We start from the raw sequence: 57671 nt of genomic DNA, 5'->3' as shown, positions 1-57671 counted from the left end.
CAATCAACTTATTTCTATTTTTGTGAAAAGTGTACAAACAGCCCATAAAAGAAATAAGTAACTTCATAAATCAAAAACCGGTCAATCGATCATTCGCACATCAATCTACTTCTTTAATAAGGTGCACATCTCTTTGAGGAAATGGAATCTCAATACCTTCTTTATCCAGTTCCACTTTAATTTTTTCCAGATTTTCAAAGAAAAATGGCCAGTAATTGTCTGTGGTTGTCCATGCTCGAGCAGATAGGTCAAGAGAGCTGTCACCCAGATTTGTTAATACGACAACGGGGGCCGGATCTTCTAAAACTCTTTCATCTTCATTCAAAACCCGGAGCATAACCTGTCGGGCTTTTTCCATATCAGAACCATAGCCTACACCTACCGGGAAAACTGCTCTTCGGGTTTCTTTTGCGGAATAATTGGTTACCGGAGAGTTTGCCAATTGACCGTTCGGAATAACAACTAACTGGTTATTTGGCGTTTTGAGATGTGTATGCAGAATGTCAATTCGCTCAACGGTTCCCGACTCGCTTCCGCGCTCAATAAAATCGCCTACTTTAAAGGGTTTGAAAAACAGAATTAGAACTCCTCCTGCAAAATTGGAGAGGCTTCCCTGAAGTGCCAAACCTACAGCAAGACCCGCGGCACCTAATACAGCTATAAAGGAGGTCATTTCAATACCTAACATTCCCAAAGCAGAAATGTAGACCATCACTTTCAGTAACATTGAAACCAGGCTTCGCATAAAGGAAACCAAGGCCTCATCAACATTACTTCTATTCAGTACTTTAGATACTCCTTTTACAATAAACTTAACGATCCAAAGACCGATTACCAGAGTAGCAATTGCTGCCAGAAGCTTTGGGCCAAAAGTGGTTACAAATCCCATAATCTCTTCTGAACTAATCGTGAAGTCTCCCATGTTTATTTCCTATCTATTTTAAAATTATTAACTGCGAAAATTATCGAGCCTTAAAGTAGTACCATATTCGCTCAATTCATAAAAAAGGGAAGGCGTTAACCTTCCCTTTCAATTCTATAAATATCTGCTTCTACAGCTCTGCCAGCTCTTTCTTAATCTCGTCTTTAGTTTTACCGAGCTTATTTTGAAGACGGCCTAACAGCTCATCTTCTTTACCTTCTGTAAAAGCTAAATCATCGTCTGTTAACTCTGAGTATTTTTGTTTTAGTTTTCCCTTTACTTCGTTCCAGGTACCCTTTATTGTTAAATCATTCATAATGTTCTCTCTTTTAATTCAGATTAAGCGATTGCTATTTAATCTTCTAAATGACTTCTAAGCATCCATGCTGTTTTAGAATGGACGGTTAATCTTTCGGTCAGTAAATCTATGGTAGATTCATCGTCTGCGACATTGGCAGGTCCCAGAGCTTCTCGTGCTGTGCGGATTACCTGTTCGTTTGCTTCTGTGAGTCGCTTCACCATTTCTTTGGCTTTGGGACGATCTGTATCCTCTTCAATAGAAGTTATTTCGTTGAATTCTTTGAACGATCCCGGTGCTCTGAATCCTAATGCACGGATGCGTTCTGCAATTTCATCAATAGCTTCTGCCAATTCAGTGTACTGCTCTTCAAATTGCTCATGCAGCTGATGAAATAATTCACCAGTCACATTCCAGTGATAATTATGGGTCTTTAAATACAAGAGATAAGAGTCGGCCAAAACCTTCGATAATCCTTCTGCGATCTTTTCTCTGTGCTCTTCTGAAATTCCAATATTCACTTTCATATCTGATACTCCGTTTAGTGTTGCTATATCCATAATTTGATGGTTTAGCTTTGTTTATCTTCACCTATCATAACAAATCTGGAGCGGTTATGTTCCAACCTTAAAGCTCATACTTGAATGGATTTACAATCAGGCTGATTGAGGATACCTATCACAAAAAAATCCCGCACACTGGTTAGCATGCGGGATTGATCAGTAAACTGGAGAATGAGGCTCTTTTACTCCTCTATACCATACACCTCTTTAAGAATGCCTTTAGCATTGGCATCACCGTCTTGCATTACGCGATGCTGGAGGTTGGTAATAATTTCTTGTTCGGCCTTTTCGTAAGCCAATTCTTTTGCACTGTTTTCAGTGTTGGTACGGATAAGCTCGTAAATATCGTCAGCTCGTACTACACTGTAAATTTTGTCGTCATTAAAAGCATGCGAGCGCTTTTCTTCAAATTCCTGAAAAACACGGGGGAAGTCTTCGCTGTCTTCGGCTCGGGTTACAATTTCAACATGCTCGGGTCCTTCAGCACTTAAAGGAGTTTTGCAGAGATAGAAAAAATTTTGTTGGTATTGCATCTGCTGTTTATGTGGGTTGAATTTTAAGCTGGGTCAATATAATAAAATTTGAATGTAAGGTGTAAGGTTTTAGGCTCAAGGTGTTAGAGAATTTCTTGTCCTAACACCTAAAGCCTATCACCTTACCACTATAATTTCTTCAAGACTTTTGGGATCATCATCCATTTGATTTGGCACGTTCCCGGAGCGATCGTTTCCCAGGTATCCGCAAAACTTTCGAGACAGACTAAAGCAGCCGTTGGCATTCTTAACGCTATTTTTTGGTGTGCACCGGCTAAAACCCCGGCCGTATTTTCCATCAATGGGTTATGGCCGACTAACATAATTCGTTCGAAATCGTCCGAGGCGGTTTGTATAGCTGATAAGTAATCCTGGACGGAACCAAAATAAAGATCTTCGTTCCAGCTTATACTTTGGTCATCTATCTTTGCACCTTCTGCGACCAACTCCGTTGTTTCTTTAGCTCGCTGAGCAGGAGACGATATAATGATTCCCGGCTTATATTTAGCCTTTCGGATAAACTTTCCCATTCGCGGAGCATCTTCGAGCCCCCGCTTGGCAAGTGGCCGGTCAAAGTCTTTTAAGTCGGGATTGTCCCAATTGGATTTGGCGTGTCTCAACAGTAATATCTGTTTCATGATTCTTTCGACTTCTTTTTGTTTGCGGACATTTCAACCATCTTAATTTTTCTGGCAAACCGATTTGCCTTAATCTCACCTTGAGCTGCTTCAGCGAGAGCCTTCACCAATTCAATACCAAAAAATACGATAATACTGGAATAGTACACCCACAACATTAAAATGATAACAGAGGATGATGCCCCGGTAAGCTTATTCAGAGAACTGTTCCCGATAATCATCCCGACACCAAACTTCCCTATCACTAATAAAAAGGTGGTTATGAGACTCCCATATATCAGTGGCTTCCATCTCATTTTAACATCCGGAAGGATATAGAACATCATTAAAACAGCGAAAAAGATCATAAACAAGGTCAACAAATTGCTGCCAAGGCCCACAAAGAAAAGCTGTGCAGATTCAAAGTTTGCGAGCAGCAAATCAAAAAGGGCGGCTAAAAGAGAGTCTAATATCAGAGAGACAATCATTGCAACACCGAGTAGCAAAATCATACCAAAAGCCATTACACGGTCTATCAGTATCTTTGAAAACGCCACCTCGGGCTTGGCTACGACCTTAAATATTCTGTTGAATGAATCTTTAAACTGTATGAAAACGGTAGTCGCTGAGATTATCAGAAATAGAATACTGATAATGAAATAGAATTTGTTCTGGCTGTCTGTCTGAACTGTTTCTACCAACAGCAAAACAGCTTCCCTGCTTTCCTCTCCTACGGCCTCATCAAGGAAACTGGTTAGTTCTCTTAATACGCCCGCATCCCCAATAAAAAAACCGGCGAGGTAGGCAGCAATCATTATGATTGGAGCTAATGAGAATAACGTATAAAAAGAAACAGCTGCGCTATATTGAAAACCGTTGTCTTCAATAAAAGAATTAATGGCTTTAAGCAGTGTTTGCCCTGCCTTTTTAAGGATGTCCATTTGCAACTGTCTTAGCTGTTAAAAATTCGTGAAGGCGCATACATGGATAAAATTACTCCTCGCGCTATCATAAAAGCCGTCATCGCCATCCATAACGCATGAATTCCCACAAACGGTTCACTGATGTAATAAACCGGAATAAATACCAATATAGTTGCCACTATCATCGAGTTTCGCATTGCACCCGTTGCGGTTGCACCTATATAGACCCCATCCCAGATAAAACAAACACTGTTTACTACCGGAGCCACAATCAACCAGATCACAACCGTCATAGCAACGGCTACCACATTTTCTTTATCTGTGAATAGTGAAATAATTTCGGCATCAAAAATAGCATAGCTTACCGTTCCCAAAACACCGAGCCCCAATCCCCAAAACATGTTGGCGACCACAGCGCTTTTTAGCTTTTCTTTGTCGCCGGCACCCTTGAATCGACCCACTAAACTTTCGGCAGCATATGCAAACCCATCCGTCCCGTAAGAACTGATGTACCACATTTGCAGTAATATGGTATTTGCAGCCAGTACCACATCCCCCATTTCTGCCGACTTTGCCGTAAAAAATGCATAGGAGAAAATGAGGCACAAGGTCCGTATTACAATGTCGCGATTGACGGAGAAGAATTTTTTCAGCTCTTCGGCTTCAATCAGTTCATCCCATTTTATATTCAACTTCACCCCGCCATATTTTTTGTTGTAAAGGAACAGAGCCAGCCCAAGTGCCAGAAAACTGGCCACCAAACTTCCCGTTGCAACGCCATCAACGGTCATGTCAAACCGGAACACAAAAATCAGATTCAGGATTATATTTACAATGTTTAAGAAAATGGTGATGATCATAGGGTAGGTAGAATTCTGCATTCCAAGGAACCATCCATTTAACCCAAACAAAGCCAGCGTTGCCGGTGCAGCAAAAATTCGGATGTGATAATAGAGCCGTGTGTATTCCTCAACTTCTGGTGAAGCATTGACCAGGTAAAGCGAAGCCTCTATCAGCGGGTACTGAATTAATAGAATAACCAAACTGCTCACCCCTGCTACCAGTAGCACGCGAAATAAAATAATCCGTGTTTTTCGCTCTTGTTGTGCGCCATAAGCCTGCGCAACCATACCGGTGGTCCCCATTCTCAGAAACCCAAATCCCCAAAAAATAAAGTCAAATATGATACTCCCTACTGCAATGGCTCCCAGATAGTAAACGTGTTCAAGGCGCCCGACAACCGCTGTATCTACAGCTCCAAGTAGTGGCACCGACAGGTTACTTATGATGTTTGGAATGGCGAGGCGAAGTATTTGCCGGTTCAAAAAAGGAGGTTTTAGGGATTAAAATTAGCGACCTGAAAATAAGGCCTGAAAAAGAATTATGAATTCATATTTTCCATGGTGGGGAAAGTTGCATATCTATGGGTGTGCATGTATTTTCTTTCTCCTATTTTTTATTGGGATATAAACTTAATTAATTAACTCATTTGCTTTTCACATGGACATTGAATCGCGTAATAAAATTCTTACCGTTGTACTTGGAATCATAATCCTTGGTCTTACTTATTATTTGTATGATTCATTGGTAACGCCTTATCAGGAAGTGCTGGAGCGGGAAGCTTTAACTGAGAAAGTTCGCCAGCGAATGCTAGACACCAAAGATGCTCTTATCCAGTACGAAGCTCAAAACGAAACTTTCCCCCCTACAGAAGGAGGACTTGATAGCTTGATTAAATTCTTGAAAACAGATTCTCTCATGATTGCAATGGGTGATTCTTTGTATGGAACTACCTTTGATACTTTTAATCCAGACTCGTTGGTTTATTCCCCTCGAGCTCCATACCCAAGATTTGAGTACGCCCTTAATGATACTTTGCGTCCTCAAATTTACTTGTTGGAAGATCCCGGTTCTAATGATGCAGTTGGTAGTCTTGAGCGTACAACGATGAGAAATGCTCCAAACTGGAATTAATGGATGACGCTTCTGCAAATTTAGGTGTTTGTTTTTTTTCGGATCGCCTTTTCTACTCGATCAATGATCCGGAAAACGACAAGCACCTTTTTCGTATTGGCTCATTTGATTTTAATTTCAATGTTATTGAAGCTATTACCCGCCAGCAAGAAGATCATTTCCCGCACATCCTTTCCACTTTTGACCGATTTCGAACCGATCATAACATTAAGTCGGTACGGGCACTGACTCACCCTGCCCATGAATGCTGGACGGTTTTCCCTAAAGTAGTTTATGATAATGCTGATGAACGTGAAGATCACCTCGCCATTTTAATGAAGGGTGTTGAACGTGAACATATCGAACCTACCTGGCACGGACTTCATAATAATGAGTACAGATTTTTATCCGTTCGCCGAAGAAATTTAATGACTGGTTTTGACGAGCTTACCACTCAGGTTGCTACCACAGACTTTAGCAGTGACTTCGAGATGGCACAAAAATGGTCAGCTTTTGCCAAACCAGGCGGTTCTTTTTTAATGATTGGCTGTCATGAAAATGTCATTTCAATCACGAGCTTTCTTCTCGGAAAATTCAGAGCCGCTACCTATATCTCGTTCGATCAAGCCGAAGACTTGCCTTATCACTGGCTACAACACTCTGCAAACTCCAGCTGGATGCGTGGCATTCATGAAACGATCTACCTCTTTGGGCACCAGTGCCATGAAGTGGAACAGGCGCTTCAGGGTTTTTGGGATGATTCAGCTGAAATCACCAAGCTAAATTCGTTAGAGACCATTGGTGTACAGGCTGAAGAAGAAACATATGGGTTTGATCTAGCCGCTGCTTTTCCTGCTATTCTACTGAGCCTCGATTTTTAGCCCTTCGGGAATTCTAAATGCTCAGTTTTAAATGTTATTTTTGAGCTAATTCGACGTAAATTTATTTTTGTCACTCTGAGCGCCCGGAGTTATTATTTGATTAGTAAGTTGGCCGCGAAGAGTCTCAAGTTCTAACTTACAGCATTGGTATTTTTTGGCATTGAGATCCTTCGCGGTTGAAATCCATACTTACGTTATATTACTAAGCGCTCAGGATGACAATTGAACATCAATTCATTATCACCTAAAATTTTAAAAATCACTCCGCCATGCGGATAATAACAGGCAAACTTAAAGGTCGACACTTCAACATTCCCAAAGGACTGGACGTCCGCCCTACTACCGATCGGACCAAAGAAAGCATCTTCAACCTGATTGAAGCCCGGGTTTTTATGGAAGGGACTATTATTCTGGATCTTTTTGCTGGATCAGGAAACCTTGGTTTTGAAGCTATATCCCGAGGAGCAAAGCATGTTACTGCTGTAGAGTTAGACCCGGATAATGTGAAGCAGATTGAGAAAACGGCCAAACAGTTCGAGATAGATAACCAAATGCGAATTGTCTGTTCAGATGCACTGCGCTATTTAAACGGAATGGCCACACCCAACCATTTTATTTTTTGTGACCCTCCGTATGACTTTCCACTTATGGACGAACTTATCGATCAAATTTTGGGCAACAACTGGCTAACGGATGAAGGCTGGCTGTTCCTTGAGCATGATAAGTACAAGGATTTCACGGATCATCCCAACTGCACATTCTCTAAAGCATACGGGCGAACCATTGTTAGCATCTTTCAAAAGCATCCGGTAGATTCAGATTAAATCAAGCCTATGAAAACAATTGCTTTATATCCCGGGTCTTTCGATCCCATCACAAACGGTCACCTCGATATTCTTGAGCGTGCTACCAATCTCTTTGACCATGTGATTATCACTGTAGCCGTCAATAAAAAGAAAGATGCCGTTTTCTCCGGGGAAGAACGGGTTAAACTGATAAAGGCCTGTATCGCAGATAAAATATGGGGCAAAAATGTGGCTGTAAAGCAGTTTACCGGGCTATTGGTCGATCACGCTCAGAAAATGAATGCGGATACTTTAGTCCGTGGGGTTCGGCAGATTTCAGATTTTGAATATGAGTTCCGAATGGCCTTGACCAACAAACGACTCGCTCCAAATGTGGATACCGTTTTCCTGATGCCGGATGAGGAATTTACCTTTATATCTGCCTCCATTGTGAAGGAAGTTGCCTACTGGGGTGGTGATTTAAGCTCTTTTGTACCTACTCTTGTGGCCGATGCCCTCACAGAAAAATTCAAGAACAAGACTGATTAAATAGAATAGACCTACTTTTCTTTAGTCAAGCCTTTTATATTCAACAAGGCATCATACTCACTCTCACTTCTATTTTTTAATACTTATGATCTCAACACGAGCACAAAATTTACAGCCTTCAGCAACTTTAAAAGTCACCGGACGAGCCAAAGAACTTAAGCGACAAGGAAAATCGATTATTTCCCTGAGCGCCGGCGAACCTGATTTTAAAACACCTAAGCATATTTGTGATGCTGCTATAAAAGCCATTGAAGATGGCTTTCACGGATATACCATGAATCCCGGAACACCGGAATTGCGGGAAGCTATTTGTGCGAAACTCAAAAGAGATAACAATCTGGATTACGATCCTTCCCAGATCATCTGCTCAAATGGAGCAAAACAATCTGTAGGTTTCAGCCTTTTAGCGTTGGTTAACCCCGGTGATGAAGTAATTATCCCTGCTCCCTATTGGGTTTCCTACCCTGAGATGACTCGCCTTGCGGAGGGAGAGTCTGTGACCATCAGGACCTCTTTCGAAAATAATTTCAAACTTACCCCCGAGCAGTTAGAAGAAGCTATTACTGATAAAACCAAAGCGCTGATTTTATGCTCTCCATCTAATCCAACCGGAGCGCAATACACGGCCAAAGAATTGGAAGGGCTTGCTGAGGTGCTGAGAAAACATCCTCAGGTATATGTTGTTTCAGATGAAATTTATGAATACATCGTTTTTGACGGCGACCATGTCAGCATTTTGAACGTAGCACCTGACCTAAAAGATCGCGTTTTGTTAATCAACGGTTTTTCTAAAGGATTTGCTATGACCGGCTGGCGGCTTGGATATTTAGCTGCTTCGAATGAAATCGTAAGTGCTGTTTCTAAAATCCAGAGTCAGGAGACATCGGCTCCATCTTCTATTTCCCAGAAAGCCGGTGAGGCTGCTTACAATGGAAGTCTGGATGAAGTAGAAACCATGCGTGCCGAATTCAAAAAACGACGTGATTACCTCGTGGATACACTCAACTCTTTTGAAGGAGTAAGTTGCTTCTCACCCGGTGGAGCCTTTTACGTTTTTCCGGATATCTCTCATTACATCGGATCCAAAAAACCGGATGGTTCGACCATTGGATCTTCTACGGATTTATGTCTTTACCTGCTGGATGAGTTTGGACTGGCACTCGTTCCCGGCGATGCATTTGGAGAACCCAACGGCGTTCGTTTAAGTTACGCTGCTTCCATGGAAGATCTGGAAGAGGCGATGAGTCGCTTCGAAAAAGGACTTGATAGCCTTTCATAAACCCTCTTCTTTCTTATGTATTTAAGCCCTGCATTTACCGTGCAGGGCTTTTTTTGTTGAATCTATTTCGCATACGCTTTTCGGGCGTGCTTAATCTCATCGAAGTTTTCGTTTGCCCAGTCGGTTAGCCGCTGAATATGGGGAACCAGTGTTTCTGCTAAAGGAGTCAATTTATATTCTACCCTTGGTGGCACTTCAGGATATACTTTTCGATGGACCAACCCATCCGCTTCCAGTGTCCGCAGTGTGGTAGTCAGCATTTTTTGGGAAACATCTTCAATTGTTTTACTCAGCTCATTGAATCGAAGTACCCCCTTTTCAGCTAAAACCAGGATGACAAGTGTGGACCATTTATCCCCAAACCGATTAAGCACCTGCCGAACCGGACAATCTTCCACATTTGAATAATCTATCAAGGTTTTTTCTTCCATAACATACTGTTTTTAATGTAAGGGTTACACCAGGGTAACTTAGTCACAATATCGTATCCTCTTGATGTATGAACTACACATCGATACCTTTAGTTACTAAAAGTAAGTTAGAAACTATTTTAAACTAATGGAAAAGAAAATATTATGAGTACAATATTAGTCACCGGTTCAACCGGCTCTTTAGGAACGGCAACAATTGAATTTCTTCTGGAAAAGGGAAGTGAACATACCATCATTGGGTTGGCAAGAGACGAAGACAAAGCGGCTTCACTAAAACAAAAAGGCGCAGAAATAAGAATGGGTAATTACGACGATCCCGAAAGCCTCGAAAAAGCTTTTCAGGGTGTGGATAAACTGTTCTTTATTTCGGCTAGTGAAATAGGAAGTCGCGTAGAGCAACACAAAAATGTTGTTGAAGCTGCTAAAAAAGCGGATGTGGATCATGTGGTTTACACCAGTTTCCAACGGAAGACAAACGATGAGAGCTCTCCAATTTGGATGGTTGCTGAATCCCACCTTCACACCGAGAAATGGCTGGAAGAAAGCGAACTCGACTACACCTTCCTGAAAAATAACCTCTACATGGATTTTGTGCCGATGTTTATCGGGGAAAATGTGGTTGAGCAGGGTACTGTATATATTCCTGCAGGTGAGGGTAAAATGGCTTGCGTATTAAGAGATGAAATGGCCGAAGCATCCGCAAATGTCTTGTTAGGTGAAGGACATAAAAACACATCGTACACCTTCTCTAATTCCGAAAATTACGGCTTTGATGAAGTCGCTTCTATTCTGTCCGAAATTAGCGGAAAAGACATTGGCTATGTTTCTCCTGAAGTTGATGAGTACACCAAAACCATGAAAGATGCCGGAGTACCTGAAGAAGCTATCGGAATGACCGTAGGATTTGCCCAAGCCATTGAGCAAGGTGAAATCAATGAAACCAGCTCCGACCTTGAAGAACTTCTGGGCAGGAAACCGGTTTCTTTAGAAGATTTTCTGAAGCAGGCTTATAGCTAAAGCTAACTTTTAAACCTGATCGATCGCCAGCTTGTAGGTGGGATCTTCCATCACATTTACATCAATGATGGCGTCTGCATCTGCAAGCAACTGGCGACAATCTTTACTAAGGTGCTTTAAGTGTACCGTTTTTCCCACCTTATTGTAACGCTCCGTTATTTTATTCAGCGCTTCAATCGCTGACATATCAACGACCCGGCTTTCCTCAAAATCGATGATAACCTCATCGGGGTCGTTAAGTACATCAAACTTGGAGTTGAATACGGTTACCGATCCAAAGAATAGCGGGCCGTAGATTTCGTAGTGTTTGATTCCGTCTTCATCAATGTGCTTGCGGGCACGAATTCTTTTCGCGTTATCCCATGCAAATACCAGCGCGGCTATAATCACCCCAACAATAACAGCCAGTGCCAAATTATGAAGAACAGCCGTTACCAGTGTTACTGTTACCATCACGAAAATATCAGAAGCCGGCATGCGGTTAAACGTTCTTAAACTTGCCCACTCAAAAGTACCGACTGCAACCATGATCATCAGCCCGGTTAAAGCGGCCATTGGCATCAATTCAATAATGGGGGCACCAAACATGATAAATACCAATAGCATCACCGAAGCTACGATACCGGAAATGCGTGTCCGGGCACCGGAAGAAACGTTAATCAAACTCTGGCCAATCATAGCGCAACCACCCATTCCGGAAAAGAGTCCTGAAAGAATGTTCGCTGATCCCTGAGCAATAGCTTCCTGATTTCCATTTCCACGGGTTTCTGTAATCTCGTCAATGATATTTAGCGTCAACAAGCTTTCAATCAACCCAACACCGGCAATGATCGCCGAATAAGGCAGAATCACCATAAAGGCTTCCATTGAGAACGGTATTTGCGGAATGTGAAATGGAGGGAATCCACCGGAAATGGAAGCTATATCTCCAACAGTACGGGTTTCAATGCCAAATGCCACTACCACACCGAATACTGTCAAAATTGCCACCAGTGAAGCCGGAACTGCTTTTGTTAATTTTGGAAGTCCCCATATAATCAGCATGGTTAAGGCAACCAGCCCTAATAAAACATACATTGCCTGACCGGTCATCCATTCCCCGCCGGGTGTTTTAAACTGTGCCAGCTGAGACATAAAAATGATTACGGCGAGTCCATTTACAAAACCGAAAATCACAGGATGTGGAACCAAGCGCATCAGCTTTCCTAACTTCAAAGCGCCGGCTGCTACCTGAATGATACCTGCAAGTATTACTGCACCAAATATATACTCAACGCCATGTGATTGAGCCAAGGCTACCAATACCACCGCAATAGCACCTGTAGCTCCGGAAATCATCCCCGGTCGGCCACCAATAATAGAGGTAACCAAGCCCATCATAAATGCGGCATAAAGTCCGGTTAGCGGAGAAAGTCCGGCAATCATCGCAAAGGCAACGGCTTCCGGAATAAGAGCCATGGATACTGTAATACCGGCTAAAATTTCAGTTTTGTAGTCAATCTTGTCGTTGAGACCAAAAAGGTCCAAATACTTTTTCATCTATTTATTGGATACTAAGTGTGTTATAAAATCAATTTCTCTAAAAAGAATGCCTGCTTATAAGGTGAGTTTTCTTGACGGGCTAGCGCAGTGCGAATCCTCTATTTGAAGCACATAAAGTTACGGACTTTTGTTATAGATGAGTACCTGATGATCTATCTTTTCATGTTATGAAATCATAAACATGGTTGCATTTTTCAGCATTGAACTTGTAAGCGGTTTTCTGAAGAAATAGTCGGGCATTTGGCTTCTTAACTCTCTCTTTCTTTTCCCATTTCTGCAATATTGACTTTCAATCCATCGCTTTTTTAAAATTTTTTTCCTCCATTTTCCCTTACGATTGTGCGAGAACTGAATTAACTTCTATCAATGTTACAGACCTATAGTTTCTTGGCACACTATTTGATATTCAGCCATTGAAAATTCATCATTTCTTAATCTAACATTTCTAACATGCCTACTTACGAATACAAAAGAGAAGACGGAAGTACTTTTGAAGTCAAACAAAAAATGAGCGAAGAGCCATTGAAAACTTGCCCTGATACCGGACAAGCTGTGAAACGTGTGATTTCAGGAGGCGGTGGTGTCGTTTATAAAGGTGATGGCTGGTATGTGACGGACTATAAAGATGGCGGACGAAAATCTGCTTCTACACCTCCGGCTGAAACTGAAGGTTCTGCTAAAACTGAGCCAAAAGCGGAAGCCTCAAAACCTGAAAAATCAGGTAAAGAAACTTCTAAAGAATAAAAATTTCTTTACAAGCCATTTAGTGCCTTGAGTTTAGGTCTGTGAAAATTCTTATCTCTGATTCTTCTGTTTGTATGACGTATTTTTTTCATGCAAACCACCATTTTAGGAGTCACTGATGAGATTCACTCAAGTTGCTTTCCCGCTATTAATTTTATTCACGCTCATATCCTGTAAGCCGAATACGGGGGCAAAAGATGATGGAGGCGTTGATGACTCAGATCTCAATGGCTATAACGACAAGACGTTCTTCAAAACAGACGGTCAGGAAATACTAAACCGTCAGGGTGAACCGGTAGTAATCAAAGGTTTTGGATTGGGTGGCTGGCTTTTGCCCGAGGGATACATGTTTAACATTTCTGCTCCCGATGGTGGATCGCCAACATCTATTCGCCGACAAATTGAAGACCTTATTGGCCCCGCTGATACCGAAGAGTGGTTCCAGCTTTTTCGTGATAATTATGTTCAGGAAGCTGACATCATTGCCATGAAAGAATGGGGCGCAGATCACATCCGTTTTCCTTTTCATTACAATCTTTTTTACGATATCGACACCGATGAATTTATTGATGAGGGATTTGACCGGCTAGACCAACTGCTTGTTTGGTGTAAGCGCCATCGTGTTGACGTAATTTTAGATATGCATGCGGCCCCGGGCGCTCAAAATGATGGCCCTATTTCTGACAGTGATGGAACCGCACGGCTCTGGACCGAAAGTGAGACTTACTGGCCCATCACCGTAAAAGTGTGGGAAGAAATTGCCCGACAATACAAGGATGAAACCATCATTATCGGTTATGATTTAATTAACGAGCCAGTAACTCCTGATGGTTACGGCGGACGTGACTTGGCCCGCCTGTATGGACAACTAACTACGGCCATCCGCAAAATAGACGAAAATCATATCCTGTTTATCGAAGGTAATTATTATGCAACAACCTTCGATTTCCTCACCCCTCCCTTTGACGACAACATGGTTTACGCCTTCCATAAATACTGGAATGAAACAGATCAGGGAACTATCCAATATCTACTTAATATCCGTTCACAGCATAATGTGCCATTGTGGTTAGGTGAGTCTGGGGAGAATTCAAACCCGTGGTTTTACGAAACTATCAAGCTGATGGAGCGGAATAATGTGGGCTGGAACTGGTGGACTCATAAAAAATTAGAGACGATCACTTCTCCCCTATCAGCACCAACTAATGAAAATTACGAGAAAGTATTGGAGTACTGGAGAGGTGGAAACCGCCCTTCAGTTTCAGAGGCCAAAGACGGTCTTTTTAAAATGGCTGAAGACCTTCAGATAGAAAATACAACAAGAAGGCCCGATGTAATCGCCGCCCTCTTTTCTCCTTCTTTTGGAACTATAAATGAACCATACAAAGAGCTGACGATTCCCGGAAATATAAAAGCCGTTGATTATGATATCGGCACAAACAACGTTTCTTATTGGGATGTTGAATATAAGCGAGTAAGCAGTGACGATGCTCAAAATAACGGCAATAATGGCTGGGAATATCGCAACGATGGAGTTGATATACAGTCCAGCGAAGACCCAGCCAATGAGTATAATGTGGGCTGGATAGAAACCGGAGAATGGATGGAGTATACCGTTGAGGTTACAGAAGGCACGTATGACATGACCGCACGAATTGCCTCTGCAATAAATTCTTCAGAGCTGCTGCTCCAGCTTGACGGAGTTTCCCTTACAGGCACAGTTGATGTGCCTAACACAGGAGGGTATCAAACCTGGCAACGACTGAGACTGGGAACAGCCGATTTCCCATCCGGCACATACACTTTAAGATTGACTGCAGTAACCGGCGGGTTTAACATTACCGAACTTAATTTTGAATAAACTTCGGTAAATCTGAATTTTCTAGTTCCATCATAATTACTTCAAAGTCATTATATTTGGGTAACTAAATTCAGGTATTTAAAATGGCAGCCAAAAGGCCGGAAGCTTACGAACAAGCGTTAGAACAATTTGTAATGTTATGGGGTGATATGGCCTCAGCATGGGGAATTAATAAAACCATGTCTCAGATCCACGCATTACTATATGCAGAGTCGCAACCACTGGATACCGACTCCATCATGGACACGCTGGATATCAGCCGCGGCAATGCAAATATGAACCTTCGCCGGTTAGTTGACTGGGAACTCATTCACAAAAAATCTTTTCCCGGCGACCGCAAGGATTATTACTCGGCTGAAACTGATGTCTGGAAAATAGTATCCACCATAATAAGGGAAAGGCAGCAACAGGAAATTGCTCCAATTCGCGAAAACCTTGAAAAGTGCATTCAGACTTTGGAATCTGGTGGACTTAATGATGAAGAGAGCAAAGAGTTCAAAGTCCGCATCGAAAACTACGTTGAGTTTTTGGAGATGTTTGAGCGCTTCACCGGGGCCCTTCTTCCGTACATCAGCAAGAAAAACCTGAAGTTTTTAAAACAGCTTATAAAGCTGGTAGAAGTCAAAGAATCACTTGTAAGCAAAAAAAGTACAGATGACTAAGAAGTCAAAGCGAGAAATTGGAAATGAAGGCGAAGACCTCGCTTGTGCTTACCTTGAGTCTAAGGGATGGCGAATTCTTGAACGAAATTACTTTTTTGAACATGCCGAAGTTGACATCGTTGCTTATGATGATACAGCTATCGTTTTTGTAGAAGTCAAGCTCCGCTCAAATACCAAGTTTGGTCAACCTTTTGAGCACGTAACGGAAGACAAAGTAAAGAACATATTCAAAGCCTCCGAAGCCTGGATGTATGAGCGAAAGATGGAGGGCTCTCCCATGCGTTTTGATATCGTTGGCATACTTCAAGAAAAAAATGAAGCACCGGAGTTCAATCACATTGAGGATGCATTCAGGTAAGTTTTATTAACACCTCAACCCTGAACCTTTTTGAATGCAAAGCCATTAGTTACTATCATCCAATACATTAATTTTTTAGCTAATTCATTTCATGCCTTACACCAATCAGGATATTGCGGCAAAACTTCGTGAAGTATCACAACTCATGCAGCTTGCTGGAGAGAACCGTTTCAAAGTCATAGCCTTCGATAAAGCTGCACAAACAATTGAAGGGCTTCAGGATAACATTCAAAACTATATTTCAGATAAAAACCTGACCGATATCAAAGGTATAGGAAAATCTATAGCTGAAGATATTTACGCTCTCGATGAAACCGGTGAAATGCCTGTTTTAGAAGCCTTCAAAGAAAAAGTGCCAGAAGGATTAGTGAAGTGGTTAAGTATTTCCGGGTTGGGACCCAAAAACGCCTATAAAATTCATAAAGAATTAGGCATTAGCACCATTGAAGAATTAAAAGAGAAAATCGAAGATGGGTCCGTTGCTTCGTTATCGGGATTGGGACAGAAGTCAGCTGATAAGATCATGAAATCCATCGAGTGGATGGAGAAGTTTGATGAGCGATGCCGGCTGGATCAGGCTCAGGAAATTGCTACAACTATTTTTAATAGCCTTAAGGGTGAAGAAGGTGTAGAACAGATTGAAGTTGCTGGCTCATATCGCCGTGGACTCGAAACCATTGGTGATATCGACATCCTTATTGCTGCAGAAGAAAAACACATAAACTCACTTTTTGAGGTTTTCACGAATCACGATCGAGTGACGGAAGTACTAGGTAAGGGTGACACTAAAAGTTCTGTTCGCACCAAAGAAGGTCGACAGGTAGATTTGCGCATCGTCGCTCCTAAAGAATTCTCAGCGGCTTTAATGTATTTCACCGGAAGCAAAGAGCACAACGTGGTAATGCGCCAACGCGCCAGAGACCGGGGAATGAGCCTGAATGAATACGGCCTTTTCAAGCTTAACGAAGATGGTGATACTGACTTTGATAGGCCCGTTGAAACTTCCAGCGAATCTGACATCTATCAAAAATTAGACCTCCACTTTGTTCCACCTGAACTTCGTGAAGATCGTGGTGAATTTGATATTTATGAGGAACAGGAAGATTTCGACTTAGTCACGGATGATGATATTCGCGGAGTCATTCACGCCCACAGCACCTACAGTGATGGTAAGTATTCTATAAAAGAAATGGCTGAAGCCTGCATGGAGCGGGGTTATGAATACTTAGGCCTCACCGATCATTCTAAAACAGCGGCTTATGCGGGTGGACTTTCCGTTGACGAAATCAAGCAGCAATGGGAAGAAGTTGATGAGCTGAATGCAGAGTTCGAAGAAGCCGGCAAGAATTTTGTGATTTTTAAAGGTATCGAGTCAGACATTCTAGCCGATGGCTCGCTGGATTATGACGACGAAATATTGGAAGGTTTTGACTTTGTGATTGCCAGCGTGCACCAATCTCTTGAGATGCCCCGTGATAAAATGATGGAGCGAATGCGGAATGCTATCAAAAATCCCTATACCAGAATTTTGGGCCACCCAACCGGACGCTTATTACTGAGAAGAAATGGCAGCGATTTAGACTTGAATGAGCTCGTCGCTTTAGCTGCTGAACATAACACCGCAATCGAAATTAACGCTAACCCAAGGCGACTTGATCTGGACTGGAGGTTTGGAAACAAAGCCCTAGAAACCGGCCTTATGACTTCTATCAATCCGGATGCTCATACTACCGACGGAATTGATGATATTCCCTTTGGCGTACGCATTGCCCGAAAAGGAAAGTATGGAAAAGACCGAGTATTGAATACCAAAAGTGCGGATGAAGTAAAAGCATATTTTGAGTCACGTTAGACTTCATCATTCACACAGTTAAGATTATAAACGCCCTTAGAACCCACATACATGATTATAGAAAAATCCCAATTTTCTGAACATCAAATTGCGAAGCTTGTAAAGGGGTCGGTAGTTCCAAGACCTATTGCCTGGATTTCTTCTGTTGGCAAGAGCGGAATATTTAATTTAGCTCCTTATAGTTACTTCCAGGTTATTTCGCATAATCCGATTATGTTCATCATATCTATCGGGAAAGGTGCCAATGTTGGTAAAAAAGGAGATAAAGACACACTGGCAAATATTAAGGAGACCGGAGACTTTGTCATAAATTTAGTGTCTTCCCGGCTGGCTGATCAAATGCATAAGAGCAGCCATATTTTTCCAAAAGATGTTAGTGAATTTGAGGAAACCGGCCTCACTCCTGCAAAAAGTAAATTGATTACTGCACCGCGTGTAGAAGAAGCGGCAATCAGTATGGAATGCAAACTAGATCACGTTATGGAACTTGGCGATTTTAATCAGGTAATCGGGGAGTTGGTTTGTTATCACATTAATGATGATGTGTATTTGGAAAATGATAAAGTAAACTATGACACCTTTGACCCTATAGGCCGGATGGCAGCAAATTATACCCACGTCCGGGATTTATTTTTTCCAAACGATATTTGATCTAATCCGGGTATTCTATCCGGTCAATTTCATTTCCAAGGCTGTCGTATTCAATCCACGTTCCAACCTGCTCTCCCTTTTCGTACATCCCTATAACTTGTAACTGTCCATTTGGATGCCACCGTCTTAGAATGCCACTTCGGTCATATCCGCTTCTTCTTGGCATTTCAAATCTCGGAGTTCCATCAGAATAGTAATTTATATAGGCGGTATCACGGCGAACGGTATAATATTCCAGTTCACCTTCTGCATCAAAGTAACTGGTAAGTGTGTCTGAAATAATTTGCTCAATCGATTGTGAAACCGGATTTAGATAGTACATCTCTTCTGAGTTCCAGTTAACAACCAGTTTTCCATTGTCTTTCCAGATAGAACCCGACTCATTTTTATAATTAGCATCCATTCCTAATGTTCGGTTACGATGCCAGTACCTAAGGCGCTGCATCACCCCATCTTGAAATTCACCCTGCAAATTATAGCTCCGGCTATGAAACGTTCTGATATACCCTGAGTATGGCGCCCCTTCTCTTGTGTTATAGAGTGTAAGCGTGCTGTCTTCGACAAAATATCCTCTTTCACCATTAACTTGGGTTGAGTAGATATATTCTGAAGGAGCCACTTTATTTCCAGCCTTGTCCCTGAATTCAAGATGGTCGTAACCATCCAAAAAGTAATGCTCTTTTTTCTTTTTCTCTTCCGGTGCACATGCCACAGTAAGCAAAATAAGTACTATAAAGAGTAAGGTATGTTGAATCCTTTCAGGCACCATTAAAAAGCGTTTCATTTCTCATAGGTAATACTGTTGCCTAATAAATATCCATAAGGCTTCATTTCCGGAATCTGATCAAATACGACCTTTAAAATTCCGATGAGTGGTACAAATAAAATCATCCCGGAAATACCCCATAGCTCTCCTCCCACTATCAATGCGACCATAGCTACAAAAGGGTTTATGGAAACTTTAGATCCTACAATTCTTGGGGTGATAAAATTTCCTTCCAAAAACTGTACCGTCGCAAATACCGCTACCACAAAGACGGGTGTTAGTAAAGAGTCGGTTAACAACAGGGCAAAAAGTAACGGTGGCAGGGCCCCAATAATAATTCCAATATATGGGATGATGGCTAACAAGGAAGCAAAAACACCGAAGAATAAGGCGTGTTCGAGGCCAATAATTAAAAGCCCGGTGGTGTTTAAAACTGCTAATATCCCGATTACAGATAACATTCCTACCAAATAATTTTGAGTTACATCCTGAATGTTATCTAAGAGTTTATCAACACCGGAGCCCTCTTCTTTTCTTGAAGTAAATAGCTTTTGGAAGAACGTCCTGTACATTTCCTGATAATACAACATGAAAAAGACGAAGATGGGCATCAGCGTCATAACCGTAAAAATATTGGTGGTAGCGCTTAAAAAAGAACTCACATAATTTCCGCTTTGGTCAATGAGGTTATTGATACCCTGTTGCAGGTATTCACTTTGCTCCTCTTGTGAGATTCCTGCTGTTTCCTCCAAATATTGAATAGCACTGTTTGATACTGTCTTAAGTTTTTCTGTCACCTCAGGGATTCGTTCAGCAAATTGTACAAACTGTGCTGATATCAGTGATATAACTCCGGTAAAAACAATAAATACAACCAAAAGGGTCAGAATTATGCTAAAGGCACGACCTACTTTCCACCGTTCAAAAAGCCGAACCAATGGATTTAAAAGCATCGCAAAAAAGGCAGAAAAAGCCAGGGGCATCAAAATGAACTTCGCGTAGCTGACGATCACAAAAAGCAGGCTTAACCCGATAAGGGTAATGGTCGACTTAAGCCAAAAGGGATATTTGCCGGAAGATTTAACTCTATGGTGTGCCATAAATATTTATATTGTGTTCGTTTTACTTCTTACAGCTTTACAGGCAATGATAAATAAAGCATTTCTAAGATGTATTATATAATGTCGCACTTCAAAACATGCTTATTTTCTAAATAAGAAAGTGAAGGAGTACTGTTTATTTACTATTATAAAGTTGCTTAAGGGTTACTATTAATCGGGTACAGAAATGAAAAAAAGCAAAAAACTATCAAAAGGTACGCTCATCGGTTTAGTGTTTGTTGGGGTGATGAGCTCTCTTTTTGCCCTTCAATATTCCGGTTTTTTTAACCCTATTGAGTACTCTCTTTTGGACCAAAAGTTTAGAACTTTTGATCGGGACGTTCCCAAAGAGCGTGTTTCGCTTGCTATGATTGACCAAAAAAGTCTGGATGACTTTGTGGAAAATCACGGTATTTACTGGCCTTGGCCTCGTGAAGTGTATGGAACCGTACATAATTACCTAATGGCAAAAGGTGTACGGCTTGTTGTTTATGATGTGCTTTTTGATCAACCAGATTTTGACCGAAGGGGCATGTCAGGATGGATGAGTGATCTTTTCCTTGAACAGATGTTTGGCACCTACCAAAACTCAGTACTTTCTATTCAAACTTTAGAATCTGATTCAGCCTATGAATCTGGCAAATTAGACCGTTTTACCTATCCCATAAATATTGAAGATCAACACCAGCTTTATAGTGTTTCTAACGTTCCCATTCCTCGATTTCTAAAGACGGCTCATAAGCTTGGGTCTGTTCAGATTCCCACACAAAATGAATCTATTATTCGATCGGTTCCGCTTTTCTTCAATTTAACCGAAGAAAAAGCAATCCCGTCACTTGGTGTTGCTGCTTACTTAGGATACACCAATCCTCAAAACCTGACTCTAGAAGAGAAAGGCAATGCCCTTCACGTTGACTCCCTGGAAATCCCTTTACAAGATGATGGAAATTATCTGATTAATTGGTACAAGCAAGGTGGGGTGAATGATGGCTCCTTCCGCACCTATCCAATTTATGGGTTGTTTAAAGCCGGTTTGCAGTTTCGGCAAACAGGAACCACCAATGCAGATTCATTAATTGAATTACAGGATAAAATTGTTTTCATAGGGGCAAGTGCAGCCGGTTTATCCGACATCAAATCAACCCCGATGAGTCCCATAGAGCCCTTCCCCGGTGTAGAAATACATGCTGCGGTTGCCAATAATTTATTAGAAAACGACTTCATCACATCGGTTCCTAACCTTGTTAAGAATATCCTGATTCTAATTATTTGTGCCCTGCTGCTTGCTGCTATTTTCTGGACTCCTTCCCGAGTCAATATTTCTGTTTCTGCGGTAGTAATGGGATCAATTGTAGTTATAGGGTTACTGCTATTCAGTGTATATCGGGTCTGGTTCCCTACTGCCGAAATTTTCCTTTCCTCATTGTTAGTCATCATTGTTGGTTATACCACAAAATATGTCAGTGAAGATGCCCAAAAACGTGCTATCCGAAGCGCGTTTGACTTATACCTTCAAAAAGAGCTGGTCGAACAAATTATTGAATCGCCCGAGTTGCTAAAGTTAGGAGGCGAAAAGAAAGAACTAACTGTACTGTTTAGTGACTTGGCTGGTTTTACTTCTATTTCGGAAGATATGCCTCCTGAAGAACTCGTTACTTTTCTGAATGAGTACCTGAGTGAAATGACTGATATTGTTTTCAGAAATAAAGGCACCCTGGATAAGTATATCGGTGATGCTATTATGGCTTTTTGGGGAGCTCCCGTGCCAACCGAAGAACATGCCTACCTTGCCTGTAAATGTGTGCTCGAAATGGAGGATAAGCTCCAGGAGCTACAAGCTAAATGGAGTGGAGATGACTTACCCGCACCGCATGTTCGTTATGGGTTAAATTCAGGGCCGATGGTTGTTGGTAACATGGGCTCTAAAGATCGCTTTAGCTATACCGTATTAGGCGATAATGTGAATTTAGGTGCACGACTTGAACCCGCCAACAAAGATTTTGGTACCCGGATTTTGATCTCTGAAAGTACACAGCTACAAGTTAAAGACCGTATGCTGACCCGTGAAGTTGCTTTGATGAAGGCAAAAGGTAAAACAAAACCCATCCGTATTTTTGAGCTGGTTTGTGAGAATGATGATACTGAGCATGCAAAATGGGCCCCTTTTGTTGAACTTTTCCATAAAGGTTTAAATCAGTATTATAATCGGGAATGGGAAGAGGCAGAAGTTAATTTCCAAAAAGCACTGGAAATGAAAGACGGGGACATGCTTTGCCGTATTTATTTAAAGAACATCGAGGTATTTAAAAAGAATCCGCCCGGGGAAAACTGGGAAGGAAGCTATCAACAAACAAATAAATGATGAAAACAATACTTTCTATTTTTGGGGTGCTGCTATTAAGCACAGTTATCTTTAGCCAGTCAGGAATTGCACAAACAAGGTACACGAATCAAACAGCTGACCTTAGAGAAGGTCCGGCAGCCTATCATGAATTCCTTCTAAGACTTTACATCAATAATAAAGTTGAACTGGATTCAACCGAGGGGTATTGGAATCGTGTTTGGTTTAAAGACACAAGAGGCTGGTTGCCAAGCTATACGCTTTCCGAAGCTCAAATCAGCTCTGATGAACTTGAGTCGGACTCCATGCAACAACGTATGGGGCTGATGTTTTCACAGCTTAACAACGATGACCCAGTAACTGAAGAAGACCTGACAGCTTCTCCTGCCCAGGTTTCGGCTGCTGTAAAAGGATTTTCTGAAAAATGGGCTCGTACACGTGGCCTGGAATATTCCGTCAATTTTGAGCGATACCTAATTGAACCGGCTTCACCTACTGAATTTCAGAACTTTATTGGAGTTCGTGACCGCCCCATGAATGACTATCAGCAAAGAAGAATGCTGTATCCACGTGCTATCTATATTCCATACCCCAACCCTTCTATCGATCAGGTTGGATATGCTGTGGCAAGTGCAGTTGCTCAAAAAGGCTTGGTCAGCAACTATCCACTTCAGCGATACCTTGATCTTATTTCAGGATTGGTAGTAGAAAATAGCCACCGCCCTGAGTTGGATTTCAGTATTCTCATTCTTGATGTGGAAGATATTCAAGGGTATTCCCTTCCCGGAAACTATATCTTTATCTCAAAGGGAGCTCTCAAGCAGATGCAGACAGAGGCAGAGCTGGTTCATTTTATAGCCCATGAAGTTGCTCACCTGGTTTTTGGACATGGAATAGTTGAGTATCTGGAGCAAGAGCCACGCATCAAACAGGAAAGCATGCTGGAAGAAATGCGTCGTAAATTGGCAGCCAATAATGCCGAAGACCAAGCTACTGAAGAGGAAAGAACGAGTGAGCAACGACTCACTGATATGGGGGATGGCTTTTATGATGCTATAAATAGTGAGCGTTTGGAAGAATATGAATTTGAGGCTGACTACTGGGGCATCATCTATACATACCTTTCCGGATATAATCCGAATGAAGCCGTTAAATATCTTGAAAGACTTCAGCGCTTCGAAAATCCTTCAGAATCAATTACAGAATGGAATGGCCTAAAGCTTGAAAAGCGAATTACAGCTGTTAATAAGCAAATCAGCGAATTGAATTTAGGAAACGGCAATACGAGCAGTGATTTATTTCAGCGACTCATTAATTCACTTGAATAAGCTGAACAGCTTCTTTTAAAATTCTATATTTTAGAGCAGGTAAAAAACATTACTCATTGAGTTTTGTTTCTTACCTGCTCTTTTTTATTGCTACTGATTTTTCACCTTTCAATTCAATAAACCAGCCATGCATATCGATCATATCGGCATTGCCGTAAAAGACATTAAAGCAGCAACGGAGACCTACTCCAAAATCCTTAATGCCTCTCCCACTAAAAGTGAGACAGTTGAAAGTGAAAAAGTTGAAACCGTGTTCTTTCAAACCGGGGAATCTAAAGTGGAACTTTTAGGTGCTACGACTGATGACTCTGTTATAGCAAAATATGTCAAGAAAAATGGAGAAGGATTACATCATGTAGCTTTTGAGGTGGAGGATATACATCAAGAACTGGCCCGGCTTAAAAAAGAAGGATTTACCATACTCAATAAACAGCCCAAAAAAGGAGCCGATAAAAAGTTGGTTGCATTTGTCCAGCCAAAAGATAATCACGGTGTATTAGTAGAGTTGTGTCAGAGTAGATAGGGTCAATAATTCCTGAAATCTTGCCCCCCTTTCTTGTGGTTGAAAATCTCGAAAAAACAATCTAAGGGAGGAGAACTTTTTCTCATAGATTTAAAAGGATTAACGCAGAGAGAGGTTCATACGTGACTCTAATAGAGGCCACATGTCCCAGAATAAATAATTATTACGTATTCCAATAAAATTATAAGCTCTAGCTGATGTTCAATATCCTGAGAGCTAGGCTCTCCAGACACATTAAATATAATAGTAGAAATAATGATCTTCGTATCCCAACCTTGGATACTCGAAGTAAGGCTTAAATGGGGTTAAAATTAAATGAGACTTAACTTTAGCCTGGTAAAAATTGTTACCTTTACATAATTAATGGGCCCTATATTATCATGCTGACAAACAAATCAGATTAATACTCAGACATAAATTGGCCTGAATAAAACTTAATCTCGAAACTCTACCATTATAAGAATGTATAAAGCACTTCAATTTTTTTACCAATCTTCGCGGAAGCAAATACTTGCTGCTTCAGTAGCAAGCTTAGTAGTTGCCGGACTGAATCTCTCGAGCTTAAATTTTTTTAAGGAACTAGTAGTTGCAGATCAAGATAATAAACTCTTCTACTTTGGGTTAATTGCTAGTCAAATTATTACAGCCTTACTGATTAGTACTATTGTAGGGAAAAAGATTACATGGCATTTTGAACAAATATTGATTGAGTGTAGAGAAAGCATTTCACGTAATATTCTACGAAGACCTTATGATGCTATAAAAGATCGCTTGAATCGTATCGCTCCTGTACTACAGTTTGAAGTAGCTGAAGTTCGTAAGTTCGGGAAAAACCTTCCAGGTCTTGTTGTAGCTATTACTCAAACACTGGTAGTATTTGCATATATGTTTTATCTGTCTTGGCAACTAGCTACCATGGTTTTGACACTTTTTTTACTTATTACCTGTGTTATGATTGTAGCATTGCCTATGCAAAAACGTTTTGAAAGAGAGAGATCAATTAACCGCACAAAACTTCATACCAAGTTTGAGTTATTCAACTTAGGGTATAAAAATTTATCTATTAACAGGGAGCATGGTGATCACTTCATAAATCATTCTATCCACACTCCGAATTATAGATTAGCTCAAGAGAATACAAAGATTGAACTTGTTAAAATTGTCTTGGAACAACTAATAACAGCAATCGTGCTAATTGGCTTAGGTATTTTTTTTCTTGGGGGACAGGATTGGGTGGAACTAAGCCAGCCAGTTATCACACAATTTGTTGTGGTAATGATTTTCATTTTGCCTTCATTCATTAAAATTATTGTCTTTTTTAATGAACTGAAAAAAGTTGAAAATGCTATAGAGCAAATAAATGAACTCAGTAAAGATCTGGAGGATGCAATTCCTACATTAAAGAATCAACCTATTAACAATGAAAATAATAGTGCACCAATAATTTCTTTAAAAAATGTAGAATATTTTTATGGAGAGAATGAATCTGAATTCAAAATTGGACCTATAAATACAGTAATATACGAAAATGAGATTGTGATTATTAAAGGTGGTAATGGTAGCGGTAAAACAACCCTTTTCAACATTATTGTGGGTTTATTTCAACCAGACAAAGGAAAGGTAAAATATAAAGGACAAACCCTGTCTCTTGATAATATTCAATTTTATCGGAATGAGCTTTGTTGTCATTTCACAGATTCACCTGTTTTTGATGACATATCATACATACCAGAGAACAAGTTCGAAAACTCAGATGCTTACATTGATGAATTAGAGCTTACAGGAAAAACTAATCTGTCTTTTTTCAGAATCAGTGATTTCAATCTTTCTTTTGGCCAAAAAAGCAGGCTTAATTTGATGCGATTATTATTAGAAGACAAATCAATTTATGTATTAGATGAATGGGCTGCCAACCAAGACGTTCATTTTAAGGAGAAATTTTATCTTGAAATAATTCCGAGACTTAAAAAGGAAGGAAAAACGGTAATTCTAATATCACATGACGATAAATATTATTCCATAGCAGACCAGCTTATTACGCTGAGAAACGGGCAAATTGAAAGTGTCAAGATGTCTTAAAAAAATTTAGTTGCTATATGTCATATATATAATAACCTTAGAGCCCTCTTTAAGTAAGAATTAAAAAAAACTATGGTACGTAATAAAGATGCTTCTGTTTGCGCGATTATTGTAACATGCAGTGGACAAAAAATTACATTGAAGAATTTATTAAAAGCCTGTTGAGAAGGTATTACCATTGTTTATAATAGGTCTACGGACAATACGTTAACAATTTTGATGTCTTTTGAAGAGATTTATTTGATAGAAAATTTAGGCTTTGGAAAAGCAAATAATCTGGCTTTAAAAAAGGCCTATTTGGAGGGTTTTGAATATTTTTTGTGAACCAAGATACCCGAATAAAAGAAAACACTGTGGGAGAATTAATTCGAATGTCTCAGAAGTTTAGTGACAGGGTAATTATTTCACCTGTTCACTTTGATGACTCTAAAAAAGTTCTTGATTTACAAATTTCTAAATTCTTTTAACAAAACCGCAAAGACCATAAATTATTCCGGGAGGATTTTAAGGCAGGTAACTTAAAAGAATCCTATGAAGTTGAATTTGTGAATGTAGCACTTTGGATATTGAGTAGACAAGTAGTGGAAACTGTGGGAGTTTTTCATCCATACTTTTTCCGCTATGGCGAAGATGCTAATTACAACGACCGAGCGGTGAGCCTGGGTATTAAACCTAATTCTTGCAGGAAAATTACATGCAGTTCATAACAAAACCTACAGAAAGAACAAGCCGCTGAATGCTCTGCAATTTATTGAGAAAGAAATGTTATTAATAACACTGAACCCTATAACGAAAAATGGCGTAGTCCGTATTCTTCTAAAAAGTATTTCAGGCTCTTTATAACATCTAGGAAGCAAAAAATTCCAGAGTATTTTTCTGGCTGTATAAGTTACTGTAAACAGTTTAACAAGTAGCTTAAAACTGAGACGTTTGCCCTGAGTAATATAGCTTAAATCTGGCAATTCTTACTTTACTTTCATAAACTTAAAAGTATAATAATCTTAATTTTTAAGGTCTCTTATGACCGATGCTCTTCTCTGTTTCTCTTTGTTTTGCAGTTTCACAGATGGAAGGCTAATGAAAAGGGAGAAAATAATGGATACTACCTGACTTATAAAGCTGATAAAAACAGCAAGTTTCTGTTTCCATGGCTTCCGCCGATTTTGTGTGTTTTTTGATAAAAGATTATCTAAAATTTCATCAAAAGAAGCCCACGTGCCGGGTAAGTGCACAACACTTGGTTTGGTTTGAGTTTCTTTTTGAATGAAAGCTCCATCTTCTACAACATAATCTTTAGGCTCATTTTGAAATCTATGTAAGTTCAGAAATTTTAGTATCTGACGTTCAATTCTGAAGCGATAATAAGACTGAACTTTAGAGTATTCAGAAAAAGTTTTGGCAGTCATTCTTCCTCCTGTACAGCCTAAAATGAGTTGATTTCTATCAATTTTTGCGACCAAATAATTCTCAGATTTATAAAAATTATCTACGTAAAACCTATGAAAAAAATGTTGATCGCTTTTAATTTTTGTTAGTTCAGCTTCTCTTTCTATTGGAATCTTGTAATCCTTTATCATTTTATTAAGCATTAATCTTAAATCAGATACTTTACCGATACAAGACCCTGCATTTACATAATCAAATACGGTTTCTCCTCTTGGGTATATTCTCCAATATTCTTTATATAATGTTGAGTCATAAAAAGAGAAATTTGCTTCACCAGAAAAAAGTATATCTGTATTTAGAGAATTAAATTTTTTGAGTATCGTTTGTTCATTCTCTTGTATCAGGACATCAAAAGCATCAACAAAAAGAATTATTTGATCAGTTTTTTTTGTTTGTAAAAAATCATATAGAACTTTGATTTTTAATGAGTTCGCATTCCATGTAGAATGAATAAGCACTTCCAGTTTCAGCCCAAGCTTATTGCAAGACTCTACAAGTACATTGGATGGTTCTAATTTTTGATCAGCGTAAGTAACTACCGTAAGTTTATGTTTTTTCTCCATTCGAGGATGATGCGAGTTCAGTAAAGAGTTCTTCGTATTGTGGAATAATTACAATTACATCAAAATCTGATGCTCTTTGATTTTTATCTGTATGTATATTCAGCCCTCTATCTTCAAGAAACTGTTTAATTGCTTTCCCAAATAACACGGGATCAGAACCCTCAAGAATTGTTCCATACCTGCCGTCTGAAAGAATTTCAGCGGGCCCAAAGTCACAGTTGGTGGTAATTACTTCTGTATCACAGGCCAGTGCTTCAGCTAATACATGGGCAAATCCTTCCCAATCAGATGATAACAAGAAGCATTCAGCATGTCTTAAATAGACATAAGGATTATCTTGAAAACCCATGAACTTCACACTAGCATTCAAAGATAAATCATCAACCAGCTTTTGAAGATTCTTTTGCTGTGGCCCTTGACCAAGAATAACCAGTAAATAACCTTTTTTATAGGCATTACTTTCGTAGAAGGCTCGAATCATTTTATCAAATCTTTTCTGTTTAGCAAGCCTCCCTATGCCAAGTAAAAACGGTTTTTTCAATTCTAAATGATTAACTGAAGAAGCCAAGGATTCTATTTTTTTCAGATCAATTGGATTATAGATTGTAGTAATTTTTTTTCCAGAGATCTTAAATCTGTTAAGGATAGATTTTTTACCGCCATTGCTAATTGCGATTACATGATCTGCACGGTGATAAGTTATTTTTAACAGAAATTGCAAAATATTGCCAAAAACAAAACCTTTTGATCTTGCTTCAGCAAAAATATTATTACCACTTCGTATAATCCATATGCCGTTAATGACACCAATAGCTTTTAAAAAATAGCCATAATAATTCATACTCTCTGTTACCGTCATTACCACATCTGGTTTCTCAGATTTCAGGCTATTTAGATGGAAAGGCATAATCTTAAAAACAAAGAAACAGAGTTGCCAAAAAAAATTATTTCTAAAGAAATCAGATGTACTGTAGATTAAATCAGCCTTATTGAACGATGAAGAATATGAGCCTTCGCTACTTATTAGTAAAACTTTGATGGTAAATTTATTTCTATCATAAGTTTTCAACAGGTTTAATACAGTTCTCTCAGCCCCACCTCCAGCAAGAGATGGAAGTAATATAATCACTTTTGTAGTTGAGGCGTTTTTCAATTTCTAACTAATATTCCCCTAAATAAATATACAAGTTCTAAGAATTAGTAGTTGATATATGTCCTTCTGGTTAACTTTCTTCAAAGAGCTGTTTACAAATTTTCATTATATCAGTTCTGTTAGCATGTTGATTTCCATACCTGTCAGATATTGCTTCTTTAGAAGAAAGGTTTTTATAACTAACACCTACTGCTAACGGCTTTTTTCCAGTGAAATTGGTAATTGCGTAGCTATAAACAATATCTTCTCCACCACCCGTTCTTGGATTTAAGGATAGCCCGGTTTTATATAGTGTTGAAAAAAAATGCGGGATAAACTCACGTTTGGTACAAACAAGCCTGTTTAAATGAATTTCGCATTCAATTTTTTCCCCAATGCCTGGCTTAATGCCCTTTCCATAAGTGTTATCCTTATGTGGTATTTTCCCTTCTGAAGTTATTGTTCTTTCCGGATTTTTTATACTTTCATTCACAATTATTCTTAAACTTTCTTCTTCAAAAAAGATATCATCGTCTTGAAGGAGAACTATGTCATTTGAGGCTAATAGCCCTGCAGCATATCTTGAAGCAAGCCCCAGGTCATTACTTTCAATAATTTTAACATCCTCATCAAAAGCTCCAATATCCAATTTCTCAGGCCCATTATGCCAAATAATTATTTCATCCAGAAGTGCATAATCCATATAGGCAGCTAAAATTTTTTTAACATTCTTTGGCCTTTTAAAAGATGACAAAATCAGGGTGCAGCCATCACTGTTACTGTATAGGTTACCTTCTTCAGCGGAAATTGCTTGATAGTATTTCTTTTTAATCCAATTCATCATTTTCTAGCTAGTTGTTTCTTATTAAAAAATAGCACTTTGGATAAAAGAACTAAAAATTTTAACGAAGTGAAATATTGCCATGACCATTAACTTTATCTTCAGAATTATCGAAATAATAATTTCCCCTAACCCCATATGGTGCCCTATATCATATGGGTATGGATTATATCTACCCATAAAATTGGTAAATAAATAATTATAGTTATCGCGGGTTCGCTGGTATTCAAAGCTAAGTATATTTTGCTTCCAAAAATAGCTGATATCTAATAAAACCGTCGCTGCTGCCGAGGCCTATTGCTCCTGATTCTGTTATCGCAAAATATGTTAACCGAAAAGGCGAGGGTATTCATCATGTTGCCTTTGAAGTAGATGATATCTATTCCGAATTAGATCGTTTGCGAAAAGAAGGGTTCACCATCCTTAATGAACAACCCAAAGACGGCGCAGATAATAAATTAGTGGCCTTTGTTCACCCTAAAGACAATCATGGGGTTTTGGTAGAGCTGTGCCAAGCCAAGGGGTAAGCAAGCTATATCTCTCTTTGACAATATCACTCTTCTTTATTAACATGCCCTAAGCTAAACAAAAGGGTACACTTAGGTTTTATCATATTAAAATAATTTCGGGGTAATAGCTTACCTGTACAATATGTTCCGCATAGCTATGCTGTGAGCTTGGGTAGAAATTTAGCTACAATTAACGGGGACAATAAAATAAATACGTAGGGTTATGCATTTAATATTTCGTTTATATAAAAGTAGGGTATATAATTTTTCACGTAAAGTATTCGGTTTCACTTTCTTTCTTCTGTTGATATCAAACCAGCAATTGATAGGTCAAAATGTTGAAACTGAACCGGTCATTAATATTACATCCGGACAGCCACCGGAATTTAATGAGCAGTTGGAGCAAACTATTCAAACACTACTGGTCTCGATAAACAAATTCACCAACGACCAAGTTGATGAGTTTCAAAACAGTGAAGGACAAGCTGCTTTAAAAGCTTTGGTTGAAGAAAATCAATTCATCTCTAACCTTCAGGAGATTAATACCTATGTAATTACTACCCAGAATAATACCTATGAAGTTCCCAGAATCTACCTTAAGCCAATTGATGGGAATGAGTTTTCTTATGAGGAATTAAAGTTCACTTTTTCTGAAGAAGGTGAGCTAATTGATGCTATAATTATTGATAAGCATCAAAATATAGATCGTATTGTCAGGCGATCCTCTTTGGCTGATGAGGAAGAATCAGCCATAGTTAAATCTGCAGTTGAGTCCTATATAAAAGCTTTCGAAGACAAAGATGTTGAAGCCGTAAGAAATTTATTTACAGTAGAATCAGCCATAATTGCCGGATCCATTAGAGAAAGTGATGGCTTGGTAGATTATGATCGGTATACCTATGAGGAGTATATGACACGCTTAGAAGAGCGTGTTTTAACTTCCTACAATACCGTGGGGATCAAGTATGAAGATGAAAAAATTCTACGCCACCCGGATTACCCGAACTCTTTTGGCTATAACGCCAAGCAGTATTACCAAACTCCTTCTTATGCTGATACAGGCTACATCTTTATGATATGGGATTTTGAATCGGGATCACCAAAACTTGTGAACCGAACCTGGCAAAATCCGAAAACAGATGCCAATCCTTTTGGTGAAATTGCTGCTCCAAAAACAACCCGGCTTGAGGCTCGGCTCACCGAAGTTCGCACAAGGGTTGATAACAGCAATTTGAGCTTAACCAAATCTATGCCTGAGAACCAAGGCTTGCTTCAAATTGAGTTAGAAACCAACAAACTTGATCTTGCCAATACCGACAAAATAAGGCAGTGGATTCATGAGGAGAAGTTATCACTTTCAAATCTCGAACTCCTTACTGATTTCATTGAAATCATTGACGACAAAAACATCCGCATTCCCTTTAAAGTTGAACCATACGATGGATTGCCTGAGGTTTCAACCGAACTTAAATTTTTGGGGACTCCTGTAATTGACAGTTTTCGAAGTGACCAAGCTCTTGTCTTAAAGCGCTTAAATGTTATGACAGTGGAAATCAATTTTACTGAAGTTAGTGCCGAAGTTGCCCCCAAACCACGCAGGCTTGAAGCTCAGCTTACTGATGTTAGAACTCGGGTTGATAACAGTAATCTCAGCCTCACTAAGTCTATGCCAAAGGATCAGGGGCTGCTACAGATTGAATTGGAAACAAATGACATCAGCCTGATCAATTCTGAAATCGCCAATGAATGGATCGCTAATCAAACCTTTACCTTCACAAATCTTGAATTGCTTGCCAATTTCATCGAGATAATTGACAGTACCAATATTCGCATCCCCTTTAAAACAGATTGGGAGCAAGGAATGCAGAGAATTACAACAGACCTGAGCATTCGGGGTACTTCTGTTATTGATGATTTTTCAAGTACCCAGCCTCTTTACTTACAAAGACTGAATGTTATGACTGTTCGGATTATGTCTCGTCAGGAGCAGGAAGAAGTTGAAGAAGTTGAACGGGCTATAGAAGCTGGTGAAATAGAACCCCCAGCACCAGATACTACGGAACTCGCTTTTGCTGAAGAATTTGCCTTCGAAGGAAAAGTACGGTTTAAAACCAACGTCAATAATTTCAACATAAAGATTACTGATGAAGGCGGCAATGTGTTGGTTGATGAATTTCAACGAAGACGCCGTTTTGACTATCAACTTCTCGAAGGTCCGTACGAAATAGAATTTACCGGTGACAAAATTGAAACCAGAGTTATTGAGATCTCAATTTTGAGAACGGCTATCCTACTTCATCAAATCAACCTGTTTTAGTTTTGATTAGCATGAAAGTCGTTTGAGATAATGAACTTTAATCTCAAATCAGTTAACTATCACAATAGGGAAGTCTTGCCCTCTTGAATAACTATTTGGGTATTGAGCCTGACCCTTGTGCTTTTGCGTAAGAACCGGAACCTGGTCGTTAATAAAAGCGTCCAATTCCTTAACGGTGATCTTACCGTCTTTAAGACCTCCATCGGCACCTCCCTGCATTCCTTGCAAGAGTGCATAGGTAAAAACTCCATGCCCCAAGGCTTGAAATTCCGTTGCATATTGTTCGGTTCCCGTTGAGGCCATTACCACTAAACCTGCGCTTCTGGCTAATTGCAGAATCGCTTTTTGTTCGGTTGCCCCACGCATACTGAAGGTCTCCACGGCTCCACCACTTTGGCACGCGTCCAGTACAATCATTTGTTTTCGTGCCTTTATTTGTTTGGAAAGTCCGGTGATCTGATCAGCTGAGATCCCATTTTTTTCAAGCCCTTCATTATCACCATATAGTCTTACTACATCATGCAAAGCCATATAGAAATCTTCTTCTTTGCCTTCCATCGGTTCGCTCATAACCCCATGACCGGCATAAAAGAATAGAAAAGCATCTTCAGGTTTAGCCTTTTTAATAATTTCCTGAAAAGCTTTCTCCACGTTCTTTTTGTTAGCTTTTCCATCATAAAGCGTAGTTACGTTTATAGATTTAAAAATGGATGATCCTTTCTGCTGAACGGTTTCTACAAAAGACTCCGCATCCGGTTTTCCATAATTTAAATTCATGGACGCATTCTTATACTCATTAACACCTATGGCTAGGACATATAAATCTGAAGTAGCTACCGCCCCCGAATAGTCCAGCTCCAATTCTACCGGGTTAGATTCGATTCTTTCGGAGTTAAAGGCTGTGAGTCTGAAACTGTTTGTCCCCGGAAGCAAAGCAACATTGAATTCTTTTTCAGTGATGTTATCTCCGCCGGCTATTTTAAACCCACGGGTATCAGAATTCACTAATTTCCCATTATGGTAGAGCCGTACCTCATCTATCCCTCCACCCTGGTCAGTGACTTTGGCTTTTATCGTTACCTGTTCTCGTGAAAGCTTTGTTCCGGCTTCCGGTGAAACAAATTCCACCAATGGCGGTTGTTCAAACTCTCTATACGTTTCAAAACCGGCTGCCTCAGTAATCAAGTCATCCGTCTCATTTCTTAGTATCACTTCTTTTATTAAATCCGGACGATAATACGTTTCAAAAAACCGATCTATTGGGTAAAAGCTGGCCGCATCGTTCAGCCCGTTATTCATATACCAACCGATCAACTCTTCAGCTCCCGGTGATGCATCATAGTAGCCTCCGGGGGTCCATGTAATCCATCTTTTATTGTCAGGATGTACAAATAGCGACAGCAATGGCTCACCGTCTTCCATTCTATACCACCGAATGGTTCCATCTCCATGTGCCGCAACTACCATCTTTCCATTTCCTGCAATCTTGATCGCAAAAGCAGGGCTTTGAATGGAAGTATTCCATTTTTTATTACCTGAGTTGTCAACACTGTATATATTCCAATCTGCGCCCAGAACTACTGCATTTTCATTGAGTACATCCACACTATAAGTTCGCTCATACTGCTCAAAAATTTGCAAGAGTTGACCGTTTACAGATACCATCTCAGAGGTTTCCCAATTTTCAATTTTTACCCCTGTAGCTGAAGCACTATAACTTGGGCTGCCAGACTCATCTGGAATAAGACTTTTATTTAACACAGAAAATGTCAGAGGTTCCCCGCGAAATGGAGTAAAACCAACTTCATCTCCCGTTTCATTTAATTTGAAGTGGGAATTATCTGGAGCTCTATAACTATTAATTTCTCCTTTATGATAAATACCCAGCTCATCATCCGCATTGACTGTACCAAATTCAGGTGCACTTCCCGCAAAAACAACTCCGCCTTTCGGGTGTGCTTTTACATCCATAATCGTATTGGAGCCAACGGGAATATCTACGTAACTGCCCTGTCCTCCGTTACTCCACTTACGCATCACCTGCTTCCACTTTCCATCATAAACACTCTGATAAACTCCTCCTGCATACAGTGATTGCCCATCCTTTGAGAAAGCCAGATTAAATAAGCGATCAGTCTGTGTATTTGCCTTTGTGATGTCGGGTTCATAGAGAGGCGCTAACGTTTTTCCGTTCAGTACCTGAATCACAGGTGATTGATTATAGCCAACAGCCAGTTTCTGTCCATCCGGTGAAAATGAAAGTGAAAAAGGAAGTTGCCCTCCCGTAGGCATTTCCTCTGCTTCCAATTCAAATGAAGAATTATAAATCCGTACATATCCATCATAAGAAACCGTTGCCAATCGGTTTTCTTGATCGAATTCAACATTGTAAGAACTGTCATTGTGGTCTAATAAAGAAGATACTAACTGATAATTATTGGCATCATATACAAATACCCCATTGGGTCCGGCAAGAGATGCTGCAAGGTATTTCCCGTCCTGTGAGAATTCTACGTCCAGTACCAAATTAGTGAGACCACCAATACGCTCAACCATTTCAGCACTCTCAACATCATAAATATATATGGATGTTTCCCCATACCAGCTCCAGCCTGTGTTCCCGGCGATGGCTACTTTACTGCCATCCGGAGAAATTGCACTCGCATAAATCATCCCTTCTTGGCCATCACCAATTGGGATTCGAAAGGTTTTTAAAAAATGACCTGAGGCTGCATCCCAAAGTTTAGCAGTTTTGTCACTCGCGCCGGTTAGCATATAGCGCCCTTCAGCATCGGTATCTATGCTAACGATACTGGACATATGCATCTCGGTGTTTAGCCTTAATATTGGCTTTTGTTGAGACTGTGCCATTAATGACTGAGCTACTAACATACCCCCAATTAGCAGTACTGACTTTCTTAGTGTGTTCAAAAAATTCATAAGTTTATACTTAATTTACCAGCTTAGGCATGGTTGTAATTGTCAACACTTCTTCAGCCTGCTGAGCTTCTTGTTTCTTTATTTTAAATCCCCGTGTGTTGCTTAAAAACTCTTCTAAATCTTCCGCCAGATAAGGAATCCCATCTACCATTTTTGTTTGCAACCTCTCAAAAGGTTCTGTTTGTGCTATAACCTGCATCATTTCTACCCCAAAAGGGGCAACGCATTCAAACTGATAGGGCAAGGTGTAGCTTTTGTTAACTGCTCTTTCATTAATAAAGTGGCTATCAGTAAGCAAAACTCTGGTCCCATCATTTAAATGATATAGGATTCTGATATAGCTTGGAATGTTTACCTGTAGCGATACTTCCATCAGCTCTCCCTCTTCATAAACTAATTGATCACTGCCTTTTGTAGTCCACACTTCGAGCTTAAGTCCCCTGGAATCTCCCTTATTTTCTTTGAGTGCTTCTAAATCTTTAACCGCGTTTTCATAATTATCCGGAATTAACTGAAGGCCACTTTCTTCAACTATTGATTGACTGATAGAGGCGTTCGAAGAAGCAATTACAGTTCCCGTTTTGATTTCACGGACATCAAGCAACACATCTACATTATTGCCTGCATTCCAAAAAGTCCCTGTTAGAATGTGTGTAGGATCTTGTTTAAGCTGAGCGTTCGCTTCAACAATATTCCAGCTTGTTTTAGCCCCTAATTCCTGTAATAAATTCTGCCTCAGAAAATTGGCGAATACGCTGCTGATCCCAGAATCTTCAAATGTAATAGACCCCATATTCAAGCTGTGGTTTTTTTCCGATTCGCTACCGAAATTATTTACCATCACCCAAACAGCATCATCCAAAGAGTTTACTTTCCGATTTGTAAGTTCATTAATCTGTCGATCCACATATTCCATATCGGCGCGGATGTTATCCGGAGACCAAGACCTTTCTTTTCCTTCCGTGACTGAACTTTCTAATGACCGCGTTATCATCCATGCTTTAATCAGTTCAGCATACAATGGCTTCGCTTCTATAAATTGCGATAACGCAAGTTCTTTATTCCCGTTTTCAAGGCTGGCCTTCCCATTTTCTACACTACTTGTAAACTGGCTTAGCAGTTCTTTTCTGTTCGATACGTACTGCCCAAACAGATTCTCTCTGCTTACACTTGTTAGTACATACACCCTATTTCCATCAACATAGTTCTCTCTGCTTAAACCATATATACTGAGATTAGATGAGCTCTCAGTCGCAAACATAGTCTGGCTGCTATAATTGCCGTTCGTTTCTTCTTCAAAGATTTGAGATAGTGAGCTAACATCAACGGTAATCTTTTGAATTAAATCAGATCTTGAATTAGCTTCAGCTATTGCCAGCACCTCTTCTGCTGTTGCCTCCTCAGAAACGGTTGACATTCCAAAACCGGTAATATGTGATTCCCCTGAATAAGGTGTATTGGTCCCATATGTTGAAACCCACTCTGGTGTTTGTGAAAACACATTTATTAGTGGAAAAGTAATTAGAATCCCTAAAATAGGGAGTACTCTGAGTTTACCCCGATATTTTTTCATAAAGCTTAATTTGTACCCAAAAATTTCCCTGCAAATACCCTAACAAATATAAAATAGCCAGACAGTTTGAAAACTGCCAAAGCATTTTATAATTAAATATCAGTTTTTGATAAACTAAGCAACATTAAATGAAGGAAATGTTTTATCGATGACCGCACTAATAATACAATATGCCATTTTAGAAATGTATTCATAAAAAAAAGGCAGCCTGTTAAAAGGCTGCCTTTTCTAATAACTAATAAGTGTTAAGACGATTACTTCAGATCAAAACGATCTAAGTTCATCACCTTATTCCAAGCTTTAATGAAATCCTTAACGAACTTCTCTTCAGAATCTTCACTTCCATAGACTTCAGCAAGTGCTCGTAATTCTGAATTTGAACCAAAGATCAGGTCTGCACGAGTTCCTGTCCATTTTAGTTCGTTGGAATTACGGTCGCGCCCTTCAAAGAGGTCTTGTTCATCTGAAGTTGCTTTCCAGGTAGTGCCGAGATCTAACACATTCTTAAAGAAATCGTTAGTCAAGCTTCCGGGATTGTCTGTAAATACTCCATGATTTGAATCATCATAGTTGGTATCCAGCACGCGCATACCGCCTAATAGCACCGTCATTTCGGGTGCAGAAAGCGTTAGCAACTGCGATCGATCTACCAGCATTTCTTCGGCAGTAGTGCTGTGTTTTGGCTTGAAGTAGTTGCGGAATCCATCTGCAGGTGGTTCTAACCATGCAAATGACTCAACATCTGTTTCTTCTTCTTTAGCATCTGCTCTTCCGGGCGTGAATGGAACATCCACATCGTGACCAGCATTTTTGGCAGCTTGCTCAATTCCCACAACTCCGCCAAGTACAATTAGGTCAGCTACAGAAACTTGCTTGTCGCCTGATTGTGCTTCATCAAATTCAGACTTAATACCCTCAAAAACATCAAGCACTTTAGAGAGTTGATCCGGCTTGTTTACTTCCCATTCATTTTGAGGAGCAAAACGAATCCGTGCACCATTAGCCCCGCCTCTTTTGTCTGATCCTCTGAATGTGGACGCTGAAGCCCATGCTGTAGATGTTAATTCAGAAACCGAAAGTCCGGAGTCTTTAATTTTTCCTTTCAGCTCTGCAATGTCATCATCATTGATGATTTCATGAGTTACTTCAGGAATTGGATCCTGCCATAGCAGCTCTTCTTCAGGAACTTCAGGCCCTAACAAGAGTGACTTCGGCCCCATATCACGGTGCGTCAGCTTATACCAGGCACGCGCAAAGGCATCTGCAAATTCATCTGGATTTTCCAGGAATCGGCGTGAAATTTTTTCGTAATCAGGATCTTCTCTAAGAGCGAGATCGGTTGTCAGCATAAATGGCTGATGTTTTTTCTCCGGATCATGAGCATCAGGTACCGTTCCTGCGCCGGCGCCATCTTTTGGCTTCCATTGCCATGCACCAGCTGGACTTTTCTCAAGTTCCCACTCATAATTGAATAGATTCTCTAAATAGAGCATACTCCATTCTGTTGGCTTCTGTGTCCAGGTTCCTTCAAGGCCACTGGTAATTGTATCAGCTCCTTTTCCGGTACCATGGTTACTCTTCCAACCCAGACCCATTTGTTCCATAGGCGCTGCTTCTGGTTCTGATTCTAGGTTAGATTCAGGTGCAGCACCATGAACTTTACCAAAGGTGTGACCACCGGCAATGAGAGCTACAGTTTCTTCATCATTCATTGCCATTCGGGCAAAAGTCTGACGAATAAAATAAGCTGATTTTTTAGGATCAGGCTCGCCATTAGGTCCTTCCGGATTTACATAAATAAGACCCATATGATCGGCACCGAGAGGCTCTTCAAGTTCACCGTCATCATTGTGACGCTGATTTCCTAACCATTCACCTTCAGAACCCCAATAAATATCTTCTTCCGGCTCCCAGACGTCAGCACGTCCACCTGCAAAACCAAAGGTCTCGAAACCCATAGATTCAAGAGCAACGTTTCCGGCCAAAATCATAAGATCAGCCCAAGAAAGTTTGTTGCCGTATTTCTGCTTAATTGGCCAAAGTAATAGGCGAGCTTTATCCAAGTTCACATTATCAGGCCAGCTGTTTAAGGGAGCAAAACGCTGCGTTCCGGCTCCACCGCCACCGCGGCCGTCAACCACACGATAGGTACCGGCACTGTGCCATGCCATACGAATCATGAATGGACCGTAATGACCAAAGTCGGCAGGCCACCAGTCTTGTGAGTCGGTCATCAGATCAGTGAGATCTCCTTTAACAGCGGCTAAATCGAGCTTTTTAAATTCTTCAGCATAATCAAAATCCTCATCCATCGGATTTGTCAACGAGGAGTGCTGACGCAGGATATTCAAATTCAATTTATTGGGCCACCATTCTCTGTTCTTGGTCCCACTTCCTGCACTATTTACCTTTTCTCCATTATGAAATGGACACTTACCGATATCACCAGTTCCGTGATCATCGTTTGCTTTATACGTATTCGCTTTATTCCCTGAGCTTCCGTTTTTCTTATCTGCCATACTTTTATCTATTCCTTAGTGGTTGCTTTATTTCCCAAGTAAAGTACCAAATCCTACTATTCATATTAATAGATAATGATTATGATCGTATTAAACTGTTACCCTAAAACATGAACTGAGAGAGCCTGTTTTTTGAGGACTTTTTAAAAATTAGGTTTCAGACCTTCATATTTGTACTCTATTAGTGTACGATACCGTTCGGCTAGCCTCAGGGGACCTTCTTGCGAAATGAAGTTTTTGATCTGCGCCTGCTGACTCCACTGCAGAACTTACACTTCATTTTAACTGTAATATTCCAGGCATGAACTTATACAGATCCCTTCTCTTACTCATTCTATTTCTTGTTTTACCTTATTCTAACGGATTGGCTCAGTCAGTACCTGCTGCCACAGCAAATCTTTCCGCTGCCATTCAAAATGGTCAAAGTAACGAAGTCATATCGACTGACACCTCTTTCACTACTCCAGAAGCTGAGGTGCCTGAAAATTTACTTTCATATACCGTAATTACTCCATCTGAAGCAGCGCCAACACCTCCTTCAAGACAGCCACAAGATGTTATATCTATCTATAGTGATGCCTATACCGACATTAACTTAGATTCATTATCTGCAGAATTTGATGATTCAACATTAGAAGAGGTATTAATAGCGGGAAATAATACTCTGGAGATAGATTTTACCAACTTTCTGGGAATCGATTTTTCCAGTAACAAGCAAGACGCCTCCGAGATGACTAATTTCCATATGGATTTTTGGTTTACACGTCCGGATAAAGACGGATTAGTTTTTAACTCTAAGCTGGTTGACTTCGGTGAGGGAGATAGTGAGTCATCCGTATTAGAATTGAATATCAATGACGGAACAGATCCTCCTTTAGGACCAGGTGGAGTTTGGGTATCTTTAGATGTACCTCTCGATAGCTGGGTTAACCGACCTGATCTAAGAAGTAATCTTGCTCAATTAATAATTACATCCAATTTAGGTACCGTTTTTGTTGACAATATATATCTCTGGAAAACTGCAGCAATCACCCCATCTGACGCTGCATTAGAAGATTTACAAGTGGATGGTAAAACCATTCCTCGATTTAGCACTGAAGTAAAAAATTACACCTATGGCGTAGATGAGGGAACTATTACTGCTCCCCAAATAACGTTGGCAACTCCAACAAATGAGAATGCTACGGTCACAATTACTCAAGCTACAGGAATTCCCGGAGACGCAACTGTTGAGGTAGTCTCCGAAGATGAAACTGAAACAAATACTTATACCGTTACTTTTGCAGTAGCCACTCCATTGGAGCCGGCCACAACTCCGCCTTCCAGAAATGTTGATGATGTTATTTCTATATATAGTGATGCTTATTCAAATATTGGTGTAAATGCCTATTCCGCTGTGTTTGACGATTCATCAATTGAAGATGTTGTGATTGAAGGAGATTCAGTCTTAAAAATTGATTTCACCAACTTTCTGGGGATTGACTTTTCAGGTAACAAACAAGATGCATCTCAAATGACCCACTTTCACCTTGATTTCTGGACTTCAAGCATTGATTTGGATGGGAGAGTATTTAACTCAAAATTCTCTCAGTGGGGAGGTAGTGATGGCGAGGTTTCTGCCTTCGAATTACCAATAAACTCAGGTACAAATCCGGCTATTGAATCTCAAACCTGGGTATCTATTGACGTCCCTTTTTCGAGTTGGACAAATTCTCCTCAAACCAGAGACGACCTTGCACAGTTTATTCTAACATCCAATATGGACGTTGTTTTCATAGACAACCTCTACCTGTACAGAGAAGTACCTACAAGTGTAGATAATGATGATGGGTTACCCAATGAATTCAGATTGAACCAAAACTATCCAAACCCATTTAACCCCACTACACAGATAAGTTATAGCTTGCCTCAAGCTGAGCTAGTCGAGTTATCAGTTTATAATATGATGGGGCAAAGAGTAGCTACCTTGGTGAATGGCAAGCAATCAGCCGGTTTGCATATAACAAGCTTTGATGCTTCCCTCCTTTCAAGTGGAGTCTATATTTACCGCATTCAAGCTGGCGAGTTTGTGAGTACTAAGAAGTTGATGTTGATTAAATAGAATCGACTACAGCGCTGCTTCGTCACGCCAGTGGCGAAGTGGTGTATTATTACTAAAATTCTTTGTGGAAAACTTTTACCAGGGTACTACTACTTTCTTACTTTTAGATTAGTTTTCGGATTTTTGGCCATTTAACCACTGAAAACCTTTCCTTCTAAATATTAAATAGAGATAAGTCACCTTAAATCGGTGATTTAAAAGATAGTTTTCTTTAAATTTTTTAGCTCCTATAGTCATAAATACATACTACATTATGCAACTTATGCTAGGCAATTTACTCAGAGTGTAGCGCAATATTTAAGAATGTTTGAATAGACGCACTAGTCTAAAATTCATGACACATAATCCCCAATAAATCTCAGACTATTATCACCACCAATAATAATATTGACTATCGTCCAGATATTGATGGACTTCGTGCCATAGCAGTTCTATCTGTCATAATATTTCACATTAATGATACTCTTCTACCAGGAGGCTTCGTAGGAGTTGATATTTTCTTTGTCATCTCGGGTTACCTGATATCTCTACAAATCATACGAAATTTCGAGAATAATACATTCTCGTTATTAGATTTTTACAGAAGGCGGGTAAAACGAATAATGCCCTTATTGCTCTTCATAATTTTTGTAGGGTTGGTCTTCTCACAACTTTTTCTTCTACCAATAGATGCAAAAAATACAGCAATTTCAGCATTTTGGGCAATCATTTCTTTCGCTAATGTTTATTTTTGGTTTAGCGAAGATACGAGCTATTTCGCAACACCTAGTGAAGAACAGCCATTCCTGCATTTATGGTCACTCGGAGTGGAGGAACAATTTTATATATTATGGCCCTTATTACTCATCTTGATACTCAAAAAGGATAAAGGGCGTCTTTTTTTACCTATAGTTTGCAGTATCGCTTCTCTATCTTTCTTATTTGGTGAATTTGCGTATGAGATAGACCGATCTTTTACATACTACATGCTTCCTTCTAGAATTGGGGAATTACTTATTGGTGCAGTAACTGCCTACATAGTTTTTCAATATAAAATGATACGTGCGTTTTTGGGTCGTTATGTCAACACCGCTCTTTCAACAATTTGTTTTGCAATTATCTGCTCTAGTTTCTTTTTCATATCCAAAGATCAGACGTTTCCAGGGTTAATAGCAATTCCACCTACATTCAGTACGGGGTTACTAATCTTCTTAGGCCACCAAAGATCAAATACTGTCAAGCAATTACTATCATTACCAATTTTTGTATGGATTGGTAAGCTTTCATATTCGGCTTATTTATGGCACTGGTTAATATTGGCCTTTTATAGGTATTTCTATTCTTCAATTACTTTAATTGATGCCCTTATAGTTTTAATGTCTACATTCATACTGTCATATTTTTCATACACTTATATTGAGGTTCCTTTCAGGCGTTCTGAAAATGGATTTCACAAAGTCGTTACTAACCAATACTTAATCCCATCCACATTAATATCAACGATCGTCTTGTTTTCAATAATGACTAATGGATATGGGCTTCGAAACGATAGAGATCTATTTTTATCGGAAGTAGTAGATGAAAGTATGGAGATGAAACATCCTGCTAGCTTTGAATACGTTTGTATGCCTAATCCAATTGGTAATATGGATCTCATAGATCCTAGATGTGTATTAGGTAATAATGGTAACGAAGTGTCAAAAGTCATGCTCTGGGGTGATTCTAATTCCACCCATTATATTGGTATGATTGGTTCATTTGCTCAAGTAGCAAAATTTACTTTCAGAAATATTGCTATTGGCAGCTGTCCACCTACTCTTTCTGATCTACCTTATCTAGTTCAACCAAATTGCATAAGATCTAAGCCAATACTAAATAGACATATAACTGACTATGATGTGCTGATAATGTCAGCAAGTTGGTCAACATATCAGCAAATATCCACTAATTTTATAGTAGATCTTAAAGCCACACTGAATAGTCTAGTTCAAAGAAAAAAGAAAGTGATATTACTAGGTAAAGCCCCTTATTTGGAAAGTTATGATCGTAATTGCTACAAAAAAGCAATAAGACTGCCATGGTTAAATTGTGAAAATCAACCATATACAATATCCGATAACGTAATAAAGATTAATGAGACCTTGAAACAATTTGCTGATTCTTCCATACACATTGAGTACTATGATTTTAATAAATATATTTGTCCAACTGGTACTTGCAATGCATACGATGAGCAGGGACTACCGGTATATAGAGATAGATCTCATCTCGCTATTGAAGCTTCATGGAGAATAGGTGAAAAAATAATACAGACTGAAGGCGTACCTTTCCCATTTTCTAAAATCGATGACTGGTTGAATGAGTCAGAACACCAATAGCTATGAATCTGGTAGTATTAAAATTATTTCCATAAAATCAGAATAATTGCCATTGAATCCAGATATTAATTTGTAGACAGTGCCCGGAAAAGGCAAAATTAAGATTGATGCCTGCCACAAATCGGCTTATCTTATTATTCTATTAAATCGGGGCGTGGCTCAGCTAGGTAGAGCGCTCGGCTGGGGGTCGAGAGCAGCTAAGCCAATAATCAGCTCCCAGCTCTTCTAAACCCCTGTTTTCTCATCTTTTCAATTTCCCGGATAGCAATACGATAGTAGTTACTATGGTTTAGGGTTTCAGTTTTGTGTAGAAAGGTAAAAAAATATTTTTATTGTGCCCATTGATAATAGTACTTAACAGTGTTAACTTCAAAGCTTCGGCATATGCCTTTCTATTAAGAAAGCATTACACAGGACGATCCATGATTATCTGTAAGTGATCCACCTGATTTATATCCAAATAATTCGACAATAGTGTTTGCCGAGACAGAATTATTATGGGAAAAAATAAATTAGGTAGGATACTGTGTATGCTATTGATTACCAGCCTATCGTTTTAATGGAGACATTCTTCATGCAAAACAAATCAAACAAAAAATTAGACCGCTTTGAAATAATTGCGGTACTCAAAGCTTTGGGTATCAATACCAAAGTAAAACCAAGAAATAACTGGATTGATATTCTCTCACCCCTTAGGGAAGAAAAAAATCCTTCATTTAGTATCAACCTCGAAAGCGGAGCTTTCATTGATCGTACTACAGATGAAAAAGGAAGTATAATTGATCTGATAAAGCGCATAAACGGAACCGAATCGGATAAGGCAGTTGCAGACTTTTTGGATATGGTTCTTAACAGAGATAGGACTGATAGAAAGAGAAAATCAGGAATTAGTATCCAGCAATTAAAAAAAGAAAACTCACAGCTGATTGATACAAATGCCGATTCAATCAAAAAAATTGCTAACGAAAGATCAGATATAAACCTGAAGGCACTGGATGATTTAGATCTGCACTCCAATGCACCTTTTTTTGATACTATAGAGGAATACGACGGATTGACCCGAAATACGTTAGATAAATTTGGCTGTAAGTTCCTGACTAAGCATGGGCAGTTGGATCTGGCCATGATATACCCTACTGGAGTAGAACTTTATAGCCGGAATGAGGAAAACGAAAAACAGGTAATCCAGATGTCTGGAAGTTCGCCAAATGACTCATTCTTTGGTGTTGAACATATCCCGGACACAGACAGTACCACACTTTTAATTACTAAATCTCCAAGGGAGTGCATGCTTGCATGGCAGGAATTCAGCCCGGAATGTGATGTAATTAGTGTATGTGGGGGAGAAAAACCTTCATTGTCTCACAATCAGGCTCAAATCATAAAAGAACTAGCTCAAAAATACGATACAGTAATCGTAGTATTCGATCAGGATACGGAAGAAGCAAAATCTATTGCTGAGGCATTTTCTGTCGAAGTAAAAAAGGTTATTGAGCCAAATGTTGAGTTAAAAAAAATAAACATTCATGACTTATCTGAGGGCAAGGCAAAGGATATTGCTGATTTGTATCGAACTAAGTCACCAGCATTCCCCAATTTATTAGAAAGTGCTGAAGTGGTAAAAGTTAAGGGAAAAGATTCACTTCTAACTACTGATGAGGTGATCTGGAACACGAAAGGAGCTATTGAGAAATCATTGCTATTGGAAAAGCTCCAAGAGCGTGGATTATTTAAGCGGTACATTGCCGATGAAGACCGTAATTATATGGTAAAGGACAATGTGATTGTACCGATTAATGAATCACAGCTTACAGACTTCGTTAATGAAATGATTCAGAATATTCCCGATGAAGTTTTAGACCGTGATACGAGGGTGAAGGTAATGAGCAGCCTAATTACTACTAATATGGGGCAGTTACTTACGAATGCGCCCAAAAAAGAAGACTTAGGGCTTCATCAGGATCAACGCAATGATTGTTATTTATTCTTTAAGGATAAATGTATTAGGGTTACTAAGGACTCTGTTCAAGATATATCATACGAGGATCTGGATGGCTTAATTTGGGAACAAGACCAAGCGGAACGTCTCGCCCCAGTAGAGGTAAATTCAGAAAAGTCTGAGTTCGAAGTCTTTTGTGAGCTTGTTACGGGCGAAAATTCAGACAGGAAGGCCAGCTTAATGTCAGCCATTGGCTATTTACTTCACCGATATAAAAATAAAGCCAATTCGAAAGCTATAATCTTTACCGATCAAGAAATTGGAATGGCTAACACTTCCAATGGAGGAACCGGAAAGACCCTCATTGCTAAAGCAATTGGGCATTTACGACCACTGCATGAGATGAGTGGAAAATCACTCAACAGCAAAGATAAATTCATGTTCAATGATTTTCAGGAATATTATAGGTTAATCCTGATTGACGATGTCGGCGAAAAATTTATCTTTGAAGATCTGTTTACAGTTATTACTGGAAATATGCCTATACGGAGGCTGCATAAGAATAGATTTAGTGTACCTTTCGAACAAGCTCCGAAATTTATACTTACGACCAATGATCCCTTATCGGGTTCTGGTGAAAGTCACAAGCGCCGGCAATTCATCGTTGAATTTGCTTCATTCTTTGATTCACAGAAGAATCCGGTCGATTATTTCGGTCATATGCTCTTCGATGACTGGGATGAAAAAGAATGGGCCAGATTTGACGCATTTATGATCCAATGCATACAATTATTCCTGAAAGATGGATTGGTTGAAGCCTCAGTGAATTATGAAAAGCGTAAAGCTATCAATGAGACATCGCTACAATTCTTTAACTGGGCAGAGCTGTATCTTGAACTAGAACTTGAATACGAACAGCGAGAGTTATTTAGAGGTCATTCTGAGGTTGGGATAGAAAATTATCCAGGAATGAAGAAGCCGAAGAATAAAAATGGAGAATCCTTTCCATCGTATTCAATGCATGATCCCGGAGGAATGGGTGAAAATCAGATCCGCACATTCAAGCGTTCTTTAGAGCTTTATGCTTCCTATAAAGGTTGGAAAATACAGGAACGTGAATCAAATGGGAATACATTCATTTGGTTTACAAAAAGGAAGAGTGATTTATAGGATGAGGGGCTTCGGCCCCTTTTCTTTTATAATTTTTTTGTAGCTCTTTAGATTAAGATTTTAAGGGTAGGATCAGTAAGAAAATTATAATAGTATTTCCCTGCTGCGTTTTTTGGGTTGGATGAAATAAATGAGGGGATTTGTCCTGAAGACTTATTTTGTTGGGCAAGCTTAAAACTGCGAGTTTGATAACTCCCATAGTTATCCTCTAAAATCGTTACATATAAATCCTGATCATAATCGTATACCAAATGGTATAGATACACTATTTCCTTTTCATCGAAACCTAAATAATCAAATAATATTAAGTGAGTAACTAAGTTTTTTGGATGAAGGTCATAGATGCTATACATCGCCAATATTTCATCGGATTCATGAACTCCAAAGTTGGTGCAGTTATGCTTGTAGAGTGATTTAAGGTTATGTTTATCCTTGCCGATGATTGTGGGCATAATGAGATGAGTACCAAGATCCGAAAAATGGATGTACTCATTATCAAGTCTTTCTAAATCATAATGATTCTGACTTCTAAAACATACGTTTATTTCTAGCTTAGGTGTATTTTTATTCATGATCGTTTGGTTAATGAACAAGCTATGGTAGTCTTATCAAAGATATTGCCAGTATCTCATTAAAGGGAAAATGACATATAATGTGAGCAAAGTGTCAGGCCAAAAAACCAAAGTGTCACACGCTCATACCCGCTTTTAAAAAAAATGAGGTATAAGAATAATGAGCAATAACGCTCTTTAAATCTATAATTCTTATACCCATGAACCTTCAACCCTTTTTATTCCCCGTAACCGAGCGTACGGTTGCTGTTGATAACTCAACGACGCCACTAATAGATCTGGATAACCAGGAAACCTTTCTGTCCAACGGCTACAAAGCTATTGTCCGTGAGGATACCAATGAGGTTATCAGCATCGTTCGCGATTCCTATAAAATCGTGACGAACTCTAACCTGATTGACCAGCTACTGAGGCAGTTAGCAACCTGTGGTCATTCCTTCAAGATCGATCCTTCCCATTCGTTTGTAAGTAATGAACGGATGAGGCTTCAGATAACCTTCCCGGATCTTAAACTTCGGGATAAAGAATCTGACATTGCCTTATCTGCCTTCATTCATAACTCCTATGACCAATCGGAGGGAGTGCGTTTTTACTTTGGAGCCATCCGTGCAATCTGTTCCAATGGAATGATTTTCGGAACGGTACTTAGTAAGTACTATTCTCGTCATACGAAGGGATTCTCCTTTGATGACCTAAGTGAGAAGCTTGCCGAGGCGAGGTCTTTCTTCCCAGAGATACAAGAGCGTATCAACCGCTTAGAAGTACTCCGGGTAGATGAACAGTTGGTAGAGCATGTCTCAGAGAAAATCTCCAAGCGACTAGCTCAAGAAGCTATTGATCAGGAGGAGATAGGACGCATATCCCAATGGGTACTACTGAATCGCTTAACGAATCGGATCTCCCACGATATGGACCCTCATGTTCAAGCGCGATACCAGGATAACGTATCTAAAGTATTCGCCCTATGAGCCTACCTAAACTGATCATCAAGATTGTGATCATCATTATCACCGGAGGTAAAAAGCAATGAGTGTAACTAACGACTTTATAGAAGCCGCCGCAGAGTTTGTTAAGCAAACCCTGCGTGTGCTCCTGCTTGGAAAAATTCCCAAACCGGAGGACGAAGAAAACCAAAACCACAATAAGCCTGCTGAATAACTCAGTGGGCTTTTTTTATAACTACGAACCTTTAAACCCTACCCTTATGAAATCATTAGAATCAGAGCTCCCATCCGAACAATGGGTGTCAGAGCGGTCGCAATATCTCGGAGGCAGTGACGTCGGGACGATCCTTGGGGAGAATCCCTACTCAACGCCCCTGCAACTTTGGATGCGCAAGCAAGGCTTGTTGCCTCCCATTGAAAATACCCCCATCCTAAAATTCGGCCATTTCTTCGAGTCCATACTGGCCATGCATTTTGAGGACGTGACGGGCTTTAAAACCCGGCAGGTGAATAAAACCTTTGTCCACTCTGAACATGACTTCCTGCGTGCTAACATCGACCGTCAGGTCTTAGCCGGCGACAAGCTGGAATCTACAGCAGTACTCGAGCTTAAAACGACCACAAGCCATCGCCTGAAAGCTCTGGATGGCGAGTCTCCAAAAAGTTGGATACTTCAGGTCCAACATTATCTGGGTATCACAGGATATGATATCGGGATAATTTTGGCTTACGAACGAGACACTTGCCGGTTCCATGATCCGGTTATAATCGAACGCGATGATGATCTCATCATTAATAACATGAATACCCTTATCCAATGGTGGCAGACTCACATGGTTGGCGGTAAGCGGCCCGATCCAATAAACGGGGAAGACGCCCTCATCCTATACCCAGACTCCTCGGATGGAAAAACCATGGAAGTCACCCCTGCGGGCTATAGCCTCTACCAGGAACTGGTAAAGGTTCGTGAGCGTAAGTCGGATCTTGAGGCTATGGAAGAAGACCTAAAAACCAAACTGAAGGTTCGCCTTGGCGACGCCGAACGTATGGTGCTGGCTGGCAAAGACCTAATCAGTTGGAAAAGTTCGAGCCAGAACCGGCTCGACACGAAATCATTCCGGGAGGCGCGCCCCAAGCTCTATCGCCAGTACACAAAATCAACCACAACCCGACGGTTCACCGTCAAATAATAAAGGAGGCTAACATGCCACTTATCGTAAAAGAAGACCCATCCGAATACCCTCTCTGTCCGGAGGGATTACACCCAGCCGTACTCGTCGACGCTGTTGATCTGGGCGAGCAAGAAAGCCCGTGGGGAAAAAAACATCGCCTATCGCTTGTCCTTGAGACTCAGCAGAAAGATGAGGATGACAAGCCGTTTATTCTTGCCAAGCGCTACACATGGAGCTTGCATGATAAGAGTAATCTTCGCAAAGACCTGGAACGGCTCCTTGGAAAGAAGTTTCGTTCACAGGAGTTACTGGAAGGGATAGATCTGGAGGCGCATATTGGGATAAGCTGTAATATTCTGGTTGTCCATAATGAAACGGAAGACCGGACGTATGCTAATATCGAATCTCTACTTCCTTTTAAAGACGGCAGTGGTAGAGTTGTGAAAGATGCACTAATTCCATCTGGAAATTATGAGCGGGTAATTAACCGGCCCGACTATAAGCAGCCAGAGGAGTATGCATTAAATGGAGCTTAGGCTTCAAGGGAGGAGGCTTGCCTTCTCTTTTAGATTAAGTGTAGAACTTTCGAAGTCTGATTATTAAATAATGAAGACTATAGTGCCTTTTAATAACTTCCGAGTTGACTAAATCAATTTTAATAGAGTTTTTGAATTAAGCTCAGTTTTAAATCATAATACGATTCATGTCAAAAATTAAACCAACTTGGTATAAGCTAATTGTTACTTGGTGCCAAGAGCGTAAACCAAAAGGATATGGATTAACTATACCATTTGTTTTAGGAGTCGAAATTGATCTAACTATTCAAGAATTATTAACTGAGATTAAAGATTCAGAATACGAATTCAACATAATACTACAAAGGTGTGAGGATCTTGATGAATATGTCCTATCAATTCCAGACAAGTATACTAATCCCTTCGTATCTAAAATGAAAGGAGATGGGTCACTTAGGTATAATGAAGAAGAGCTCATTAAACTTAATTCTTTTCAAGAAGTGATTGATTTTATATCTGAAAAATATGAGAAGGTAATTGCCAAAAAGAAATTTTCGAAACAAATGGTAACAGGAGAGTGGGGCTATTTTGATGAAGATGACTTACAATTTATTGCTGAAGTAATAAATAACTAAAATAGTTCTATAACGATACAAAACAATAGATTGATATGGGATTTGTGAAGCAAAATTGGATAGAAAGTATGGAGCGTGGTTGGAATGAGCCAGATACTTTTGTGTGCGAAAGTTGTATAGAGGATGAATTTCTAAGTAAAGTTGTAGGAGAAAAAGCAACAAGTGAATATTGTTCATATTGTGATAACAGAATTGAAGGTGCCATGGTAGCTGCCCTTGCAGATGTTATGCCAAGTATTGCAGGCGCTATGTTTAATTATTTTGGAGAACCGGGAGAAGCTGGCTTGCCACGTGATTCGGGAGCATGGGTAATGGAGGATAGAATTACTGATACTTACGAGGCACTTCTGACACTTGGATTATCTGTTGATGAGGAGCTAATGGACGATATTTGCAACTCATTTACAAATGATGCGTGGGTTCCCGCAGTAGATGGTTCTTGGCTTGGGGAGCATGAACATGAAGTTCTAAGTTATTCATGGAGTAATTTTACTGAAAGTGCAAAGCATATAAGCAGGTATTTTATTTTTCAGAAAAAACAAGAGAAGGATAACGATGTAACCTATAGACCGACATATACACCTAAGCAAGTTTTAAATAGGATTGGTGAAATAATAGTCGAGTTATCTCTTTGGAAAGAATTACCAGCTAATACAACTTTTTATAGAGTAAGAAAGAAGGAAGGTGATTATGACCTATCAAAATTCACTGATATTGGCCCTCCACCTCGAAATCTAGCAACAGCAGGCAGAATGAACCCGGCTGGTATTAGCTATGGTTACTTTTCGAATAATGAAACGACTGCAATTCTTGAAATGAATGACACTACTCCATCTACTTATGTGGTAGGTAAATTTGAATTAAGAGAACCAATGATTGTAGTTGATTTAACCGATTTACCGCCATTGCCATCAATATTTGAAAATGATAAAAGCTCTAAACTTAATGCACTGATATTTCTTAAGTCATTTGTAGAAGCAATATCAACTCCCGTTACAAAGGATGGAAGAGAACACATCGATTATGTACCCTCTCAGATAGTATCTGAGTTTTTTGCTCAGGTACTACTAATTGATGATGATAAGAAAATTGATGCCACAATATATCCAAGCTCAATAGATAAGGGACATACAAACCTAGTGATATTTCCAAAGCATAATATAAACGGCCAAGATGATTGGGAGAAAATGTTGGAGCTTAAGGATTCGACTGAGGTTGAAATAATTGATCAGAGAGCTTTAGAAGAGTTAATTAATAGAAAAAAAGGATTGACTGGTAAAACAAAAAAGCTTGTTTAATAGAATTATAATACCTAATCACCCTGTTTACTCTTTTCGGAGAATACACTAAGGCAAAAAAGAAAGGGACAGAGGAAGGGTAGTGCTGAAGTGTTGTAGCTTTCGATATTCAAATCTACTAGTACGAGATATCGTGAATATCACAACAGATAGTGAATATAATTAACCAACTTCTTTATCACTTAAGCACTAATCCTAAGGCTAAAGCGCATAAATCTCCTACATTAAAAAAGCCCGCTTGGAAAACCAAGCGGGCTTTATAATATGAGACAGCTTTAGGTTTACTTAATGAGCTGCATTTTTAGCTCTTTGGTAAATGTTGTTCCTGATTGCCCAACTGCATCCATTCGGGCTATGTAAACACCACTTGGCAGGGTATTAGCATCAAAGGTTATGCTATGGAAGCCAGCACTCATGTTATTATTAATAAGTGTTGCTACTTCCTGCCCCATGATATTATATACCTTCAAGACAACCTCTGCTGCTTCAGGTAGTGCATAGGTAATTTCAGTTGAAGGGTTAAATGGATTCGGGTAGTTTTGCTCTAAGCTAAAACTTTCCGGTTGTTCTGTTCCCGGAGCTATTGGTTTGCAAGGAAATCCTGGTTGGCAGCCACCACCTGTAACTGTAATATAGTTCTTCAAATAACCCTCATGAGTTCTTGAATCTGTGATTGTAGCCTGAATGTAGAAATCACTTGTATTTGTACCTGTATACGAAGAACCAGTACCAACAACTGTTCCACTTCCTCCACCAAAGGGTATCTTTTTCCATTCATATTGTAGAGGAGATTGCCCATCTGAAGAACTTGCAGTCCACGTAGCATTTACACCTGAAGTAATTGATGAGGGGCCAGTTATATCAACATCTAAGGGAGCATGCATTCCAACCCCTTTATCTGCAAATCGATTTTGTATCATTTTCCAATTTGCTCCACTATTCATTGCTTGGTCTTTAGCAATCATGACATTCCTGAAATCTAAAAAGTCAGGGTCATTATTAACTGTTTCAATTGAATAGAAAATCACTTCATCGATGTCGTCACTATTAGAAGCATCACTACGGATGTCCCATAAGATAGATGAGAAAAACTCTCCGACAATATAAACTTCTTCGAAATCACCATTTACGTCATACTCTATATCTCCAAAAACATCATAATCTGGATCATCCATTTCCCTTCTTCCTCTATAGTCAGAATCATGATTGGCAAACATGTAATCACCAAGTTCAGGTCTATCAGTATATGAGCCAGGGAAATAATCAGCTAAACCTTCTATCAAAGCTCTCTCTGTATCTGAACTAATGTTAACTAATGACCCATTAAGTTTGTGTGTTACAGCGTGCATGTATTCATGCATTATAACTTTATCCTCACGAGAAGCTTTATTACAATTATCATTATCAACGTAACCATTTGTACCAAGTGTTATTTTCTTGGGACCAGGATAATAAAAAGCGCTACATGAACCAGCACGAACATTAATTACAGTTTTTGGCATCTGATTTGCCACATCAGAATCGATGTTACTAATATAATTTCTTCTGAAGTTTTCAGAATGATGGTAAGCCATAACTTCATCTAACTCATCATCAGTTTCGGAATAATTAAAGTAATAACTTGCACCTATATCTTTAAATTGGTCGTCAAAATATCCAACTTTAAGATAAGTACCATTAAGTTTTGTAGGGCTGTTTAAATTCCAAAGGTATCCGGAAGTTAGATTAGAGTTTAAACCCGGATGTGTCGCAAAAACATTACCGAGACCAGTTGCTAAAGAGGCTTTATTAGCATTTTCTTTTTGATTGCCATTGAATTTTGGAGATAATTTTCTTTGCAGATTTGGCGGTTCTGCCCCACCCATTCCAACATTAAGGTTATTAGCTTTTAAAACTTCTCCTGATTTAGCATCTACAAAGACATTCCAGAATATTCTTTTGTTGTTGGAGTGAACATCAAATTTATAAGACAAATGGAACGTATGTTCATCTTTCACGAAAACGACCAGCTCTTCGTTTGAGGATTCTAAGGCGTTGGATTCTTCTGCCAGATGTTCTACTGCAATGGTACTCGCTTCAATTTCACTAATACTTGTAGATTTAGATAATGATATATTAGGATAGTAATGTCCAGTTACAAGATTGATACTGCCATCAGAAAGTATATGAACTCTATACTCTGCACCATAAACAGGTAAACCTTTATACACTTGGTCAAGAATTACCGTGCTTGTTCCTTTGCGGGATTTAGTTTCTCGGTATTTAAGAGTTTTTAAATCATTCTCAAATGAGAATAACTCCTTATGTTTAGCAAGAAACTGTCTTGCTATTGCCTCTGGGGTACCTTGGAATCGTACACTTTTACCGGCAAAAAGTGATCTGGGTGCTTCTCCATGTTTATTCCATCGAACCTCCCATTCAGTACCCTCTTCAGCTTTGAACTGAGTCCAGGCAGCTTTCTTGTTTTCAGTTATTTCTTGACCATTTACGCTATATGCACTGAAAATAAGTGCTAAGGTGATGGTTGATATTATGATTAGATATTTCATTGTTTACCTCATTTTTGGTTATTATTGAGGTGTTCCGTAGTTCTGTAATGAACTACAGATACACCAAACCCCTTCAGGATTACCCTTCATTCTTTAGTCGGAGCGATGGATGTCTTGGGGGGTATTTTTTTAGTTAAACCATTTGAAGGTTCCTCGAGCAGGTTTAAGTTCAATATGAATTAGTTCGTACTTTCCTTCTGTGAATTTATAAAATCTACTTTGATCAGTAGCCCTTTCATATTTCGATGCTTGAATAAGCATCAATGATCCATCATTACTCCATTGCACGTCTCCTGACGTTTTAAAGTCAGGTAAAAGTAACTTATGGCCGTTCGTTTCATAATCGTACAGATAAGCTTGCACACCACCCACAGCTGTTTGATAAGTAATAAATCTACCATCAGGGCTCCAGTTTGGATCTGTCGCATTTCCTGATTCCGTAATTCTTTCGAGCGCCCTGCTTTCCAGGTCCAAAGTATAAATATCTTGTTTGAAACCGGATAACCCTGAATCAACATATGCTACTTCGGTAGAGAAAGCCAACTTTGAACCATCCGGACTCCATGATGGGTGTCTGTCTTTCCAGTAGTTATTGGTGATTCTCGTTACAGAGTCGGTTTCAAAATCATATACAAAAATCTCATAATTTATACCACCACCGCTACAGGCTACACAATCTTCAAAAGCTATTTTAGATCCATTGGGACTCCATACTGGGTTTCCTCCAAGGTAGACTAAATCACTAGAAATTTTTTTCATAGGTCTTTTATTGGACCCATCAGCATTCATAATAAATATAGCATCAGAACTCACCGCTCCTTTTTTTGTGGTAGTAAATACGATTTTAGCCCCATCCGGACTCCATGATGGGTCAAAGGCTGAATACTTCCCAAAATTGGTGAGGTTTTTTAAATCAGATCCATCGGTATTCATTTTGAACACTTGAGGTTCTTTGGTCTTTTCGTTGGTAGAAAAGACAATTTTACCAGGGATCTCAGGCTTGGGGTTGTTGTCATCAAGCAAATCACAGCCTTGAAGGAGTAGAAAAGCAACAAGAATAGTAACAAGTAAAAATTTTTTCATTCAGTCTCTCTATAGGAAAAATTTCGAATGCAACATATACAGGATACTCATACGACTTAAATGTTACAAATTAATTTAATTACGCATAAAATCTATAATCGATTACTAATATTATTATGTGAATTGGTTAGCTGCATGGAGTAATTATTACTAAAGGTGTCAGTAGGTAAGAGCGATTTCAAAGTAACTCCTTACAAAAAAAGTTTAAAAACCACATAATTGTACTGTGAATTAGAAAAGTGCTAGAGTGCTAGAGTGCTAAACTAACTATAAATAATTTTTTGAAATGTAGGTAGGCCAGAAGAATTAGTAATACTAAATTAATTCTAATCTACTAAAATCAAAAATTACATCACTTTAGCACTGTTGATGTTTAATAACTGAGTCTATTTATTCTCTACCTATAAACTCATCAACCTTAGAGGAGAAATCTCCAACAGACACATTCATTGCATGACATAACCGGTAAATAGTATGCATAGTTGGCCTACGCTTCAGTGATTCTATCTTTTCTACCATTGTCCTATGAACACCACTTTCCTCGGCAAGTGCAATCTGAGATAAGTTTTTTTCAGCCCTGAAATGCTTTAGCGTTTGGGCGATTGCTCTGGATATTTGCTCGTCTGTTGGCATTGCCAATTATGGCTTGACAATGACCCTAATTACAACATACTATAGGGTGGTTAATTAATAAATAAAATGGAGACCATTATGTGGTACTATATTGTAGCTGGAGGAATAGTCATTTATGGATTATGGGCTGCCGGCAGCATAGGAGATGAAAGGAAACAAAAGCTAAAAACTAGCGATTGCCTCAAATGTAATGAGGGGATGGGGCAACTGCAGCAATCAAATAAAGGGAAGTATTCTTATAAATGCGACCATTGTGGATCAACTTGGGTAGAGCGAAGATGAAACATTACTTAGTTACTATACTA

The 57671-nt window shown here is 39.5% G+C and carries 49 protein-coding genes (1 of these 49 running past the window's edge); 28 read left to right on the top strand and 21 right to left on the bottom strand.

Annotated features, from left to right (window positions below; translation table 11 throughout):
- On the top strand, window positions 1-61 hold the final stretch of the coding sequence (locus CL667_04195; protein ID MAL16893.1) for a four helix bundle protein. The gene continues 299 nt to the left of window position 1, outside the view; only the last 61 of its 360 coding nucleotides appear in the window; its start codon lies beyond the left edge, outside the window; it ends in the stop codon at window positions 59-61.
- A 39-nt stretch (window positions 62-100) separates the two neighbouring features.
- On the opposite strand, the gene CL667_04190 is transcribed toward CL667_04195, so the two are convergent.
- The 7 genes from CL667_04190 to CL667_04160 all read right to left on the bottom strand — a co-directional run bounded on the left by CL667_04190 (window position 101) and on the right by CL667_04160 (window position 5181).
- Window positions 101-922, bottom strand: coding sequence for a mechanosensitive ion channel protein MscS (locus CL667_04190; protein MAL16892.1), 822 nt, complete (start codon window positions 920-922; stop codon window positions 101-103).
- 130 nt (window positions 923-1052) lie between these two features.
- Window positions 1053-1238, bottom strand: coding sequence for a general stress protein CsbD (locus CL667_04185; protein MAL16891.1), 186 nt, complete (start codon window positions 1236-1238; stop codon window positions 1053-1055).
- A gap of 38 nt (window positions 1239-1276) precedes the next feature.
- The gene (locus CL667_04180; GenBank protein ID MAL16890.1) at window positions 1277-1780 is read right to left on the bottom strand and encodes a DNA starvation/stationary phase protection protein; all 504 of its coding nucleotides are present in this window, start codon (window positions 1778-1780) and stop codon (window positions 1277-1279) included.
- 185 nt (window positions 1781-1965) lie between these two features.
- The gene (locus CL667_04175; protein MAL16889.1) at window positions 1966-2316 is read right to left on the bottom strand and encodes a hypothetical protein; all 351 of its coding nucleotides are present in this window, start codon (window positions 2314-2316) and stop codon (window positions 1966-1968) included.
- Window positions 2317-2444: 128 nt separating this feature from the next.
- Complete coding sequence (locus tag CL667_04170; GenBank protein MAL16888.1) at window positions 2445-2954, bottom strand: histidine phosphatase family protein; 510 nt, start codon at window positions 2952-2954, stop codon at window positions 2445-2447.
- Complete coding sequence (locus tag CL667_04165; protein ID MAL16887.1) at window positions 2951-3874, bottom strand: hypothetical protein; 924 nt, start codon at window positions 3872-3874, stop codon at window positions 2951-2953. Before CL667_04165 ends, CL667_04170 begins: the two co-directional genes overlap by 4 nt.
- 11 nt (window positions 3875-3885) lie before the next feature.
- Entirely contained in the window at window positions 3886-5181 is a 1296-nt protein-coding gene (locus tag CL667_04160) for an MATE family efflux transporter (GenBank protein MAL16886.1), read from the bottom strand.
- Window positions 5182-5356: 175 nt separating this feature from the next.
- Between CL667_04160 and CL667_04155 the strand changes: the two genes are divergently transcribed.
- The 5 genes from CL667_04155 (at window position 5357) to CL667_04135 (ending at window position 9303) form a co-directional block, all read left to right on the top strand.
- A complete protein-coding gene (locus CL667_04155; GenBank protein MAL16885.1) occupies window positions 5357-5830 on the top strand; it encodes a hypothetical protein in 474 nt (157 codons plus the stop codon).
- Window positions 5830-6690, top strand: coding sequence for a hypothetical protein (locus CL667_04150; protein ID MAL16884.1), 861 nt, complete (start codon window positions 5830-5832; stop codon window positions 6688-6690). The genes CL667_04155 and CL667_04150 overlap by 1 nt, the downstream gene beginning before the upstream one ends.
- 269 nt (window positions 6691-6959) lie before the next feature.
- Window positions 6960-7514, top strand: coding sequence for a 16S rRNA (guanine(966)-N(2))-methyltransferase RsmD (gene rsmD, locus CL667_04145; protein ID MAL16883.1), 555 nt, complete (start codon window positions 6960-6962; stop codon window positions 7512-7514).
- Window positions 7515-7523: 9 nt separating this feature from the next.
- A complete protein-coding gene (locus tag CL667_04140) occupies window positions 7524-8024 on the top strand; it encodes a pantetheine-phosphate adenylyltransferase (GenBank protein MAL16882.1) in 501 nt (166 codons plus the stop codon).
- Between the two features lie 85 nt (window positions 8025-8109).
- Entirely contained in the window at window positions 8110-9303 is a 1194-nt protein-coding gene (locus tag CL667_04135) for an aspartate aminotransferase (GenBank protein ID MAL16881.1), read from the top strand.
- Between the two features lie 62 nt (window positions 9304-9365).
- Here the strand turns inward: CL667_04135 and CL667_04130 are convergent, their stop codons facing one another.
- Window positions 9366-9734 (bottom strand): transcriptional regulator, encoded by a 369-nt coding sequence (locus CL667_04130; protein ID MAL16880.1) that lies wholly within the window; start codon window positions 9732-9734, stop codon window positions 9366-9368.
- A 144-nt stretch (window positions 9735-9878) separates the two neighbouring features.
- Between CL667_04130 and CL667_04125 the strand changes: the two genes are divergently transcribed.
- Window positions 9879-10751 (top strand): NAD(P)-dependent oxidoreductase, encoded by an 873-nt coding sequence (locus tag CL667_04125; protein MAL16879.1) that lies wholly within the window; start codon window positions 9879-9881, stop codon window positions 10749-10751.
- Between the two features lie 9 nt (window positions 10752-10760).
- On the opposite strand, the gene CL667_04120 is transcribed toward CL667_04125, so the two are convergent.
- Window positions 10761-12290: a sodium-independent anion transporter gene (locus CL667_04120; GenBank protein MAL16878.1), complete on the bottom strand. Its 1530-nt coding sequence runs from the start codon at window positions 12288-12290 to the stop codon at window positions 10761-10763.
- A gap of 453 nt (window positions 12291-12743) precedes the next feature.
- Between CL667_04120 and CL667_04115 the strand changes: the two genes are divergently transcribed.
- From CL667_04115 to CL667_04090, 6 genes are all read left to right on the top strand, one after another.
- On the top strand, window positions 12744-13037 hold the full coding sequence (locus CL667_04115) for an FmdB family transcriptional regulator (protein MAL16877.1): 294 nt from the start codon (window positions 12744-12746) through the stop codon (window positions 13035-13037).
- A gap of 118 nt (window positions 13038-13155) precedes the next feature.
- Entirely contained in the window at window positions 13156-14898 is a 1743-nt protein-coding gene (locus CL667_04110; protein MAL16876.1) for a glycoside hydrolase family 5, read from the top strand.
- A gap of 83 nt (window positions 14899-14981) precedes the next feature.
- A complete protein-coding gene (locus CL667_04105) occupies window positions 14982-15560 on the top strand; it encodes a hypothetical protein (protein ID MAL16875.1) in 579 nt (192 codons plus the stop codon).
- A complete protein-coding gene (locus tag CL667_04100) occupies window positions 15553-15918 on the top strand; it encodes a YraN family protein (protein MAL16874.1) in 366 nt (121 codons plus the stop codon). The genes CL667_04105 and CL667_04100 overlap by 8 nt, the downstream gene beginning before the upstream one ends.
- Before the next feature lie 91 nt (window positions 15919-16009).
- Window positions 16010-17770: a DNA polymerase/3'-5' exonuclease PolX gene (locus tag CL667_04095; GenBank protein MAL16873.1), complete on the top strand. Its 1761-nt coding sequence runs from the start codon at window positions 16010-16012 to the stop codon at window positions 17768-17770.
- Between the two features lie 51 nt (window positions 17771-17821).
- A complete protein-coding gene (locus tag CL667_04090) occupies window positions 17822-18421 on the top strand; it encodes a hypothetical protein (GenBank protein MAL16872.1) in 600 nt (199 codons plus the stop codon).
- 1 nt (window position 18422) lies between these two features.
- On the opposite strand, the gene CL667_04085 is transcribed toward CL667_04090, so the two are convergent.
- Entirely contained in the window at window positions 18423-19190 is a 768-nt protein-coding gene (locus tag CL667_04085) for a hypothetical protein (GenBank protein ID MAL16871.1), read from the bottom strand.
- Between the two features lie 11 nt (window positions 19191-19201).
- A complete protein-coding gene (locus CL667_04080; GenBank protein MAL16870.1) occupies window positions 19202-20287 on the bottom strand; it encodes an AI-2E family transporter in 1086 nt (361 codons plus the stop codon).
- A 187-nt stretch (window positions 20288-20474) separates the two neighbouring features.
- Here CL667_04080 and CL667_04075 point away from each other — a divergent pair, with 187 nt between their 5' ends.
- The 4 genes from CL667_04075 to CL667_04060 all read left to right on the top strand — a co-directional run bounded on the left by CL667_04075 (window position 20475) and on the right by CL667_04060 (window position 26558).
- The gene (locus CL667_04075; GenBank protein ID MAL16869.1) at window positions 20475-22649 is read left to right on the top strand and encodes a hypothetical protein; all 2175 of its coding nucleotides are present in this window, start codon (window positions 20475-20477) and stop codon (window positions 22647-22649) included.
- Window positions 22646-23956, top strand: a complete 1311-nt coding sequence (locus CL667_04070; protein ID MAL16868.1) for a hypothetical protein — start codon at window positions 22646-22648, stop codon at window positions 23954-23956. The genes CL667_04075 and CL667_04070 overlap by 4 nt, the downstream gene beginning before the upstream one ends.
- 127 nt (window positions 23957-24083) lie before the next feature.
- Entirely contained in the window at window positions 24084-24479 is a 396-nt protein-coding gene (mce, locus tag CL667_04065; protein MAL16867.1) for a methylmalonyl-CoA epimerase, read from the top strand.
- Between the two features lie 462 nt (window positions 24480-24941).
- Window positions 24942-26558 (top strand): hypothetical protein, encoded by a 1617-nt coding sequence (locus CL667_04060; GenBank protein MAL16866.1) that lies wholly within the window; start codon window positions 24942-24944, stop codon window positions 26556-26558.
- Window positions 26559-27559: 1001 nt separating this feature from the next.
- Here the strand turns inward: CL667_04060 and CL667_04055 are convergent.
- From CL667_04055 to CL667_04045, 3 genes are all read right to left on the bottom strand, one after another.
- Complete coding sequence (locus CL667_04055) at window positions 27560-28567, bottom strand: hypothetical protein (GenBank protein ID MAL16865.1); 1008 nt, start codon at window positions 28565-28567, stop codon at window positions 27560-27562.
- Window positions 28551-29720 (bottom strand): hypothetical protein, encoded by a 1170-nt coding sequence (locus CL667_04050; GenBank protein ID MAL16864.1) that lies wholly within the window; start codon window positions 29718-29720, stop codon window positions 28551-28553. The genes CL667_04055 and CL667_04050 overlap by 17 nt, the downstream gene beginning before the upstream one ends.
- 70 nt (window positions 29721-29790) lie before the next feature.
- Window positions 29791-30543 (bottom strand): hypothetical protein, encoded by a 753-nt coding sequence (locus CL667_04045; protein ID MAL16863.1) that lies wholly within the window; start codon window positions 30541-30543, stop codon window positions 29791-29793.
- A gap of 266 nt (window positions 30544-30809) precedes the next feature.
- Between CL667_04045 and CL667_04040 the strand changes: the two genes are divergently transcribed.
- The gene (locus CL667_04040) at window positions 30810-31067 is read left to right on the top strand and encodes a hypothetical protein (GenBank protein ID MAL16862.1); all 258 of its coding nucleotides are present in this window, start codon (window positions 30810-30812) and stop codon (window positions 31065-31067) included.
- Window positions 31068-31272: 205 nt separating this feature from the next.
- Window positions 31273-33366 (top strand): hypothetical protein, encoded by a 2094-nt coding sequence (locus CL667_04035; protein ID MAL16861.1) that lies wholly within the window; start codon window positions 31273-31275, stop codon window positions 33364-33366.
- A gap of 48 nt (window positions 33367-33414) precedes the next feature.
- Here the strand turns inward: CL667_04035 and CL667_04030 are convergent, their stop codons facing one another.
- From CL667_04030 to katG, 3 genes are all read right to left on the bottom strand, one after another.
- The gene (locus tag CL667_04030) at window positions 33415-36306 is read right to left on the bottom strand and encodes a hypothetical protein (GenBank protein ID MAL16860.1); all 2892 of its coding nucleotides are present in this window, start codon (window positions 36304-36306) and stop codon (window positions 33415-33417) included.
- Between the two features lie 10 nt (window positions 36307-36316).
- On the bottom strand, window positions 36317-37879 hold the full coding sequence (locus CL667_04025) for a hypothetical protein (GenBank protein MAL16859.1): 1563 nt from the start codon (window positions 37877-37879) through the stop codon (window positions 36317-36319).
- Between the two features lie 254 nt (window positions 37880-38133).
- Window positions 38134-40398, bottom strand: coding sequence for a catalase/peroxidase HPI (gene katG / locus CL667_04020; GenBank protein ID MAL16858.1), 2265 nt, complete (start codon window positions 40396-40398; stop codon window positions 38134-38136).
- Window positions 40399-40699: 301 nt separating this feature from the next.
- Between katG and CL667_04015 the strand changes: the two genes are divergently transcribed.
- From CL667_04015 to CL667_04005, 3 genes are all read left to right on the top strand, one after another.
- Window positions 40700-42499, top strand: coding sequence for a hypothetical protein (locus CL667_04015; protein MAL16857.1), 1800 nt, complete (start codon window positions 40700-40702; stop codon window positions 42497-42499).
- A gap of 341 nt (window positions 42500-42840) precedes the next feature.
- On the top strand, window positions 42841-44856 hold the full coding sequence (locus tag CL667_04010; protein MAL16856.1) for a hypothetical protein: 2016 nt from the start codon (window positions 42841-42843) through the stop codon (window positions 44854-44856).
- Window positions 44857-45382: 526 nt separating this feature from the next.
- Window positions 45383-47965, top strand: a complete 2583-nt coding sequence (locus tag CL667_04005) for a hypothetical protein (protein ID MAL16855.1) — start codon at window positions 45383-45385, stop codon at window positions 47963-47965.
- 47 nt (window positions 47966-48012) lie between these two features.
- On the opposite strand, the gene CL667_04000 is transcribed toward CL667_04005, so the two are convergent.
- Complete coding sequence (locus CL667_04000; GenBank protein MAL16854.1) at window positions 48013-48537, bottom strand: hypothetical protein; 525 nt, start codon at window positions 48535-48537, stop codon at window positions 48013-48015.
- A 200-nt stretch (window positions 48538-48737) separates the two neighbouring features.
- On the opposite strand from CL667_04000, the gene CL667_03995 reads away from it, so the two are divergent.
- From CL667_03995 to CL667_03975, 5 genes are all read left to right on the top strand, one after another.
- Complete coding sequence (locus CL667_03995) at window positions 48738-49505, top strand: hypothetical protein (GenBank protein MAL16853.1); 768 nt, start codon at window positions 48738-48740, stop codon at window positions 49503-49505.
- 194 nt (window positions 49506-49699) lie between these two features.
- Window positions 49700-50671, top strand: coding sequence for a hypothetical protein (locus tag CL667_03990; GenBank protein MAL16852.1), 972 nt, complete (start codon window positions 49700-49702; stop codon window positions 50669-50671).
- A gap of 14 nt (window positions 50672-50685) precedes the next feature.
- Window positions 50686-51189 (top strand): hypothetical protein, encoded by a 504-nt coding sequence (locus CL667_03985; GenBank protein ID MAL16851.1) that lies wholly within the window; start codon window positions 50686-50688, stop codon window positions 51187-51189.
- Window positions 51190-51356: 167 nt separating this feature from the next.
- Window positions 51357-51803 carry a hypothetical protein gene (locus tag CL667_03980; GenBank protein ID MAL16850.1) on the top strand — a complete coding sequence of 149 codons (447 nt, stop codon included), beginning with the start codon at window positions 51357-51359 and terminating at the stop codon, window positions 51801-51803.
- A 35-nt stretch (window positions 51804-51838) separates the two neighbouring features.
- Window positions 51839-53101 carry a hypothetical protein gene (locus CL667_03975; protein ID MAL16849.1) on the top strand — a complete coding sequence of 421 codons (1263 nt, stop codon included), beginning with the start codon at window positions 51839-51841 and terminating at the stop codon, window positions 53099-53101.
- 281 nt (window positions 53102-53382) lie between these two features.
- Here the strand turns inward: CL667_03975 and CL667_03970 are convergent, their stop codons facing one another.
- The 3 genes from CL667_03970 to CL667_03960 all read right to left on the bottom strand — a co-directional run bounded on the left by CL667_03970 (window position 53383) and on the right by CL667_03960 (window position 57366).
- Window positions 53383-55650: a hypothetical protein gene (locus tag CL667_03970; GenBank protein MAL16848.1), complete on the bottom strand. Its 2268-nt coding sequence runs from the start codon at window positions 55648-55650 to the stop codon at window positions 53383-53385.
- A 129-nt stretch (window positions 55651-55779) separates the two neighbouring features.
- On the bottom strand, window positions 55780-56733 hold the full coding sequence (locus CL667_03965; GenBank protein ID MAL16847.1) for a hypothetical protein: 954 nt from the start codon (window positions 56731-56733) through the stop codon (window positions 55780-55782).
- A gap of 390 nt (window positions 56734-57123) precedes the next feature.
- Window positions 57124-57366 carry a hypothetical protein gene (locus CL667_03960; GenBank protein MAL16846.1) on the bottom strand — a complete coding sequence of 81 codons (243 nt, stop codon included), beginning with the start codon at window positions 57364-57366 and terminating at the stop codon, window positions 57124-57126.
- Between the two features lie 66 nt (window positions 57367-57432).
- On the opposite strand from CL667_03960, the gene CL667_03955 reads away from it, so the two are divergent.
- Window positions 57433-57648 (top strand): hypothetical protein, encoded by a 216-nt coding sequence (locus tag CL667_03955; protein MAL16845.1) that lies wholly within the window; start codon window positions 57433-57435, stop codon window positions 57646-57648.
- The last annotated feature ends 23 nt before the right edge of the window (window positions 57649-57671 follow it).

Origin of the sequence: Balneola sp., from assembly GCA_002694685.1 — a bacterium.
Lineage (GTDB): Bacteria > Bacteroidota > Rhodothermia > Balneolales > Balneolaceae > Gracilimonas.
The sequence above is the reverse complement of the archived record's forward strand: the minus strand, read 5'-3'. Positions and strand labels throughout refer to the sequence as shown.

Bases quoted from the DNA above. Each gene is read 5' to 3' on its own strand.
- CL667_04190 (MAL16892.1), bottom strand. From the start codon at position 922: ATGGGAGACTTCACGATTAGTTCAGAAGAGATTATGGGATTTGTAACC.
- CL667_04185 (MAL16891.1), bottom strand. From the start codon at position 1,238: ATGAATGATTTAACAATAAAGGGTACCTGGAACGAAGTAAAGGGAAAA.
- CL667_04180 (MAL16890.1), bottom strand. From the start codon at position 1,780: ATGGATATAGCAACACTAAACGGAGTATCAGATATGAAAGTGAATATT.
- CL667_04175 (MAL16889.1), bottom strand. From the start codon at position 2,316: ATGCAATACCAACAAAATTTTTTCTATCTCTGCAAAACTCCTTTAAGT.
- CL667_04170 (MAL16888.1), bottom strand. From the start codon at position 2,954: ATGAAACAGATATTACTGTTGAGACACGCCAAATCCAATTGGGACAAT.
- CL667_04165 (MAL16887.1), bottom strand. From the start codon at position 3,874: ATGGACATCCTTAAAAAGGCAGGGCAAACACTGCTTAAAGCCATTAAT.
- CL667_04155 (MAL16885.1), top strand. From the start codon at position 5,357: ATGGACATTGAATCGCGTAATAAAATTCTTACCGTTGTACTTGGAATC.
- CL667_04150 (MAL16884.1), top strand. From the start codon at position 5,830: ATGGATGACGCTTCTGCAAATTTAGGTGTTTGTTTTTTTTCGGATCGC.
- rsmD (MAL16883.1), top strand. From the start codon at position 6,960: ATGCGGATAATAACAGGCAAACTTAAAGGTCGACACTTCAACATTCCC.
- CL667_04140 (MAL16882.1), top strand. From the start codon at position 7,524: ATGAAAACAATTGCTTTATATCCCGGGTCTTTCGATCCCATCACAAAC.
- CL667_04135 (MAL16881.1), top strand. From the start codon at position 8,110: ATGATCTCAACACGAGCACAAAATTTACAGCCTTCAGCAACTTTAAAA.
- CL667_04130 (MAL16880.1), bottom strand. From the start codon at position 9,734: ATGGAAGAAAAAACCTTGATAGATTATTCAAATGTGGAAGATTGTCCG.
- CL667_04125 (MAL16879.1), top strand. From the start codon at position 9,879: ATGAGTACAATATTAGTCACCGGTTCAACCGGCTCTTTAGGAACGGCA.
- CL667_04120 (MAL16878.1), bottom strand. From the start codon at position 12,290: ATGAAAAAGTATTTGGACCTTTTTGGTCTCAACGACAAGATTGACTAC.
- CL667_04115 (MAL16877.1), top strand. From the start codon at position 12,744: ATGCCTACTTACGAATACAAAAGAGAAGACGGAAGTACTTTTGAAGTC.
- CL667_04110 (MAL16876.1), top strand. From the start codon at position 13,156: ATGAGATTCACTCAAGTTGCTTTCCCGCTATTAATTTTATTCACGCTC.
- CL667_04105 (MAL16875.1), top strand. From the start codon at position 14,982: ATGGCAGCCAAAAGGCCGGAAGCTTACGAACAAGCGTTAGAACAATTT.
- CL667_04100 (MAL16874.1), top strand. From the start codon at position 15,553: ATGACTAAGAAGTCAAAGCGAGAAATTGGAAATGAAGGCGAAGACCTC.
- CL667_04095 (MAL16873.1), top strand. From the start codon at position 16,010: ATGCCTTACACCAATCAGGATATTGCGGCAAAACTTCGTGAAGTATCA.
- CL667_04090 (MAL16872.1), top strand. From the start codon at position 17,822: ATGATTATAGAAAAATCCCAATTTTCTGAACATCAAATTGCGAAGCTT.
- CL667_04085 (MAL16871.1), bottom strand. From the start codon at position 19,190: ATGGTGCCTGAAAGGATTCAACATACCTTACTCTTTATAGTACTTATT.
- CL667_04080 (MAL16870.1), bottom strand. From the start codon at position 20,287: ATGGCACACCATAGAGTTAAATCTTCCGGCAAATATCCCTTTTGGCTT.
- CL667_04075 (MAL16869.1), top strand. From the start codon at position 20,475: ATGAAAAAAAGCAAAAAACTATCAAAAGGTACGCTCATCGGTTTAGTG.
- CL667_04070 (MAL16868.1), top strand. From the start codon at position 22,646: ATGATGAAAACAATACTTTCTATTTTTGGGGTGCTGCTATTAAGCACA.
- mce (MAL16867.1), top strand. From the start codon at position 24,084: ATGCATATCGATCATATCGGCATTGCCGTAAAAGACATTAAAGCAGCA.
- CL667_04060 (MAL16866.1), top strand. From the start codon at position 24,942: ATGTATAAAGCACTTCAATTTTTTTACCAATCTTCGCGGAAGCAAATA.
- CL667_04055 (MAL16865.1), bottom strand. From the start codon at position 28,567: ATGGAGAAAAAACATAAACTTACGGTAGTTACTTACGCTGATCAAAAA.
- CL667_04045 (MAL16863.1), bottom strand. From the start codon at position 30,543: ATGATGAATTGGATTAAAAAGAAATACTATCAAGCAATTTCCGCTGAA.
- CL667_04035 (MAL16861.1), top strand. From the start codon at position 31,273: ATGCATTTAATATTTCGTTTATATAAAAGTAGGGTATATAATTTTTCA.
- CL667_04030 (MAL16860.1), bottom strand. From the start codon at position 36,306: ATGAATTTTTTGAACACACTAAGAAAGTCAGTACTGCTAATTGGGGGT.
- CL667_04025 (MAL16859.1), bottom strand. From the start codon at position 37,879: ATGAAAAAATATCGGGGTAAACTCAGAGTACTCCCTATTTTAGGGATT.
- katG (MAL16858.1), bottom strand. From the start codon at position 40,398: ATGGCAGATAAGAAAAACGGAAGCTCAGGGAATAAAGCGAATACGTAT.
- CL667_04015 (MAL16857.1), top strand. From the start codon at position 40,700: ATGAACTTATACAGATCCCTTCTCTTACTCATTCTATTTCTTGTTTTA.
- CL667_04000 (MAL16854.1), bottom strand. From the start codon at position 48,537: ATGAATAAAAATACACCTAAGCTAGAAATAAACGTATGTTTTAGAAGT.
- CL667_03995 (MAL16853.1), top strand. From the start codon at position 48,738: ATGAACCTTCAACCCTTTTTATTCCCCGTAACCGAGCGTACGGTTGCT.
- CL667_03985 (MAL16851.1), top strand. From the start codon at position 50,686: ATGCCACTTATCGTAAAAGAAGACCCATCCGAATACCCTCTCTGTCCG.
- CL667_03980 (MAL16850.1), top strand. From the start codon at position 51,357: ATGTCAAAAATTAAACCAACTTGGTATAAGCTAATTGTTACTTGGTGC.
- CL667_03975 (MAL16849.1), top strand. From the start codon at position 51,839: ATGGGATTTGTGAAGCAAAATTGGATAGAAAGTATGGAGCGTGGTTGG.
- CL667_03970 (MAL16848.1), bottom strand. From the start codon at position 55,650: ATGAAATATCTAATCATAATATCAACCATCACCTTAGCACTTATTTTC.
- CL667_03965 (MAL16847.1), bottom strand. From the start codon at position 56,733: ATGAAAAAATTTTTACTTGTTACTATTCTTGTTGCTTTTCTACTCCTT.
- CL667_03960 (MAL16846.1), bottom strand. From the start codon at position 57,366: ATGCCAACAGACGAGCAAATATCCAGAGCAATCGCCCAAACGCTAAAG.
- CL667_03955 (MAL16845.1), top strand. From the start codon at position 57,433: ATGGAGACCATTATGTGGTACTATATTGTAGCTGGAGGAATAGTCATT.